Consider the following 57,671-nt stretch of genomic DNA (forward strand, 5'->3'; position numbering starts at 1 on the left):
ACCTGATGTACGACGCCGACGTGGGCAAAACCTTAAGCCTCGACCACCGCGGCAAAATCAAGGAAGGCAGCACGGTATTACTGACCCAAGACCAACTAAGGAAGGTCATCACCGACCGTCATTTGACTTTGCCAAGATTGGCGAACATGGAGGTGGGAGTCAGCGTCGTGGGCGGAATATTGGATGGATGGAACGGCTACATGGCGATGGAGTTGATGGAGAAAGAGGGCGTGACGGTTAAATCGGGCATCAACTTGACGGCGGCGGCCTTTAGTTTGACGGGGGCCGGGGTGGATATGGCGGACCGGGTGTTGAAGCGGTATCCGGAGGTGGGGAGCCGGTTGGCTAGGCCGTTGGGGGAAACACTTAACAAGTGGTTAATTCGCGTGGGCGGGTTGAGGGGGATTGCGAAGGGGTTGAGTGTGATTGGAGGTCTGCTCACGGCTGTGGTGGATGGGATAAGTGCTAAAGAAGCGCTGGATAAAAACGACTACCCGATTTTTATATTGCGTGCAACTACCGCTAGTTTAGGAGTGGCGGCTACAGCTGCATTGGCAATTACGACTATGACGGCCGGTGTAGGTATTGCCCTCTTTCTGACTATTGCAGCGCTGTCATTGCTGGGGGAATGGATTATCAATCTACTGCGTGAAAACAAAATAGAGCAGTGGTTAGATAAAACGCCATTTGGCAATAACGAATCTTCTCCCTTTGCATCTTGGGTTGAGCAAGATACCGCATGGAATGAACTGCTGGGGCTGAACGCGGGAGGTGCCCTGTGAGTAAAGATACGCGAGCATACGATGGTTGGTTGACCCGTTATAAAATCAATAGACCACTGAGTAAGAGTGAGCTTGAAGGCAGGCTTGATGTAAGAATGCCAATCCATCTACCGCCAATGGATAGCGGGCTGATTAAAATTAACAGTGTGTTTGTTGAATGTATTGAGCGCTGGTTTTTTCAGCGCGGATGGGGCGCGATGTGGGGACTAACTATAGGAGGTGTAGGCTTAAGCTTCACGCTGGTGTTTGGGTTGGACATATATAAGCCGTCACTCAATGGGGCTGTTTCATTTGAGCGAATTCTTGCGGGATGGTATGCAACCGTTATGTTTTTTTTGGCTACGGCTGTAGCATATGTACTCTTGGTGGCAAAAGACTTTTTCTGTTATACCCATTACCCCATTCGCTTCAACCGAATAAATCGCAAGGTCTACCTCTTTCGACACAATAAAAAGAACGGTGTCATGACCCTGGATTGGGATAAGGTCCATTGGTGTGTCGGTCGCGGTCGTGATGTGGGGCATTATATTTATGAGCTGCGCGGTCATGTGCTGGATGACGACGGTATCGTGCGTTACACCTTCGCCGTCGGCCAGTACCGTGAAACTCATGCGGAGATCTTAGAGCACTGGGAAGCGCTTCGCTTATATATGGAGGAGTCGCCGGCGGCCTTGCCTTATCCACCTTTGAGGCTATCACTTTCGACACGCCCAACTTTTAAAAATTGTATGTTAATCATGATGGGTTCGCTGGGCGCAAATCAGTCAGCAGCGGTTTTTATACTCAGCGTGTTGTGGGGTTTTTTCCGTTGGCTTGCATTAAACACCTGCCGCGAACCCCGCTGGCCGATTGAAGTTGAAGCCGAGTGCCAAATTCAGACCAATGACCCCTACCAACAAATAGAGCCTCTGACTGTAGGCGAGTACCCCGATTTCGATGAAGAGGATAAGCGTCAACAAGACGAATATGTAGCATTCGCCAGAGCTGCTGCCGCTGCCTATGAAGAAGCCCACTCAAAATCAAAAGCCCCTGAAGTCTGAATGACTCCCCTAACCCAATCCTAGAGTTCTCGACCTCGGCGTCCAACGAGCAAAAATTAAAGATGGAAGCACGGTATTACTTACTCAAGACCAACCAAGGAAGGTCATCACCGACCGTCATTTGACCTTGCCAAGATTGGCGAACATGGAGGTGGGAGTCAGCGTCGTGGGCGAAATATTGGATGGATGGAACGGCTACATGGCGATGGAGTTGATGGAGAAAGAGGGCGTGACGGTTAAATCGGGCGTCAACTTGGCGGCGGCGGCCTTTAGTTTGACGGGGGCCGGGGTGGATATGGCGGACCGGGTGTTGAAGCGGTATCCGGAGGTGGGGAGTCGGTTGGCTAGGCCGTTTGGATCGACGGTGGAGAAAACAGTTAGGTCTTGGGGTGGGCTGGGTGGTATTGCGAAAGGGCTGAGTGTGGTTGGAGGTATTCTCAAGGCGTTTGTTGATTTTATAAGTGCATGGGAGGCATCGAATAAAGGGGACTACCCAGTTGCCTTTTTACGGCTTGCTGTCGGAAGTTTAGGGCTGGCCACCACAGTTGCTTTGGTAGTTACAACTATGACTGCTGGCGTGGGTATTATCCTCTTCTTGACTATTGCTGCACTATCATTGTTGGGGGAGTGGATTATCGATCTGCTGCGCGAAAACAAAATAGAACAATGGTTGGATAAAACACCGTTTGGCAACAACAAATCTACTCCCTTTGTATCTTGGGCTGAACAAGATAATGCGTGGAATGAACTGCTGGGTCTTAACGTGGGAGGTGCCCAGTGAGTAAAGATACACGAGTGTTTGAAGGATGGTTAACGCGCTACAAAATAAATAGGCCGCTGAGTGAGCCTGAGCTTGAAGGCAGGCTTGATGTAAGAATGCCAATCCATCTACCGCCAATGGATAGCGGATTGATTAAAATTAACAGTGTGTTTGTTGAATGTATTGAACGCTGGTTTTTTCAGCGCGGATGGGGTGCTATGTGGGGGGCGCCTCTAATTATTATGTGCGTATGCTTTGCGCTTGTATTTGGGACTATCATATATAACCCGCCGCCTGGCATAGCGGTTGATTTTGCGCGAATTATGTTTGGATGGTTCGCGACGATAGTGCTCTCTTTGTTTGTGATTGCAATCTATGTGATTCTTCTGGGGAAGGACTTTTTCTGTTATACCCATTACCCTATTCGCTTCAACCGAGTAAATCGCAAGGTCTACCTCTTTCGTCACAATAAAAAGAACGGTGTCATGACCCTGGATTGGGATAAGGTCCATTGGTGTGTCGGGCGGGGTCGTGATGTGGGGAATTATATTTATGAGCTGCGCGGTCATGTGCTGGATGACGACGGCATCGTGCGTTATACCTTCGCCGTCGGCCAGTACCGTGAAAGTCATGTGGAAATTTTGCAGCACTGGGAAGCGCTTCGCTTATATATGGAGGAGTCGCCGGCGGCCTTGCCTTATCCACCTTTGAGGCTATCACTTTCGACACGGCCAACTTTTAAAAATTGTATGTTAATCATGATGGGTTCGCTGGGCGCAAATCAGTCAGCAGCAGTTTTTATACTCAGCGTGTTGTGGGGTTTTTTCCGTTGGCTTGCATTAAACACCTGCCGCGAACCCCGCTGGCCGATTGAAGTTGAAGCCGAGTGCCAAATTCAGACCAATGACCCCTACCAACAAATAGAGCCTCTGACTGTAGGCGAGTACCCCGATTTCGATGAAGAGGATAAGCGTCAACAAGACGAATATGTAGCATTCGCCAGAACTGCTGCCGCTGCCTATGAAGAAGCCCACTCAAAATCAAGAGCCCCCGAAGCCTGACGCGGCCTCGAAAGCGAATTCAGTATGGCTACACTGGGTTTCCTCGAACGTGCATGACTTGGCAAGTAGAGTTGAGCTGCTGACGGGAAGCGTGTGTTTATCCCCGGGCCATCAGGTTTACATCCCTGAAATATCCGATCAGAAATAAAAATGCCAGTCAGCTTAACTGACCGGCATTAGCTCAGGTGGCACTCCTGTTTTTTGCCTCAGCGATTACGCAAACCCTGCAGTAATTTCTGCGTCGGGTAGCCGTCCGCCGGCCAGCCGAACGACTGTTGAGCTGCGCGGATCGCCTTGCGTGTATTGGCGCCGATGATCCCGTCAGCGGTACCCGCGTCGTAGTGCTGGGCGCTGAGCAGGGTTTGCAGCTCGATGCGCTCGGAGCGGCTCAGGGGCAGGTCATCCTTGGGCCACTCACCATTGATCGTCCCACCACCGCCAAACCGCTCGGATAACAGCCCCACCGCCAATGCATAGGACGAGGAGTTGTTGTACTTGAGGATGGCGCGGAAGTTATCGAGGATCAGGAACGCCGGGCCGCGATAGCCGGCCGGCAGTAGCAGGGCGGCCGACAACTGCTCGGCCCCGGCAGGCACGCTGGCGCCATTGGGCAGGCTCACGCCCAGTTGCCGCCATTCCGCGACGGTCTTGCGGATTGCGCCATCGGCCAGCACGTAGTCGAAGCCATTGGCCAGTTGCACCTCAAAGCCCCAGGGCTGGCCTTTTTGCCAGCCGGAGCTTTGCAGGTAGTGGGCGGTGGACGCCAAAGCGTCGGTGGGGCTGCCCCAGATATCGCGGCGCCCGTCACCGTCAAAATCCACGGCGTGGGTGTTGTAGGTGGTGGGGATGAACTGGGTCTGGCCCATGGCGCCGGCCCAGGAACCGAGCATTTTTTCCGGCTCGATATCGCCCTGTTGAAGGATTTGCAGGGCAGCGATCAATTGCGCGTGAGCGAAGGCCGGGCGGCGGCCTTCGTAGGCCAGGGTCGCCAGGGAGCGGATCACTGATTGGCTGCCCTGGAAGCTGCCGAAGTTGCTTTCCATACCCCACACCGAAACCAGTGCCTGGCGATCCACGCCGTAACGCTGTTCGATGCTTTGCAGGATCGGCCCGTATTGCTCCAGCAGCAACTGACCCTTGCGCACGCGCACGGGGGAGAGCGCGCCGTTGAGGTATTCCCACACCGGGCGCGAGAACTCAGGCTGGCTGCGGTCGGCGCGGATAACGCTCATGTCGGGGGTTACGTTGGCGAAGGCGCGGTCGAACAGTTCGGCGCGGATGCCGGCGGCCAGGGCGTCCTTGCGGAAGGCTTCCTGCCACTGGGCGAAGGTCTGGGTCGGCTGGATATCGAGGTTTTCGCCGCTCGGCATCACCGGCGGAATGACGGCGGGCGCGGGCACGGCGGGAATGCTTTGCAGCGGTTGCGCGTCGGCGGCGGTCGGTTTTTCCGCACAGGCAACTAACAGAATGAGGCTGGAGGCAGCGATCAATTGGCGCAGGTGCCAACGACGGGAAATACAGAGGGGCATGCACAGGTCCAGAGAATACGAATCAGGTGCCGACCTTAACATGTTGAACGGGTGCTTGCCTTTAAGCGGCCAGAAAGTAAGAAGCCTCCCAGCTATTAGACTGGAAGGCTTCGCGGCGGTAGCTGCCTTTGCCCTTGGCCGGTTGTTCCTGACGGCTGCGGAACAGTGGCTGGGCGACGATGGATTTGGCTTTATTGGGCCGATGCCGTGAAGGCTTTTTGCTCATGATGGCTTCTCGCAGGTAGGTGGATGCAGCGCTGCGAATCATCGGCCCAAGTGGGGCAAGTGTCCAGCCCTGGTGATGGGCGGCGGCCTTAGGCACAACCCCTGTCAGAGTGCGCTCCCACAGAGAATTGCAGTAAGGCTTACTCCGCCGGCAAGGCCAGCCGTTGCCCGGCCATCAACAGTGACAGGCGGCTCAGGCTCATCCACGGCGAGCCGCTGGCCTGGCCCTTGATTTGCGCGTCAATGCGCTGGGCGTCCTGCAGCAGTTGCGCCCAGCGTTGCGCGCTGTGGCGTTGCAGGGCTTTGCTCATCAGCGGTTTACGCTTGTCCCAGATCGGCGGGCGGGCCTGGCTGAAGGCTTTGTCCAGCGGCGTGCCCTGGCTGTATTGCAGCGCCAGGTTAGCCAGCACCCGCAGTTCCCGGGCCAGGGCCCAGAGAATCACCGGCGGCTCTACGCCCTCGCCGCGCAGGCCTTCGAGCATGCGCAGGGCGTGGGCGGCTTCGCCGTTGAGAATGGCGTCCACCAGGCCAAAGACATCGAAGCGCGCACTGTCGGCCACGGCGGCCTGCACCGTTTCCAGGGTGATCTGCCCACTTTCGGCCATCAATTTGAGTTTTTCGATTTCCTGGGCGGCGGCCAAGAGGTTGCCTTCGACCCGGGCGGCGATCAGTTCCACCGCATCCTGGCTGGCGCTAAGCCCGGCCTGGGACAGGCGCTGGCGAATCCATTGCGGCAACTGGTTGGCGTCCACCGGCCAGATCTGCACAAACTGGGTGTGGGCGCCTTCGATCAGGGCCTTGCCCCACTTGGTCTTCTGCGCACTGCCATCGAGTTTTGGCAGGCTTATCAGCAGCAGGGTGTCTTCGGCCGGGCGGGCGCAGTATTCGATGAAGGCGGCGGCGCCTTTGTCCCCAGGCTTGCCCGAGGGCAAACGCAGTTCCAACACGCGTTTTTGCGCGAACAGCGACATGCTGGCGCCGGCCTGTAGCAGCGTGCCCCAGTCGAAACTGGCATCGGCGCTGAACACCTGGCGTTCATCGAAACCCTGCTGGCGGGCCGTGGCGCGGATGGCGTCGGCGGCTTCCTGGCACAACAGCGGGTCGTCGCCGCTGATGATATAGACGGGCGCGAGGGCGCCTTGCAGGTGCTTGGCGAGTTGGGCGGGGGCGAGTTTCATCGGCGAGGGCAAGCGGGGCACCGAGGCGCCCCGCAAGACTTATTGGTTCAGTTGCAGCGGCGACTGGCGCGGCGTTTCGGCTTCAGCCTTTTGCGCGGCTTCCAGTGCATCGGCTTCGGCCTTGGCGCGGGCCGTGGCGGTTTGCTGCAATTGGTCCAGTTGCGCCGGGCTCAACTGTTGCAGGCGCAGCACCATGCGCTGGACGAGGTCGCGGCGCATTTCCTTGCGGGTCTGGTCGGCTTCCTGGTCGGAACCCACCAGGTTGTTGCCGTCGTGCAGGAATACTTGCTGCACTTGCAGCTTGTCGCTGAGCAGCGACAGATTGCCCTGGCCGAGGATTTCGTAGTTGAGCACAGTCGTCAGCTCGTATTCACCCGAGCGGCCGGCACCGGCGTAGCTGAGGGTGCGCTGGGATTCCTGCTCGTTGGCCAGCACCAGTTTGTACGGCGCGCCGGCAAAGACCTTGACGCCGCTGCTTTGCAGAACCTGGCGCAATTGCACCACGGTGTCGCCATAGGCGTTGCGGGCCGTGACGTCCAGTTCCTTGATGGCCAGTTCGCTGGTGCCGGTGCCGCGCAACTGGAACCCGCAGGCGCTTAGCAACACGGCCAGGCCTATAACCAGCAAATTGCGTTTAATCATCTTGATGCTCCCCTTGAAACCAGGTGGGCCGCCGTGCGGCCCGTAAGGTTCTGTGCGGTGCCGGGCGTGTTGCCCGGCACCTGATCCAATTTAGCTAGCGACGATGTTGACCAGTTTGCCGGGCACGACGATCACTTTGCGGATCGTCAGGCCTTCGGTGAAGCGCAGCACGTTCTCGTTGGCACGGGCGGCGGCTTCCACTTCTTCGCGGCTGGCGCTGGCGGGCATGTCGATCTGGCCGCGCAGCTTGCCGTTGACCTGAATCACCAGTTGCAGCGTGTCCTGTACCAGGGCGCTGTCATCGGCCACCGGCCATGTGGCGTCGATTACTGCGCCGCTGTGGCCCAACTGGTTCCACAGTTCATGGCTGATGTGCGGGGTAATAGGCGCCAGCAGCAGGGTGACCGTTTCCAGGCCTTCCTGTACCAGCGCGCGGTCTTGTGCGGTGGTTTGCGGTGCTTTTTCCAGCACGTTCATCAGCGTCATCACCTGGGCGATAGCGGTGTTGAACTTGTGGTGCTGGCCCACGTCCTGGCTGGCTTGCTTGATGGCCAGGTGGGTGCTGCGGCGGATGGCTTTTTGCTCGTCGCTCAGGCTGGCCACGTCCAGTTTGCCGGGCAAGCCCTGGCTGATATGGGCGTGGGCCAGGCGCCAGACGCGCTTGAGGAAGCGGTGCGAGCCTTCGACGCCTGAGTCGGACCATTCGGCGCTCATGTCGGGCGGCGAGGCGAACATCATGAACAGGCGGCAGGTATCGGCCCCGAACTGGTCGATCATCGACTGTGGATCGACGCCGTTGTTCTTGGACTTGGCCATCTTCTCGGTGCCGCCGATTTCCACCGGCAGGCCATCGGCGATCAGCTTGGCGCTGATGACCTTGGCCTTACTGTCGCGCTCAAGCTCGACGTCTGCCGGGTTGAACCAGGTGTAGCTGCCGTTGGCCTCGCGGCGATAGTAGGTCTCGGCGACCACCATGCCCTGGGTCAGCAGGTTCTTGAACGGTTCGTTGGAACTGACCAGGCCTTCGTCGCGCATCAGTTTGTGGAAGAAGCGCGCGTAGAGCAGGTGCAGGATCGCGTGTTCGATGCCGCCGATGTACTGATCCACCGGCAACCAATGGTCGGCCGCGGATTTTTCCACCAGGCCGCCCTCGTAGTGAGGCGAGGCATAGCGGGCGTAGTACCACGAGGACTCGACGAAGGTGTCCATGGTGTCGGTTTCACGCTTGGCCGGCGCGCCGCATTTGGGGCAGGCGCACTCGTAGAACTCGGGCATGCGTGCCAGGGGCGAACCGGCGCCGTCGGGTACGACGTCTTCGGGCAGGACGACGGGCAGTTGGTCTTGCGGTACGGGCACGTCACCGCAGCTATCGCAGTGGATGATCGGGATCGGGCAGCCCCAGTAGCGCTGGCGGCTGATGCCCCAGTCGCGCAGGCGGAACTGAGTGCGCGAGGCGCCGAGGTTTTTCTTGATGAGCGCCACTTCGATGGCGTCGAAGGCGCCGGGGAAGTCCAAGCCATCGAATTCGCCGGAGTTAATCAGCGTGCCGTGTTCGCCGTAGGCGTCCTGCCACTGCGCCGGGCTCTCGTCGCCGGCGCTGGTGCGCACCACGGGCTTGATTGGCAAGGCGTATTTGGTGGCGAACTCGAAATCCCGCTCGTCATGGGCCGGCACAGCCATCACCGCGCCATCGCCGTAGTGCATCAGCACATAGTTGGCGACCCACACCGGCAGTTTTTCGCCGGTCAGTGGGTGTTCGACGAACAGGGCGGTGGGCAGGCCTTTCTTTTCCTGGGTGGCGACGTCGGCTTCGGCGACGCTGCCGCCTTTGCATTCGGCGATGAAGGCTTGCAGCTCAGGGTTGTTCTGCGCGGCGAGGGTGGCCAGCGGGTGCTCGGCGGCCACGGCGACGTAGGTCGCGCCCATCAAGGTGTCCGGACGGGTAGTGAAGACTTTCAGTACGCCCGCTTCGCCGATGGAGTCGACGTGGTAGGGGAACTGCACTTCCATGCCACGGGATTTGCCGATCCAGTTGCGTTGCATGGTCTTGACCTGTTCGGGCCAGCCCGGCAAGTCGTCGAGGCTCTCCAGCAGTTCATCCGCATAGGCGGTGATCTTGAAGTAGTACATCGGGATTTCGCGCTTTTCGATCAGTGCGCCGGAACGCCAGCCGCGGCCGTCGATCACCTGCTCGTTGGCCAGCACGGTCTGGTCGATCGGGTCCCAGTTCACGGTGCCGTTCTTGCGGTAGATCACACCCTTTTCGAACAGGCGAGTGAACAGCCATTGTTCCCAGCGGTAGTAATCAGGCTTGCAGGTGGTCACTTCGCGCGACCAATCCACCGCCAGGCCCAGGCTGCGCAGCTGGGATTTCATGTAGGCGATGTTTTCGTAGGTCCACTTGGCGGGCGCTACGTTGTTTTTCATCGCGGCGTTTTCCGCCGGCATGCCGAAGGCGTCCCAACCCATGGGTTGCAGGACGTTCTTGCCTTGCATGCGCTGGTAGCGGGAGATCACGTCGCCGATGGTGTAGTTACGCACATGCCCCATGTGTAGCTTGCCGCTGGGGTAAGGGAACATCGATAGGCAGTAGTAAGTCTCCTTGCCTGGCTGTTCACTGACCTCGAAGGACTTCTGTTCGTCCCAGAAGGATTGGGCGGCGTTTTCTATTTCACGGGGCTGATAGTGTTCGTGCATGGCTACTTTTGAACTGAATAGGGGTGGCCTAATCCTCTTCAATGCGACGCTGGGCGCAAATGCCGCCAGATTGTGGCGTTTTCGGTGCCCAGGCGAGCTGGAAGTGGAATTACAGGAAGCGCCGTAGCATACATGACCGTACTCCGCCGAGGGAAACCCTGATTGCACCCCGCGCGGCCCGGCGGGCCGTTGGTCGCGGGGACCGGCCCGTTTGCCGCGCGGGACTACGCTTCTAACTGGGGAGTGAGTCATATCCTTCTAGTGAGGTGAACGGATGGTTGAGTCGCAGCGAAAAGTCATTAAACCGGAGTTCTATGAGCGGCTGATTGACCGTTTGGGTCTGGCCCTGGATGCGGCAAAGACGGCGGGCCGGTTACGCGACGAGCGTCCCGCCGAATTGGAACTGCGTGGTTTGAGCGCTGCCGAGTTCGAGTTGATTCAGGCTTATCTGGACCGCAGCGGGCAGGAGGCGCCGCAGGGTGCGGGCAACAATCAGGTTACACCGCCACAGGCGCCGCATTCGGCCAAGATCATCTGGTTGAGAGACAAGGCGCCTAATAGCGGGGGCGCGGTAAAGGTCCGGTCCCTGCAATTCAAGTAAGTGTACGCAGCCCGCAAGGGCACTGGCATGACGTCACCGCCAAGGGCCTTTCCATAGAACGGCCGATATCCTCTGTTGTTGCTTTGCTTCAACCCCCTTAGGCTTCGGGCATTTTTTGGAGATGCCCGATGCCTTTTCGTTATTTCGTCAAACAGTTGCTGTTACCTCCCGGCATTCTTTTGTTGTTGCTGGCGCTGGCCTGGTGGTTGCGCCGCAGCCGCCCGCGCTTGGCGGGCCTGTGTTTTGCGCTGGGGCTTGGTGGTTTCGGGCTAATGAGCCTGCCGGTGGTGGTGGAGTGGAGCGCCCGCGCCCTGGAAACCGAGCCTGCGCTGGAGCGCAGCGAGTGGGCGACCCTGGCCGAGCGTGCCGATGCGATTGTGGTGTTGGGTTCAGGCCGGGAGCGCGGCGACCCGGCCTGGGGCGCGGACCAGCCCACCGGGGTGGGCCTGGAGCGTGAGCGGTACGCGGCGCGCCTGGCCAAGGCCTCGGGGTTGCCGGTCCTGACCAGTGGCGGCCTGCACTATGGCACGCCGCCCACTGAGGCGGCGTTGATGGCCGATTCCCTGCGCGATGACTTTGGCGTGGCGGTGCGCTGGCAGGAAGGGCGTAGCCGCACGACCTGGGAAAACGCCCAGTTCAGCGCCCAGGTATTGCTGCCCGAGGGCGTCACGCGGGTGGTGGTCGTGACCCAGGCCTGGCACATGCAGCGCAGCGTGTGGAGTTTCGAGCGCGCGGGGTTTGGCGTAGTACCGGCGCCGGTGGGGTTTCTCGGAGTGGACAACGCGCGGCCGCTGGGCGGTTGGATGCCGGAGTTCAAGTCGATCTGGCAGTCCGGGCAGTTGCTCAATGAGGCGGCGGGGCTGGTGGGTTATCGCCTGTTCTATCGTTAGGCCGCGTAGAGGCCTAGCTTGCCAGCGATGGCGCCATCAGGCGCGCGATCGCTGGCAAGGGGTCAAACGGTCTTGGCCATCCGGCTGGCCAGCAGCGCCCAGCCAAACAGCAGCAGGCACGCAATAATCAGCGGCCACGAGCGCCATTGCAGGTACGGCGTGAGGTTGTGCATCGGCACCACTTCGCCATACAGAATGCCGCGCTCGAATTGCGGGATCTGCGCGGTGATCTTGCCAAACGGGTCGATCAGGCCGGTCACGCCGTTGTTGGTGGCGCGGATCATCCAACGTCCCGCTTCCAGGGCGCGCATCTGCGCCATCTGCAAGTGCTGCAAGGGCCCGATGGAGGTGCCGAACCAGGTGTCGTTGCTGATGGTCAGCAGCAGGTCGCTGCGGGCCGAAAGGCCGGCGGCGAATTCCGGGTAGACCACTTCGTAGCAGATGAACGGCGCAATTTGATAGCCCTTGGCCTGCAACATTGACTGGTCGGCCGGGCCACGGGCGAAGTCGGACATTGGCAGGTCGAAGAAGGCGATCAGCCCGCGCAGCAGGTCTTGCAGCGGCACGTACTCGCCGAAAGGCACCAGTTTTTGCTTCAGATACGTGCCGTCGCCCTGGCCAACCACGGTGATACCGTTGAAGTAGCGTTTTTCATGGCGTACTTGCTGGCGGATCGGCACCCCGGTAATCAGCGCCGAGTTACGGTCGGCGGCGAAGGTGCCGAGCATGCTCAGGAAACCTTCGGCCGACTCCTTGAGCACCGGTATCGCGGTTTCCGGCCAGATCAGCAGGTCAACGCGTTTGGTGCTGAAGCTCATGTCTCGGTACAGCGCCAGTTGCGCGTTCAACTGCGCTGGGTCCCACTTCATGCTTTGTTCGATGTTGCCTTGGATCGCCGCCACGCTCAGCGGCTCGCCCGAAGGGCTGGTCCAGGCATGGCCCTTGAGCGCGATCCCGATCACCCAGGGCGCGGCCAACAGCAGCAGGCCGGCGGCGATGAAACCCGGGCGCCGGCCTTTTATCAGGCGCGGCAGGTTGTACAGCAGCGCGGCGGTCAGGGCCAGGCTGAAGGAAATCAACCAGATCCCCCCCAGCGGCGCGAGCCCGGCCAGCGGCGCATCGAGTTGGCTGTAGCCCGAATAGAGCCACGGGAAACCGGTCAGGAACCAGCCGCGAAAGGCTTCCTGGGCCACCCACAACGCGGCGAAGGCCAGGGCGTCGGCCAGCGGCGCTTCGTTGCGGCGCAACCAGCGTGCCCAGAGCCACGCGGGTAGGGCGAAGAACCAGGCAATCGCCGCAGTGAAGGCCAGCATCAGCAACCCGGCCAGCAGTACCGAAGCGCCACCGAAGTGGTGGATGCTGTAGTAGATCCAACTGGTGCCCGCGCCGAACAGGCCGAAACCGAAGCACCAGCCACGGCCCAAGGCCTGGCGCGGGTTCAGATGGCGCAGGCCAGCGTAGAAGAACCCGGCCGCCAGCAGTGCCAGCGGCCAGATATCGAAGGGAGCCAATGCCAGGGTGGTGAGTGCGCCGGCCGCCACGGCCAGCAGGTTACCGGGCCAGCCGGGGCGGGTCAGACGGCGCATATCAATCCTTAGCGAGCAATGGGAGTGAGGCGGATCAAGTGAATCCGGCGGCTGTCGGCATTGAGGATGCGGAAGCGGTAGGCGCCGATTTCGGTGATTTCATTGCGTTTTGGCAGGTGGCCGAAAGCGCTCATCACCAGGCCGCCGACGGTGTCGAACTCGTCGTCGGAGAACTCGCTGTCGAAAAACTCGTTGAAGTTCTCGATCGGCGTCAGGGCCTTTATCAGGAAATCGCCGCTGGGCAGCGGTTTGATATAGCTGTCTTCCTCGACGTCGTGCTCGTCTTCGATGTCGCCGACGATCTGTTCCAGCACGTCTTCGATGGTCACCAGGCCTGCCACGCCGCCGTATTCGTCGATGACGATGGCCATGTGGTTATGGTTGGCGCGGAACTCGCGCAGCAGCACATTCAGGCGCTTGGACTCGGGGACGAAGGTCGCCGGGCGCAGCAGGTCCTTGACGTTGCAGCTGTCGCCGTTCTCCTTGAGGATCAGCGGCAGCAGGTCTTTGGCCAGCAACACGCCCATGACGTCGTCGTGGCTTTCGCCGATGACCGGGTAGCGCGAATGCGCCGAGTCGATGACTGCCGGGAGGAACTCGCGGGGTGTCTGGGTCGCCTTGATGCTGACCATTTGCGAGCGCGGCACCATGATGTCGCGCACTTGCAGATCGGCTACCTGGATGGCGCCTTCGACGATGGCCAGCGCTTCGCTGTCCAACAGTTTGTTTTGGTGCGCTTCGCGCAGCAGCTCCAGCAGCTCCTGGCGGTTTTTCGGCTCATGGGCAAAAGCCTGGGTCAGTTTCCCCAGCCATGACTTTTGCCCGTTGCTCGATCGGTCTTCGCTCATAGCGATTACTCTAAGTCCTTTGTTGTTTCAGTTAAGAGGTTGTCAGGTTCGTCGTCTGCATAGGGGTCGGGATGACCCAGCTCGGCAAGCAACGTTCGTTCCAGCGCTTCCATTTCTTCGGCTTCGTCGTCATCTATATGGTCGTAACCCAGTAGATGCAAGCAGCCGTGAATCACCAGGTGCGCCCAATGGGCGTCCAGCGCCTTGCCTTGCTCGGCCGCTTCACGCTCGACCACGGGTACGCAGATCACCAGGTCGCCCAGCAGCGGGATATCCAGCAGTTCGTCCGGCACGTCAGCGGGAAAGGACAGCACGTTGGTGGCGTAGTCCTTATGCCGCCAGGTGTGGTTCAGCTCGCGGCCCTCAGGTTCGTCCACCAGGCGGATGGTCAGTTCCGAATCGGCGCTGCGCTGGCGTAAAGCCAGCTCACACCATTGGCGGAACTGGCTTTCGTCGGGCGCGGTGGCCTCGGTGGCCAATTGCAGATCGAGCTCAAGCATCGTGACGGCTGTCCTTGGCGGCGGGCATGTCGTCTTTATGCTCGAAGCGCTCGTAGGCTTCGACGATGCGTTGCACCAAGGGGTGGCGGACCACGTCCTTGGGCATGAAGTGGGTGAAGCTGATGCCTGGCACATCCTTGAGCACCTCGATCACCTGGCCCAGCCCGGACTTGGTACCCTTGGGCAGGTCGACCTGGGTGATGTCGCCGGTAATCACGGCGGTGGAGCCAAAGCCAATGCGGGTCAGGAACATCTTCATTTGCTCGACGGTGGTGTTCTGGCTTTCGTCGAGGATGATGAAACTGTTGTTCAGCGTGCGGCCGCGCATGTAGGCCAGCGGTGCGATCTCGATGACCTGGCGCTCGATCAGCTTGGCCACGTACTCGAAGCCGAGCATCTCGTACAGCGCGTCATACAGCGGGCGCAGGTACGGGTCGATCTTCTGGGCCAGGTCGCCGGGCAAAAAGCCCAGCTTCTCGCCGGCCTCGACCGCCGGGCGCACCAGCAGGATGCGGCGCACTTGTTCGCGCTCCAGGGCATCCACGGCGCAGGCGACCGCCAGGTAGGTTTTGCCAGTACCGGCCGGGCCGATGCCGAAGTTGATGTCGTTGCCCAGGATTTCCTTCACGTAGCGCTGCTGATTCAGGCCGCGAGGGCGAATCATGCCTTTTTTGGTGCGCAGGGCGATGGCGGCATCGGCAGGGGAGTGGTTGTCCATTTCCTCGACAGCCGACTCCTGCAGGAACAGGTGCACCATGTCTGGCGACAGCTCCGTACCCTGGGTTTCCCGGTACAGGCGGCGCAGCAGGGTTTCCGCGCAGGTGGTGTGCTTGAGTTCGCCAATGAGCTCGAATTGATTGCCGCGGTTGCGGATCTCAATCGCCAGGCGTTGTTCGATCAAGCGCAGATGCTCGTCGAATTGCCCGCACAGGTTGGCGAAGCGGCGAGCCTCGAAGGGCTCGAGAATGAAACGATGTGGTTCGATAGGTGCGTTCAAGGTCGTTTTTAGCCGCCCTGGGGCAATTAAGGTGAAATGAAGGATAACGCCAGCACGCCGGGTACGAAAGCACTTAAGCAGGCCCGTCTGGTTCTTGCCCCTGTGGGAGCGAGCCTGCTCGCGACGGCGCCGGGCCCGCCACGCTCATTGGCCCATAGATCGCTATCGCGGGCAGGCTCGTTCCCACAGCGGCCTCACACACGCTGAGCCCTCTCTCAGGGCAACAGCGAGCCGCGCAGCGAGTGCGGTTGGGCGGCGTCGATGTGCACATCGGCGAACTGCCCGATCAAAGTCGGATCATCGCAGCGGAAGTTGACGATACGGTTGTTCTCCGTGCGCCCCTGCAGCTCGCCCGGGTCCTTCTTCGAGTAATCGGTGACCAAGATGCGCTGGGTCGAGCCGACCATTTGTCGGCTGATCTCAAAACCCTGCTGGTTGAGGCGATGCTGCAAGGCGTTCAGGCGTTCCTTTTTCAGCTCCTCGGGGGTGTCGTCGGCCAGGTCGGCTGCTGGCGTGCCGGGGCGCTGGCTGTAGACGAACGAGTAGGAAAAGTCGAAACCCACGTCCTCGATCAGCTTCATGGTTTGCTGGAAGTCTTTTTCCGTCTCGCCGGGGAAGCCGACGATAAAGTCCGAGCTGATGCAAATCCCCGGCACCGCCGCCCGCAGCTTGCGCAACTTGGACTTGTACTCCAGCGCAGTGTGGTTGCGCTTCATGGCCGACAGGATGCGGTCCGAACCCGATTGCACCGGCAAGTGCAGGTGCTTAACCAGTTCTGGAACCTCGGCGTGGGCCTGGATCAAACTGTCGGAAAACTCCAGCGGATGGGACGTGGTGTAGCGGATGCGCTCGATGCCATCGACCGCGGCCACCACGCGGATCAATTCGGCCAAGTCGGCCACGCGGCCATCGTTGGTTTGGCCGCGATAACCGTTGACGTTTTGCCCCAGCAGGGTCACTTCGCGCACGCCGTTCTCGGCCAGGTGGATGATTTCGGCCAGCACATCGTCGAACGGCCGGCTCACTTCCTCGCCGCGGGTGTAGGGCACTACGCAGAACGTGCAGTACTTGCTGCAGCCTTCCATCACCGAAACGTACGCGCTGGGGCCGTCGATGCGGGGTTCGGGCAGGTGGTCGAACTTTTCGATTTCCGGGAACGAGACGTCCACTTGCGGCAGCTTGGTAACGCGCGCGGCATCGATCATTTCTGGCAGGCGATGCAGGGTCTGCGGGCCGAACACCACATCGACATAAGGAGCGCGGTCGCGGATCGCGGCACCTTCCTGGCTGGCCACGCAACCGCCGACGGCGATCACCATGTCCGGGTTGGCCAATTTCAGCTCACGCCAGCGGCCGAGTTGGGAATAAACCCGGTCCTGGGCGCGCTCGCGGATGGAGCAGGTGTTAAGCAGGATGACGTCCGCGTCTTCGGCGCGGGCGGTGACTTCCAGGGCCTGATGTTCGCCCAGCAGGTCCACCATGCGCGAGCTGTCGTACTCGTTCATCTGGCAACCGTGGGTTTCGATGTAAAGCTTCTTGGCCATGGACAGGGGTCATCACGTGATTCAAAGAACCGCGCATTATAGTGGTCATCGCGGTTGCTTCCTAGCGTTGCGCGCCCGATGGCTATGCTATAGTTCGCGCCCTCTTTTTATCCCCCGATGTGTTACCCGCCCACCATGACCAAACGCGAAGCTCCAATCTATAAGGTGATTTTCCTCAACCAGGGCCAGGTGTTCGAGATGTACGCCAAACAGATCTATCAAAGCGATCTGTGGGGTTTCCTGGAAGTGGAAGAATTCGTCTTCGGCGAGCGCACGCAATTGGTGGTCGACCCCGGCGAAGAGAAACTCAAGGCCCAATTTGAAGGCGTGGTGCGCAGCTTCGTGCCCATGCACTCGATCGTGCGCATCGATGAAGTCGAACGCCTGGGCACGCCGAAAATCAGCGAAGCACGGGGCATGGGCAATGTCATGCCGTTCCCGATGCCGATGCCGGAGAAGTAGGGCGTCACAGAGGGGCGGACGAACTTAGGGCAACGGCGAAAAAGGCGAACGCCCGTCGGCGCTTTGCAGTTCCATCAGGTACTTGCGGAAGATCTGGCCCAGCACTTGGGTGGCGACTTCCAGTTCATCGCGCTGCATGTGCTCGGCGACTTCGTCAGCGGTGTCCAGCGCGTCTTCGGCGCCGTTGACGGCGGCCATTTTCAGCACGATGTACGCCTGGACGTTGTTGGCCGGGACGCCTTCGCCGTGGAAGAACATGCTGCCTAGTTTGAATTGCGCCTGGGCGTGGCCTTGCAGGGAGGCCTTCTCGAAGTAGCTCAGGGCCAGGTTGAGGTCGCGCGGCGTGTTTTTGCCGTCGTAATAGAATTCGCCCAACTCGTATTGTGCCTGCGCATCCCCGGCGTCGGAGGCTTGCTGGCAGGCGGTGAGCGCCTCGGCAAGGTCCTGGGGCTGGGTATTGAGGGTGCAACGACCTATCGCCGGGATCAACAACGAGTTGCCGCCTGCTTGTGCGTGCGCGAGCAGGGGCTGAAGGAGCAACAGGCAGCCCAATGCAAGGGTGCGGCCGGTGCGGTTCATGGGAATCGACTTACCTCTGAAGGGCGCGCGGGCCTGAGTGGGGGCCCAATAAGCGCGCATTATGAAATAAGCAGGGCCAACCTTACAAAGTCTTTACTCGTTTTTCTGCTGCATGACCGGATATCCCTCTGTTTGTGGGATTTTTCGTGCAGAAGAGGGAATAAAAGAACCGTAAGAGTAGGCTCGCACCTGGCGCAATGCGCCAGGTGCGAGCGGTCACTTCAGTGCAGCGAAGGCGCGTTCGGCGGCATCGAGGGTCAGTTTCAGCTCGGTGTCGCCGTGGGCGATGGAGGTGAAACCTGCCTCGAAGGCGCTCGGCGCCAGGTAGACGCCGCCGTCGAGCATCAGGTGGAAGAAGCGCTTGAACAGGTCGGCGTCGCTGGCCATCACGTCATCGAAGGTCACGATGTCGTCCGCACCACTGAAGTACAAGCCGAACATGCCGCCGGCCTGGGTGGTGACGAACGGGATGCCCGCCGCGTCGGCGCGCTGTTGCAGGCCGTCGAGCAAGCGGGTGGTGTAGTCGGTCAGTTCGGCGTGGAAGCCCGGGCGGCTGATAAGGCCCAGGGTGGTCAGGCCGGCGGCCATGGCCAGCGGGTTGCCCGACAAAGTACCGGCCTGGTAGACCGGGCCCAGCGGTGCGATGTGCTGCATGATCGCGCGTTTGCCGCCGAAGCAGCCCACCGGCATGCCGCCGCCGATGATCTTGCCGAAGGTGCTCAGGTCCGGGGTGACGCCGTAGTGAGCCTGGGCGCCGCCCAGGGCCACGCGGAAACCGGTCATCACTTCATCGAAAATCAGCACCACGCCGTGCTGGTCGCACAGGCTGCGCAGGCCTTCGAGGAAACCCGGCGCCGGCGGTACGCAGTTCATGTTGCCGGCCACGGGCTCGACGATGATGCACGCAACTTCCTGGCCCACTTCGCTGAGCATCTGCGCCACCGCCGCGATGTCGTTGAACGGCAGGGTCAGGGTGTGTTTGGCGAACGCCGCCGGCACGCCTGCCGAGCTGGGCACGCCTTGGGTCAGCAGGCCGGAGCCGGCCTTGACCAGCAGGCTGTCGGAGTGGCCGTGGTAGCAGCCTTCAAACTTGATGATGCTGTCGCGGCCGGTGAAGCCGCGGGCCAGGCGGATCGCGCTCATGGTCGCTTCGGTGCCGGAGCTGACCATGCGCACCATTTCCATTGACGGCACGATGGAGCACACCAGGTCCGCCATGCGCGTTTCCATTTCTGTCGGCGCGCCGTACGACAAGCCGTGCTCAAGCTGCTTGCGCACCGCGTCCAGCACGTCGGGGTGGCTGTGGCCGAGGATCATCGGCCCCCAGGAGCCGACGTAGTCAACGTAGCGCTTGTCGTCCTCGTCGGTGACGTAGGCGCCTTCGGCGTGCTTGAAGAACAGCGGCGTGCCGCCCACGCTCTTGAACGCACGAACGGGCGAGTTCACGCCACCGGGGATGTGTTTCTGGGCATTGGCAAACAGGGTTTCGGAACGGGACATGAGCGGGGTCTCGGGATCAAGAGTTGAAGAGGTCGTTGAAGGCGCGGGCGCGACGCGTGACGTGCTGCGCGGTGTCGGCGCCAAACAGGCCATGCACCACCGCCAGCAGGTCGGCACCGTGGGCCACCAGGGGCGCGGCGTTGTCCAGGGTGATGCCGCCGATCACGCAGATCGGCAAGTGCAGCTTGGCGCGAGCCTGGTCGAGCACGTCGAGGGTCGCGGTGGGCGCGCCGGGTTTGGTGCTGGAATTGAAGAAGCGGCCAAAGGCGACATAGCTGGCGCCCTCGCTGGCGGCTTGTTCGGCCAACGCCAGTTGGGCATGGCAGGTGGAACCGATGATCGCCCCGCGCCCGAGCAGGGCCCGGGCCGGGGTCAGCGGGCCGTCGGTCTGGCCCAGGTGCACACCCACGCCCAGCCGTGCGGCCAGTTCGGCGTCGTCGTTGATTATCAGTTGGGTCTTGTAGCGTTCACACAAGCCACGCAAGGCTTCGGCTTCGCGCAGGCGACGGGCCTCGTCGCTGCTTTTATCGCGGTACTGCAGCAGCGTGACGCCACCTTCGAGCGCTGCCTCCACATAATTGAGGAACTTGCCGGCCAGCAGTTGGCTATCGGTGATGGCATACAGGCCACGTAGTTTCATCGGGCGAGCCTCATGGCGTTACGAACAAAAATCCAGGGGCAGGCGCCGCGGCACGAACTGGCCTTGGCCCAACTGTTCGGCATCGCGCAGGGTGCGCCAGGTGTAGTTGAGCGCCGACTGCACAGCGCTGACCAAGGCTTCGCCCTGGGCCAGGCGCCCGGCGAGGGCGCTGGCCAGGGTGCAACCGGAGCCGTGATAACTGCCCGGCAAGCGCTGGCAGGTAAAGGTGTGGCGCGTGCCGTCGCGGCTGTAGAGGCGGTTGTGGACTTGCTGCTCGTCGCCATGGCCGCCGGTAATCAGCAGGTGTTGGATGAACGGCAGGAGTTTTTCCGCGCATGCGTCGGCGCTGCCCTCGGGCAGTTCGGCGAGGATGCGTGCTTCGGGCAGGTTGGGCGTGGCGATTATGGCTAGCGGCAGCAGGCGTTCGCGCAGCGCATAGCCGACTTCATCCTTGCCCAGGCGCCCGCCGCCCCCGGCGCGCAGCACCGGGTCGCAGATCACCGGCAGGTGCGGGTGGGCCGTGAGCAACTCGACCACGGTATCGACCATCTCCAGGGAACCGAGCATTCCCAGTTTGACGGCGGCGACGGTGGAGTCGTTGAGCACGGCGTTGGCCTGGGCCAGCACCCACTCGCGGTCGAGCACGCGAAAGTCACTGACGTTGACGGTGTCTTGCACGGTCAGCGCGGTGATCGCGGTGGCGGCATGGCAACCCTGGGCGATGAGGGCTTCGATATCTGCCTGCAGGCCGGCGCCACCACTGGGGTCGTGGCCGGAGAGACAGAGGACAACGGGGCGAGAGCTGTAGATAGTCATGGTGCGCGAGCTTACCACCAAACGCTTTTTTCGAAAGCGCCGTAAGAATTGTCGTGTATGCCTGCATGCCATCATCCGGCGTCGAGGTAAATTAACCGGCGAAATCGCTGTAATGCCCGTCCTAGAGCCTTTAGCTTGAGCTATTAAATGGTGTTCAAAGGCCAGTAGTGGCTATGTTAGAGTGGATCCAAACCAACAACAGGCCATGCCGGTTTGCGTCTACTCAAAAGGAATGGGGGGCTTCCTGACACAATCGGACGAGCTATGCCGGGGCTTTAATGCGCTATTTGCTGATGCTGCTGTTGAGCTGGCCCCTGCTGGCCGACGCCATCGAATTCAACGAACTCACCCGCAGCCTTCCCCTGGGCCGGGCGATGCAAGTGTTCGAGGACGCCAGCGGCCAGGCCCGCATCGAAGACGTGAGTTCGCCAGCCCTGGCCGACCGATTCAAGCCCCACGACAGCGCCACACTCAATGCCGGTTATTCGCGCTCGGTGTTCTGGCTCAAGGTTGACCTGCTGTACCGCCCGACCCAGGCCAACGCTCCGCGTAATTGGCTGCTGGAACTGGCCTACCCGCCCCTCGACCACTTGGATTTGTACCTGGCCGACGCCATGGGCCGCTTGCAATTGGCCGGGCGCACCGGCGACGCCTTGCCCTTCGGCACACGGCAGATCCGCCAGAACAACTATCTTTTCGACCTGGACCTCGCCGCCGGCCAGCCCCGCACCCTGTATTTGCGCCTGCAAAGCGAAGGCTCGATCCAGGCGCCGCTGACCCTGTGGTCGAGCACCGCGTACCTGGAAGCGCAGCCCTTGCGCCTGTATGTGCTGGGGGTGATCTACGGCGTGCTGCTGGGCATGTTGGTCTACAACCTGTTCATTTACCTGGCGGTGCGCGACACCAGCTACCTGTATTACATCCTCTATATCGCCGCGTTCGGCCTCTACCAGCTCTCGGTCAACGGCGCGGCGGTGGAATATTTCTGGCCCGACAACCCTTGGTGGGCCAACGCCGCAACGCCGTTTTTCATCGGTTTGGCGGCGCTGTTTGGCAGCCAGTTCGCCCGCAGCTTCCTACAAACTGCTCGCCTCAGCCGCTGGCTTGATGGCGGATTAGTGGCGCTGATTGCCGGCAGCGCCGTGGTCGTTGGTTTGTCGCTGATGACCAGTTACGCCCTGGCCCTGCGCCTGGCGACTGCCCTGGCGCTGATCTTCACTGTGGCGATTTTCGCCGCCGGGGTGTTCGCCTGGTGGCGCGGCCTGCGGGTGGCGCGCTACTTCATCATTGCCTGGTCGGCGTTTTTGCTCGGCGGGGTGGTCAATACCCTGATGGTGCTGGGCTACCTGCCCAATGTGTTCCTGACCATGTACGCCAGCCAGATCGGCTCGGCGGTGGAGGTGGCGCTGCTGTCCCTGGCCCTGGCCGACCGCATCAACGGCATGCGCGAGCAGCAGGCGCGCACCTTGGCCGAGGCCAGCCACACGCTCGAAATGCTCAACCAGGAGCTGGCCCACAGCAACCGCCTCAAGGACGAATTTCTCGCCACGCTGACCCACGAACTGCGCACGCCGATGAATGGCGTGATCGGCTCGCTGGAACTGATGCAGACCCTGGAACTGGACCCCGAGCTGGCCCAATACCAGCAAACCGCCGCCACTTCGGCGCGGGACATGATGCGCCTGGTCAACGGCATCCTCACCCTGACCCAGTTGCAGGCTGGGCGGCTCACCGTGCAGCACGAGGATTTCAGCCTGCGCCGCATGCTCGATGGCTTGCAGGCGCAGTTCGCCGGAAATGCGGCGAGCAAGCCATTGGGCTTTCGCATTGAGGTGACCCCGGTGCTGGCCGATCGCCTGCGCGGTGATCGCGACAAGCTGGCGCAATGCCTGGAATGCCTGCTCGACAATGCCATCAAGTTCACCCACAGCGGCGGCGTGGAGTTGCGGGTCACTGGCCAGCGCGTTGGCGAGCAGCGCTTGCGCCTGTCGTGCACGGTGACCGACAGCGGCATCGGCTTCACCGAGCGGGACGAAGCGGTGCTGTACCAGCGTTTCTACCAACTCGACGGGTCGATGACCCGCGGCTACGGCGGCCTCGGCGTGGGCCTGGCGATTTGCCGCCAGTTGGTCGAACTCCTCGGCGGGCGCTTGCATCACCAGTCCACACCGGGGCGTGGCAGCCGCTTCGAGCTGGAACTGGAAGTCGAAGCCTTGCCTTGCGCCGCCACGCCGCCGGCCCGTGCGGCGGGGCCGTTGGCGCAGCGCATGCCCGAGGCGTGCACGGTGTTGCTGGTGGACGACAACAGCGGCAACCAACGGGTAATGCGCGGCATGTTGCTCAAGCTCGGCTACCGGGTACGCACCGCCGAGGGCTGTGAGGACGCACGGGCCGTGATGTTGCGCGAAAGGATCGATGCGGTGCTGCTCGATGGCCATCGCTTGCGCGCCGATGGCGTCTCGCTGTGCTGCCAGTTGCACGCCTTGGCGGGCTACGCCGACCTGCCGCTGCTGGTGGCGACCCAGGCGCCGGAGCGTGAGCGGTGTGACGGTGCGATCGAGTATGTGAGCAAACCGGTGAAATTCGAGGCGTTGCAGGCGATTCTGCTGCGCCGGGTGCTCTGTTGGGTAGAGGGCGAAAGCGCCGATATTTAGGCGCGTATGCCACTTTGTTCGGCCGCGGGGCGGTGCTTAACTGGCCCTTCGAGCCACCCAAGGAGCCCCGCCATGAACCTGCATCAGTTCGCCGAAACCCACGAGGTCACCAACCAGCCACCGTCCCTGGATGGCGCTAACCTCTACCGCATCGACCTGCCGTTACAGGAATGGGCCGCGCGGTTTGGCGCAGGTTGGGCGCAATCGCGCATCGACCACTACGGCGAACTGGCCGGTGGGCCACTGATGGCCGCCGGGTTCCTGGCCAACCAGAACAAACCGGTGTTCGCCAGCCATGACCGCTATGGCCATCGCGTTGACCTGGTGGAATTCCATCCCGCTTACCACGAACTGATGCGCACCGCGATCGAGCATGGCCTGACCTCCTTGCCCTGGGCCGCGCCGCAGCCCGGCGCCCATGTTGCCCGCGCCGCCATGACCTACTTGCACAGCCAGGCCGAGGCGGGCAGCGGTTGCCCGTTGACCATGACTTTCGCCTCCGTGCCCGCCCTGCGGCTGCAACCGGACATCGCCGAGCAATGGCTGCCCAAGGTTTTGGCCACCGAGTACGACCCGCGCAACATCGGCATGGCCCACAAGGCAGGCGTGACCATTGGCATGGCCATGACCGAGAAACAGGGCGGCACCGATGTGCGCGCCAACACCACCAAAGCCTACCCGGTGGGCGCGACGGGCCCGGGCCAGGCCTATGAACTGGTGGGCCACAAGTGGTTCTGTTCGGCGCCGATGTGCGACGCCTTCCTCACCCTGGCGCACACCGACAAGGGCCTGACCTGCTTTCTGCTGCCGCGCCACCGCCCGGACGACAGCCGCAACCAGTTCTACATCCAGCGCCTGAAAAACAAACTCGGCAACTGCTCCAACGCCTCCAGCGAAGTGGAGTTCCGCGGTGCCCTGGCCTGGATGGTGGGCGAGGAAGGGCGCGGCGTGCCGACCATCATCGAAATGGTCGCCATGACCCGCTTCGACTGCATGGTTGGCTCCAGCGCCCTGATGCGCCAGGCCCTGACCCAGGCGAGTTATCATTGTGCCCACCGGCAAGTGGGCGGGCGGCTGCTCGCCGAACAACCGTTGATGCAGAACGTGCTCGCCGACCTGGCCCTGGAAAGCGAAGCCGCCCTGGCCCTGAGCCTGCGCATGGGCCGCGCCCTGGACCACCTCGACGACAGCCAGGAAGCCAAGTTCGCCCGCTTGGTGACGGCGGTGGGCAAGTATTGGATCTGCAAGCGTGCCCCGGCCATGATTAACGAAGCGGCCGAATGCATGGGCGGTGCTGGCTATGTGGAGGACAGCATCCTGCCGCGCCTCTACCGCGAAGCGCCGGTGAATTCGACTTGGGAAGGCTCGGGCAACGTGCAATGCCTGGACGTGTTGCGTGCCCTGTCCAAAGAGCCGGGGGTGCTCGATGCGCTGTTCGTCGAACTGGGTGACGGCCACGGCGACAAACGCCTGGCCGCCCATATCGAGGCGCTGAAAAACGCCTTTCGCGACACCGACGACATCCAGTACCGCGCCCGCCAACTGACCGAAGACATCGCCCTGGGCCTGCAAGCCAAACTGCTGCTGGAGGCCGGCAATGCCAGCGTCAGCGACGGTTTCATCGCCAGCCGCTTAGCGGGTGGCGGGCGCGCCTACGGCACCTTGCCCCGGGGCGTGGATGTGGCAGCCATCGTCGCGCGCGCCACCCCGCCGTTGGCGTAGCCAGCAGGCTCGCCCGCGCTGGGGTGCGCAGCAGCCCTGGCGGTGGTGGGGCCTGACGATCTTTTGCGGCCGCTACGCCACCGCGCTCGCTTGCTGCGGTAGGTTCTGCAAATCCTGTGTTCCCGTGACACGACGATGCAGGCAAGATAACGGCCTGCACGTCAGAACACAGGATGCTTACCGTGACCGAAGCTTTTATTGTCGTTCAAACCGCCGAGCAAGCCGTGGACCGCCTCGCTGCTCTGCACGAGCGCGCCACCCGTGCATTGAATCAAGCCCTCAAGCAATACCTCAAAGACCGAATCGAACCCGACGCCGCGCAGCGTGCCTTGTTTCGCTACCCGGAACTGCGCCTGACCTACCTCTGCCAAGGCGAAGTCCCACAAACCACCCGCGCTTACGCCAAGGTGCAACTGCCGGGCACCTACAGCGTCACCGTGACCCACCCGGCGGCGTTCCGTAAGTACCTGCTGGAGCAACTCGAACCGCTGATGCACGACTTCACCGTGACCGTGGAAGTGGGTGTCAGCGCGCAGAACATTCCCTACCCCTACGTGGTCGAGCAGGGCGATGAACTGGCCGGCTCCGGGGTGACTGCCGCCGTGCTGGCGCGGGTGTTCCCCAGCACCGACCTGTCGGCCGCCACCGATGGCATCGCCGACGGCCTCTACGACTGGGAAAACACCGACCCCTTGCCCCTGGCCCTGTTCGACGCCGCGCGCGTGGACTTTTCCCTGCGGCGCCTGGTGCATTACACCGGTAGCGACTGGCGCCATGTACAACCGTGGATCCTGCTGACCAACTACCACCGCTATGTCGACCAATTCATCGTCCATGGCCTGGAACGGCTGCGCAACGACCCGCGTTTCGTGCGCATGGTGCTGCCGGGCAACGTGATTATCGAAAAAGCCATGGACCACGGCGAAGCCTCGGCCATCGCCGCGGGCGTGGTCTGGCACCGCTACCAGATGCCCGCCTATCACTTGCAGGCCAGCGACGGCCACGGCGTGACGCTGGTCAACATCGGCGTCGGCCCGTCCAACGCCAAGAACATCACCGACCACTTGGCCGTGTTGCGCCCGCACTGCTGGCTGATGATCGGCCACTGCGGCGGCCTGCGCCAATCCCAGACCATCGGCGACTACGTACTGGCCCACGCCTACATGCGCCGCGACGGCATCCTCGACCGCGTGGTGCCGCCGAACATCCCGATCCCGGCCCTGGCCGAAGTGCAGATGGCATTGCAGCAGGCAGCGGCGAATGTCACCGGGGAGAAGGGCGAGGCGCTGAAAAAACGCCTGCGCACCGGCACCGTGTTGACCTACGACGACCGCAACTGGGAACTGCGCTGGGCCCAGGAACGGCCACTGATTAACCTCTCCCGTGCCGTGGCGGTGGACATGGAAAGCGGCACCATCGCCGCCCAGGGTTATCGCCTGCGGGTGCCCTACGGCACGCTGCTGTGCGTCTCGGACAAACCTCTGCACAGCGAAATCAAGCTGCCCGGCTCGGCGAATGCGTTCTACGAGCGTGCGGTGAGCCAGCATTTGAAGATCGGCATCGAAGCGGTCGACCTGCTGCGCACCGAACTCAACTCCCTGCACTCGCGCAAACTGCGCAGCTTCGACGAGCCGCCGTTCCGCTGACAGGGCGGTGGTCATTTAACGGTGGGGCCACTAGCATGGTCGGCCCTGACCGTTAGATGTTGTCGTTGCCATGCCCCGTCCCCCCCGTCCCCCTGCGCGCCGCCCCGGCGCCAAGCCTGCGCCCGCCACCGCGCGCCGCGTGGCCAAGGCCCCGCCGGCCGAGCCGAAGCTGATCCTGTTCAACAAACCCTTCGATGTGCTGACCCAGTTCAGCGACGGGCAAGGGCGGGCGACGCTCAAGGACTTCATCCCCATCCCCGGTATTTACCCGGCCGGGCGCCTGGACCGCGACAGCGAAGGCTTGTTGCTGCTGACCAACGACGGCCAGCTCCAGGCGCGGATCGCCGACCCCAAGCACAAACTGGCGAAAACCTATTGGGTACAGGTGGAGGGCGAGCCCACGGACGAGCAATTGCGGCAGTTGTGCGAGGGTGTGGAGTTGAATGACGGCATGACCCTGCCGGCCCAGGCGCGGCGCCTGGACGCGCCGCAACTGTGGCCGCGCAACCCGCCGGTGCGGTTTCGCCTGAGCGTACCGACCGCGTGGCTGGAACTGGTGATTCGCGAGGGGCGCAACCGCCAGGTGCGGCGCATGACGGCGGCGGTCGGTTTGCCGACCTTGCGCCTGGTGCGGGTGCGGATCGGCGACTGGTCTATCGAGGGGCTCGATCAGGGCCAATACCGGGAAGTGCCGGCGCGCTTATAAGGCGCCGGATTCGATCAGGCCAATCACCACGCTTTTAATGATGAACGCGGCCACGCCCAGGCCCAGCACGAAAAACAGGATGAACGAACCGAAACGCCCGGCCTTGGACTTCTTCGCCAGGTCCCAGACGATGAAACCCATGAAAATAATCAGGACGCTGACCAGGCCGGTCATCATCCACTCTTCAAGTAATGCAGGATCCATCGGGGTACTCCAACGCAGGCACGGCAAAAAAGGCCGGGCGAGTATACGCCAAGGGCTGGGCGCGGCGCATTGACCTGCGGCGCTCTGCCACAGCGCAGGAGGCCACCCCCAACCCGAAGCGCGTTGGTCAGCTACGCAAATGGGTCAACGGCAGTTCGGTGCTGTTGAGTACCTGGTTGAGCACGAAGCTGGAGCGCACGCTGGTCACGCCATCGATGCGGGTCAGGTGGCCCAGCAGCAGTTTTTGATAGTGGTCCATGTCCGGCACCACCACTTTGAGCTGGTAATCGGCGTCCACGCCCGTTACCAGGCTGCATTCGAGCACTTGCGGCAGGCTGCGGATGGCGGCCTCGAAGTTCTCGAAACGCTCGGGGGTGTGGCGGTCCATGCCGATCAGCACGTAAGCGGTGAGGCTCAGGCCGAGCATCTTGCGGTCGAGCAAGGCGACCTGGCGGGCGATGTAACCGTCGTCTTCCAATTGCTTGACCCGACGCGAGCAGGGCGAGGGCGACAGGCCGATGCGTTCGGCCAATTCCTGGTTGGAGATACGGGCGTCACGCTGCAATTCCGCCAAAATGCTCAGGTCATACCGGTCAAGTTTGCTCATGGATTAGGCCTTTGTCATAACTATTGCGGCGAATTATCTGTCTGGAGTAAAAAATTGCGCAAGCTATGTTTATTTCCGCAATCTTCGCAATCCTCTGCTGGCGCGCCAAGCCTATGCTTTGCAACAGAATCACTGCCCGGACAAACAGTCCACAGCGGCCCGCCGAATCAGGCCAGCCGCGGCCACCACCCCCACAGGGGCTGAGTTGGCCCCCGGGCTACACACTGTCCAGAAGACGGCGTGAGGTGAGCCGGCGTCATAAGCGCCGAGCACGGACGAAGCATTCAGAGGGAGGCCGACGGGTCTCCCTTTTTCTTGTCTGCGAAATAACCCGCCGCGCTGCTAACCTGTCGCGGCAACAGTGGCAGGCTATGCCAGTCTGATGCAGCACATCCCCCCAATTGCAGTGAGGAAGAGCATGAAGTCGCGCATCTGGCGTCTGGCAGGTGTTGGTTTGCTGTGCATGGGCGTGGGCGCCCCAGCGCTGGCCGACGAGCGGGATAACGGCCGCGGGCCGCAGCAGGGCGGCCCGCGTGAGCAGGGGCAGAGCAACGAGATCATCCGTGGCGACAACAGCCGCCAATTCGAGCCAAATCGGCCATCGGGCGCTGGCCAGCAGCTCTATTCACCACCCCAGGACCCCAACGCCCAGGGCCGCCCTGCACCGCAAAACAACCTGCCGATCCAGAGCCGCCCCGACAGCGTGCGCCAAACCCAAGACCCTCAGCGCGGCTACTACCAGGACGTGCCGCGGCGCCCTGGCGATTCGTACTACGGCACTTCGCGCCCTGGCGACAACCGCTGGCCGGGGCGCCCGGGCGGCCATGGCAATGGCTGGGGCCCCGGCCCGCAATACCGCCCCGGCCATGAGACGGATCGCTTTCCCGAGCGCAACTACCGGGTGCCCTATCACGGCCAGGACTACTTCTACTCCGCTGGCTACTGGTATCGCCCGCAAGGCCCGCGCTACGTGGTGGTGCGCCCGCCCTACGGCATCCGTGTGAGCTACTTGCCCGACTATGCGCGGGAAATGTGGATCGGCGGCTCGCTGTTTTTCCTCGCCGCCGGCGCCTACTACCTCTACGAGCCGGACACCCGCCAGTACGTGGTGGTGCAGGAACCGGTGCAACCGCCGCCACCGGCCAGCAATGGCTATGACGTGCTCGCCTACCCGGCCAATGGCCAAAGCCCCGAGCAAGTCCAACAGGACGGTGACGACTGCTACCGCTGGGCGGTGCAGCAAAGCGGCTTCGACCCCGCTACCGTCACCTACGCCCCGGCGCCCGCGGTGGTGCAGGCCTACCGCCAGGCGCAGGGCGGTTGCCTTGCCTCACGGGGCTACCAGGTGACCTACTGACGCTGGACCACTTCCTGTGGGTCGGCGTGCACCAGCACTTCGGCCCGCGGGTAGGCGGCGTGGATCGCCTCAGCGGCGCGGTCGCTGATGCCATGGGCCACCGACAGGGTCAGCTCCCCCGGCAACTCCAGGTGCAACTGCACGAACCAGTGATTGCCCGAGATCCGCGTGCGCAGGTCATGGGCGCCGAGCACGCCGGGCACGCCACAGGCCAGCTCCAGCATGTGCTGGCTGACATCCGCCGGCAGCTCTTCGTCCATCAGCACCGCCAGGCTTTCCCGGGCGATCTGCACCGCACTCCAGAGGATGTACACAGCAATCGCCAGGCCGAACCAGGCGTCCAGTTGTTGCCAGCCAAAACTGGCCAGCACCAGCGCTACCAGGATGCTGCTGTTGAGCAGCAGGTCCGAGCGGTAGTGCAGCGAATCGGCGCGCACCGCCGTGGAGCCGGTTTCGCGGATCACCCGGTGTTGCACCATCAGCAGCGCCACGGTCAGCGCCAGGGACAGCAGCATCACGCCGATGCCAATCCACGGCGCACCCAACGGCTCAGGGTTTTTCAGGCGATCGATGGCTTGTACCGCGACCAGCACCGCACTCGCCGCGATAAACAGCGCCTGCGCCATACCCGCGAGGGATTCGGCCTTGCCGTGGCCGTAGCGGTGGCCGTCATCGGCCGGGCGCAAGGCGTAATGCACCGCCAGCAGGTTGAGAAAGGACGCCGCACCGTCGAGCATCGAGTCCGTCAGCCCCGCCAGCAGGCTGACGGAGCCGCTCAGCCACCAGGCGATGGCCTTACTGACAATCAGGATCGAGGCCACCGCCAGCGAAGCGCGGGTGGCCAGGCGCAACAAACGGGCGTGTTCGGGGCTACTGGTCATAAGCCATCAGGCTCCTTGGAAGGCGGTTCAGGCCGCTGGCGGTAGGGCGTACATCGCCAATTGCTGGGCGCTGCCCTTGTGCTGGATCAGGCGCGGGTCGTCCAACGGGAAGCTGCGGCCCAGTTCGGTTTCAAGAATGGCTTGCAGCTTTTGCCTGTCCACCTGGCCATCGGCGTTCACCGCGGGCTGGAGTTTTTGCGGGTCGATCTGCGCGGTCTTGCCCGGTTCCAGGTAAATGGCGCCGGTGGCGAAGTCGACGGCGAAGGCGATCAGCCCCGGGATCACGTAGAACAACAGGCCCACAGCGTTGAGCCCGGCCACCAGCGGGTCGATGCGGCCTTCGATCTGGCCGCGCCGGTCGGGGTAGAAAATCGAGCCGCACGCGGCCAGTTGGGTCACCAGAGTGGCGAGCAGAACGCCACCGACGAGGCGGGAAGGGATACGCATGACAATCTCCTGGGTAAAGATGCGGCCAACAGTAAAAGGGCAGGGCCTGAACCGTTCAGACCCTGATTAACGCCGCGCAGTTCGCCGTTATACTCGCCGCTCTGTTTTGGAGCCAGCATGATTTCCCTGCCTATTGATGACGTCATCCCCGCGCTGCGCGCCGCCCTGGCCGAACGCCACGAAGCGGTGCTCGAAGCGCCGCCCGGCGCCGGCAAGACCACCCGCGTGCCCCTGGCCCTGCTCAATGAGCCGTGGCTGGCCGGGCAAACCATCCTCATGCTCGAACCCCGGCGCCTGGCGGCGCGGGCGGCGGCCGAGCGGCTGGCCAGCGAACTGGGGGAAAAGGTCGGGCAAACCGTGGGCTACCGCATCCGCCTGGACAGCAAGGTCGGCCCTAACACGCGCATCGAAGTGGTCACCGAAGGCATCCTCACCCGGCGCCTGCAGGACGACCCGGCGCTCGAAGGCGTGGGCCTGCTGATCTTCGACGAATTCCACGAACGCAGCCTCGACGCCGACCTGGCGCTGGCCCTGAGCCTCAATGGCCGGGAGCTGTTTCGCGATGAGCAACCGCTGAAAATCCTGCTGATGTCCGCCACCCTGGAAGGCGAGCGCCTGGCCAGCCTGCTGGGCGACGCGCCGATTTTGCGCAGCCAGGGCCGCATGTACCCGGTGGCGATGCGCTGGGGGCGGCCGTTCCAGGCCGGGGAGTTCATTGAGCCACGCCTGGTGCAGACCATCCTTGAAGCGCTGCATGACGAGACCGGCAGCCTGCTGGTGTTCTTGCCCGGGCAAGCGGAAATCCGCCGCGTACACCAGCAACTGGCCGATGCTTTGGGCGAGCAAAACACCGTGTTGCTCTGCCCGCTGCATGGCGAGTTGGACCTGGCGGCGCAACGCGCAGCCATCGACCCGGCCCCCGCCGGCCAACGCAAAGTGGTGCTGGCCACCAACATCGCCGAAACCAGCCTGACCATCGACGGCGTGCGCGTGGTGATCGACGCTGGGCTGGCGCGGGTGCCGCGCTTCGACCCGGGCAGCGGCATGACGCGCCTGGACACCCAGCGCATCTCCCGTGCCAGCGCCACCCAGCGGGCCGGGCGTGCCGGGCGGCTGGAGCCGGGCGTGTGCTACCGCTTGTGGTCCGAAGACCAGCACGAACAACTGGCGGCTTATGGCAGTGCTGAGATTCTTTCGGCGGATTTAGCCGCCCTGGCCCTGCAACTGGGGCGCTGGGGTGTGACGCCGGGGCAATTGGTGTGGCTCGACCAACCGCCCGCCGCCGCGTATGCCCAGGCCCAGGACCTGCTCGAACGCCTCGGCGCCCTGCAGGGTGCGGGCAGCGGCGAATGCAAGCTCACCGCCCACGGCCAAACCATGGCTGAGCTGCCGGCCCACCCGCGCATCGCCCACTTACTGTTGCGCGGCCAGGCCCTGGGGTTGGCGGATATGGCCTGCGACGTCGCCGCGTTGCTGGGCGAGCGCGACATCCTGCGCGGCGCCGGGGCTGACCTGCATAGCCGTTTGGCGCTGCTGGGCGGCGAACAACGGGCCGCACGCGCTGCCCAGGGCGGGGTGCAGCGGGCGCGGCAACTGGCGCGCCAGTACCGCGGCTACCTGCGCACCCAGGCCCAGGCGCCGGTGGCCGACCCGGCCCACCCGCGCTGGCTCGGCGCCTTGTTGGCCCTGGCCTACCCCGACCGCGTCGCCCAGCAACGCCGCGCCGGCGGCGCCGAATATCGCCTGGCCAACGGCCGCGCCGCTCTGTTCGCCGAAGCCGATAGCTTGATGAAACAGCCCTGGCTGGTGATCGCCGACCTGGGCAGCCGCCAGGGCCAGCGCGAAGAGCGCATCTACCTGGCCGCCGATTTCGACCCAGCGCTGTTCGACTCGGTGCTCGCCGAGCAGGTGCGCACCGTGGATCAACTGGACTGGGACGAACGCGAAGGCGTGCTGCGCGCCGAACGCCAGCGCAAGGTCGGCGAACTGGTGCTCAGCCGCGAGCCGCTGACGGGCCTGGACGAAGCGGCGCGCAGCCTGGCGCTGGTGGGCCTGGTGCGGCGTAAAGGTCTGGAGCTGCTGCCCTGGACCCCCGAACTGCGCCAATGGCAGGCGCGCGTTGCCTTGCTGCGCCAACTCGACCTCGACGCCCAGGGCCAGAGCCCGTGGCCGGATGTGAGCGACGCCGCGTTACTGGCGGGCCTGGAGCAATGGCTGCTGCCGTACCTGGGCAAGGTTTCGCGCCTGAGCCACTTCGCCAACCTGCAACTGCCCAGCATCGTCCACAACCTGCTGCCCTGGCCGCTGCCGCAGCGCCTGGACGAATTGGCGCCCCATCACCTGAAAGTGCCCTCGGGCTCCTCGGTGCGTCTGGACTACAGCGAACACCCGCCCGTCCTCGCCGTACGCCTGCAAGAACTGTTCGGCCTGGCCGACACCCCGCGCATCGCCGGCGGGCGCCAAGTGGTCAAGCTGCACCTGCTGTCCCCGGCGCGCCGCCCGGTGCAAGTCACCCAGGACCTGGCCAACTTCTGGCGCAGCACCTACGCCGAAGTGAAAAAAGACCTCAAGGGCCGCTACCCCAAGCACTACTGGCCCGACGACCCGCTCGTGGCCGAAGCGACGGCGCGGATCAAACCGCGCAAGTGAAAGTGCGGGGTGTGCCTCTGTGGGAGCAACTGTCTTACCCCTACCACTCGTCACGGCCACTCAGTGCCGCCATCGCGAGCAGGCTCGCTCCCACAGAGGAGAAATGAAAATCCCACCCACACCACAGTTCAACTGTGGGGGCAGGCCTTGCCCGCGATGCGGCCGGCCCAGGCGCTGGACTTGTAGCGACTGGAATGCCGCCCGGCCCGCTCCCACAGGGTGGGAGCACAGTTTTTTTGACTAGAGCGCCGGCAACAAAAACCGCGCAATCACCGGCAGGTGATCGGAGATGCGCAAGGTATCGTCCTGCCGCACCCGGGCGGCGATGCGTTTGAGGCGGGGGCTGTGGAACAGGTAGTCCACCGTGCGGTCCGGGCCGTTGAGGCCGGGGTCGTTGGGGTAGTGGGTCAGCCAACGGGCGCGGTCGATGCCGCTGGCCTGGGCGTTGCCGGGGATCATCGGGTACTTGTCCCACAGCAGGTGCAGGGCGCTGTCGGCGGAGTAGGGCGTGCGCTGTTCGGCGCTCAGGCGCTGGTACTGGCCCAGTGGTAGCAGGTTGAAATCACCGCCCATCAGCCATGGCGTGCCGCGGCTCTCGAACTTATCCACCACTTTGCCGATGGCGCCGACCTGGGCCTGCAATGTCTGCTGCTCGCCAGTGGCGCGTTCCAGGTGGGTGTTGAGCACCGCCAGTTGGCCGCCGTCGCTCAGCGGCAGGTAACTGACCAACAAGGCATTTTTCGGCTGGAACTGACGGCTGATGAGATTGCCCGGCGCTTGCGGCAATTGCAGGCGCTCGGCGTGGGCGATGCGGTAGCGGCTCAGGGTGGCCAGTTGCCGGCCGACGCTGCCGAAAACCTGCGGCAAGGGGATGAACTCAGCCTTCCAGTCGAAGGCACTGGTGCTGCACGGGTAGAGGTCGGCGACCCGTTCTTGCAGCAACTTGAGTTGGCGCTGATAGCCGCTGGCTTTGGCGCCGTCGTCCAGCTCCTGAAGCAGCACTACGTCCGGTTGCTCGTCGCGGATCACCCGCGCCACTTCGTCAAGGCTGAAGGCCATGTCTTCGGCGGTGGGTTGCTCGTCGTCGCCCCGGGCCTGGTCGTTCCAGAACACATAGCGTTTGCCTGCCAGGTACTGCACGTTCCAGGTCATGACCTTGAGCGCCTGCCCCGAGGTGAGCACCGGCGCCTCGGCGCTGCACGCCACGGCCAGGGTTTCGCGGGGTTCGGGGCGCCAGGTCAGGCTGTAGACCATGAGCGAGAACAGGCCGGCAATCAGCAGCAGGCCCAACACGGCGTAACGCAGTAGACGGATCATCGGCTCGGCTTATGGCGTGGCGGGACGGAGCCCGAGCATACCCGAGAGCGGCGCCCGCGCCCAAGGCCGGCGCTCAGGCGCCGGGGCTGGTTTTTTCCGGCGATTGGCTGATAAGCATGAACAGGCGGAACAGCACCACGCTGGTGAACAACTGCAAGAAGCTGTGCACGCTGTCGATCAACAACGCCAACGCCGGGTTCTGCGGCTCGGGGTACACCGACACGCTGGCGCCCTTGAGCAACCACAACGGCCCCATCACACACAGAATGCACAGCAGGATGCGCAGGAAATTGCCACGGCTTAAACGGAAACTTTCCTTGATTGCCGCCAGCGGTTGCATACCGCGCAGCACCAGCAGGTACTCGGCGAAAGCCAGGGTCACCATCAGCCACAGGCCCGGCAGGAAATACAGCGACAGGCCAATCAGGATCAGCAGGGTATTGAGCGCCGTCAGCAGGGCGAAGCGCGGCCACAGGGTCACCGACATCGCCAGCAAATCGCGGGTGCGGGGCGATTCGCCACGGCTGCGGGCGTCGAGAAACAGAATCAGCGCGCCGGTGTACAGCGGGTACACCAGCAACCCGACGATCACGCTGTAGCCGGGAAAGCTGCCGGGCCCTTGGGCGCGGTCCACCAGTTGCTGCAACAAGGCTTCGAACACCACCAGTGGCAGGCACAGCAGGGCGATCTGGGCCAGGTTGCCCTTGAAGAAGTACAAAGAGTCGCGGAGCACGTTCAACGGATTCATAGGGGGCGGTATCGCTGGTCAGAACAAGGCGCCACTTTAACCGAAGGGAGCCTGCCCTGAGCAAACCGAACGTTCAGGGTGTGGTGGTGGTGATTATTCCTACGTGTGGTTCGCCATTCGTCCGAGGTTCCGCGGCACCGGCGGCTGATTATTCGCGGAAATTTCCTTCTGGCTGGCATACTGGGCGACTTTTCGGGCCGCGTGCCCAGCCCTGCTTGCGCCATGAGGATCCACGGTGAAGAAAATCGCAGTGTTCGCCGATGTGCAAAACCTCTACTACACCGTGCGCCAGGCCTATGGCTGCCACTTCAACTACGCGGCGCTATGGGCCGACATCAGCCAGCGCGGGCAGATTGTCGAGGCCTACGCCTATGCCATCGACCGGGGCGACAGCAAACAGCAGCAGTTCCAGCAGATCCTGCGCAACTTGGGCTTTACCGTGAAGCTCAAGCCCTACATCCAGCGCGCCGACGGCTCGGCCAAGGGCGATTGGGACGTGGGCATCACCATCGACATCATGGACGCGGCGGATCATGTCGATGAAGTGGTGCTGGCCTCCGGCGACGGTGATTTCGACATGCTGCTCGAACGCATCATCAGTAAGCACCAGGTCGAGGCCGTGGCCTACGGCGTGCCGGGCCTGACCGCTAACTCCCTGATCCGCGCCGCCAGCCGTTATGTGCCGATCGAGGGCGGGTTGTTGCTGAAAAACTGAAGTGGGCGAAACCTGTGTGCGAGCCTGCTCGCGATGGCGGTGCATCTGGAGTATCGCCATCGCGAGCAGGCTCATACCCACAAGGGCATCCGCCATTGTTTGAACATTTATTCAGAGAGTGAACACAGGTTTGGAACGCATCGCAGTCATCGACTTTGAAACCACTGGCATCAGCCCCGGCGCCGGTTGCCGGGCCACGGAAATCGCCGTGGTCATGCTTGAGCAGGGGCGCATCGTCGACCGTTACCAGAGCCTGATGAATGCCGGTGTGCGCGTGCCCGGGTTTATCGAGCAACTGACCGGCATCAGCAACGCCATGCTGCGCACCGCGCCGTCGGCCGAGCAGGTGATGAACGAGGTCAACGAATTCGTCGGCACCACGCCGCTGCTAGCCCACAACGCGGCGTTCGACCAGAAGTTCTGGGACTACGAACTGGGCCGCATCAAGCGCACCCGCTTGCAGAACTTCGCCTGTTCCCTGTTGCTGGCCCGGCGCCTGATGCCCGCGGCGCCCAACCACAAGCTCGGCACCCTCACCACCTTCGCCCAACTGCCCCACACCGGCCAGGCTCACCGGGCCATGGCCGACGCCGAAATGGCCGCCAACCTCACCGCCCACCTGGCCGAAGAACTGCGGCGCAAGCATGGTTTGCGCGAGCTGTCCCACGACTTGCTCTGCGGCTTGCAGAAAGTGCCGGCGGCGAAAATCAACGAGCACCTCAAGCGTTATCGCGGGTTTTGACGGCCTCGAACCCAGCCTGTTGTTTTCTGTAGGCGTGGGAGCAACGGCCTTACCGCTACCCTTCGTCACCGCCACTCAGTACCGCCATTGCGAGCAGGCTCGCTCCCACAGAGGCACACCACAGTTCAACTGTGGGAGCGGGCCTTGCCCGCGATGGCGGTGGGCCAGGCAGTAGCGATGTGGGTGTACCGGCCCCATCGCGGGCAGGCCCGCTCCCACACAGGGGCGCGGCTTTAAATGCAGGTCCAGTTAAACCTTGCGGGCCGTTTGCCAGTCGTAGTTTTTATCCCCGGGTGATTCTTCGCCTACTGTTCCTCATGGGCGCCAGCTTCCGGGCGTTCCGTTGTCATCAGGAGAAGTGTGCAATGACGCGCCCCCGCAAGTTTGTCCTCTGGAGCCTTTCCACCCTGCTACTGCTGCTGGCGGTGCTGGTGCTGGTTATCGCGTTTTTTGACTGGAACCGCATCAAGCCGTCCCTCAACGCCAAGGTGTCCGAAGAGTTGCACCGGGCGTTCGCCATCAACGGCAACCTGGCGGTGGTGTGGCAGCGCGAGCCCGACGAAGGCGGCTGGCGCGCCTGGGTGCCGTGGCCCCACGTGATCGCCGAAGACCTGACCCTGGGCAACCCGGATTGGTCAAAAAACGCACAGATGGTCAGCCTCAAACGGGTGGAGTTGCGTCTCTCACCCCTGGCATTGCTGGCGCAACGGGTGAGCATCCCGCGTATCGACCTCACCGAGCCCAACGCCGCCCTCGAACGCCTGGCCGATGGCCGCGCCAACTGGACCTTCACCTTCGACCCGAAAACCCCCGACGCCGAACCCTCCAACTGGGTGGTGGACATCGGCGCCATCGGGTTCGACAAAGGCCACGTCACCCTCAACGACCAGAGCTTGAACACCCGCCTCGACCTGCTGATCGACCCATTGGGCAAGCCCATCGCCTTCAGCGAGATCGTCGGCGACAAAACCGCGAAGAAGGCCAGCGCCCAGGGCGCCACACCCCAGGACTACGCCTTCGCCTTGAAGGTCAAGGGCACCTACCGCAACCAGCCCTTGAGCGGTGCGGGCAAGGTCGGCGGCCTGCTGGCGCTGCAAGACGCGGCGCGCCCGTTCCCCTTGCAGGCCCAGGTCAAGGTGGCTGACACCCGCATCGAGCTGGCCGGCACCCTGACCGACCCGCTAAACCTGGGGGCGCTGGATTTGCGCCTGAAACTGGCCGGCAACAGCCTGGCCACCCTCTACCCGTTGACCGGCGTGACCCTGCCGGATTCGCCGCCCTACGCCACCGACGGCCACCTCAGCGCCAAGCTGCGCGAGCCGGGCGGTGCGGTGTTCCGCTACCAGGGCTTCAACGGCAAGATCGGCAACAGCGATATCCATGGCGACCTGGCCTACGTCGCCAGCACGCCACGGCCCAAGCTCAGCGGCGCGCTGGTGTCCAACCAGCTGTTGATGGACGACCTCGCGCCGCTGATCGGCGCCGACTCCAACGCCGAACAAAAGGCCCGCGGGGCGGCGAGCAAGCCACCGCCGACCAAGGTGCTGCCGGTGGAAGAATTTCGCACCGAGCGCTGGGCGGTGATGGACGCCGATGTGGAGTTCACCGGCAAACGCATCGTCCACAGCGCCGAGTTGCCCTTTACCGACCTCTATACCCACCTGATCCTCGACGCCGGGCAACTGCGCCTCGAACCCCTGCGCTTTGGCGTGGCGGGCGGCAAGCTCGACGCGCAGATCCGCCTCGACGGCCGCGCCACGCCGCTGCAAGGGCGGGCCAGGCTGACGGCGCGCAATTTCAAACTCAAACAGTTGTTCCCCACCTTCGAGCCGATGAAAACCAGCTTCGGCGAACTCAACGGCGACGCCGATATCGCCGGCACCGGCAACTCGGTAGCGGCCCTGCTGGGCAGCGCCAACGGCGACCTGAAAATGCTTATCAACGATGGCGCCATCAGCCGCGAACTGATGGAACTGGCCGGGCTTAACGTGGGCAACTACGTGGTGGGGAAAATCTTTGGCGACAAGGAGGTGAAGATCAATTGCGCGGCGGCGGATGTCGGCATCAAGACGGGCCTGGCGACCACGCGCCTGTTCGTCTTCGACACCGAGAACGCGATTATCTACATCGACGGCACGGCGAACATGGCCAGCGAGCAACTGGACCTGACCATCAGCCCGGAGTCCAAGGGCCTGCGCCTGTTTTCCCTGCGCTCGCCGCTGTACGTGCGTGGCCCGTTCATCAAGCCTGCGGCGGGGGTCAAGGCTGTGCCGTTGATGCTGCGTGGCGCGGGGATGGTGGCGTTGGGCGTGATCGCCGGCCCGGCCGCGGGCCTGCTGGCCCTGGTCGCCCCCAGCGGCGGCGAACCCAACCAATGCGCGCCGTTGCTGGAACAGATGAAAGCGGGCAAGGCGCCGAAGACGGTGAAAGGCTAATCAAGCCAAGGGGAGCTGGCGCCAAATGTGGGAGCTACTGTCTTACGGTTACCCTTCGTCACCGCCACTCAGTGCTGTCATCGCGAGCAGCCTGCTCGCGATGACAGCACTCCAAGTGCCAGAAGTGCGTCGCCTGTCCCGGCCTCATCGCGGGCAAGGCCCGCTCCCACAGGGGAACTGCGCCCAATTGAGGGTTGAGGGTTTGCCCTCAACGCTCAGGATCTCTCGCGGGGAGAGGGGCATCAGAGGTCTTTGAGGATGTCCGCCATGTCGTCGGCGTGTTCTTCTTCCTGGGCGAGGATGTCTTCCAGGATGCGGCGGGTGGTGGAGTCTTGGTCGCCGATGAACTGGATCATTTCCCGGTAGCTGTCGATGGCGATGCGTTCGGCCACCAGGTCTTCGTAGACCATTTCCTTGAGGGTGTTGCCGGCCACGTACTGGGCGTGGGAGTGCTTGGACAGCAGGTCCGGGTTGAACTCCGGCTCGCCCCCCAGTTGCACGATGCGTTCGGCCAGTGTGTCGGCGTGTTGGGCTTCCTGGGTCGCGTGTTCGAGGAACTCGTCGGCGGCGACGCTGGCCTTCAGGCCGCTGGCCATGAAGTAGTGGCGCTTGTAGCGCAGTACACACACCAGCTCTGTGGCCAGGGCCTCGTTGAGCAGGCGCAGCACTTCTTCGCGGTCGGCGGTGTAGCTGTGCGTCACCGCACCCTCTTCGACATGCTGGCGCGCACGCTGGCGCAGGGTGGCGACGTCGGTTAACTGATGCACATTGCTCATCTCAATCTCCTGGAGGCTAATCCGTGCGCCACGTTCTAGGGCCGTGATCGCAAAAGGGGTTACCTAGGTTGTGAGTCATGGGCGGGGCGAAAAGTTTTATCGGATATGGGCCAAGATCCTGAGCCTGCGTGGGATTTGTCATATACAAACGTGATCCTTGCCCTTGGCCCGGCCCTTGCGTCTAGGATGGGCACTTTGCGTGAACCCAAGGAGGCCGCCCATGCCCAGCCCACTCGCTCCCCGTTATCCGCTGGTCCTGGTCCCCGGGATGCTCGGGTTTGTCCGCTTGCTGCTGTACCCCTACTGGTACGGCATCCTCGGCGCGCTGCGCCGGGGCGGGGCGACGGTGTTTGCGGTGCAGGTGTCGCCGCTCAACAGCAGCGAGGTGCGCGGCGAGCAATTGCTGGCGCAGGTCGAGCGGATCTTGCAGCAAACCGGCGCCGCCAAGGTCAACCTCATCGGCCACAGCCAAGGCGCGCTCACAGCCCGCTATGCGGCGGCCAAGCGCCCGGATTGGGTGGCCTCGGTGACCTCGGTGGCCGGCCCCAACCACGGCTCGGAGCTGGCCGACTACCTGCAACGCCACTACCCGGCCGACAGCGTCAAGGGGCGCTTGCTCAGTGCGCTGCTGCGCGGCATTGGTGCGTTGATGAGCCTGCTGGAAACCGGCTACCGCGGGCCGAAACTGCCGGTGGACGTCCACGCCTCGCACCAATCCTTGACCTGCGAAGGGGTGGCGCTGTTCAACCGCCAGTACCCCCAAGGCCTGCCCGACACCTGGGGCGGGCAGGGCGCCGAGGAGGTCAACGGCGTGCGCTATTACTCCTGGTCCGGCACTCTGCAACCGGGCAAAACCGACCGCGGGCGCAACCTGTTCGACGGCACCAACCGCTCCTGCCGGCTATTTGCCAAGACCTTCGTGCGCGAGGCCGGGCATTGCGACGGCATGGTCGGGCGCTACAGCTCCCACCTGGGCACGGTGATTGGCGACGACTACCCGTTGGATCACTTCGACATCGTCAACCAATCCCTGGGCCTGGTGGGCAAGGGCGCCGAGCCGATCCGCCTGTTCGTCGAGCATGCCCAACGCCTGCACCTGGCCGGCCTTTAGGCCAGGGCGCGGCGCACCCGCAGCTCGGTGGTCCAGCGCTCGGAGACGATCACCCCGCCCAGGGTCAGCAAACCGCCCACCAGGTGGAACAGCGCCAATTGCTCATGCAGCACCACGGCGGCAATCAGCGCGGTAATCAGCGGCAGCAGGTTGAAAAACAGCGTGGTGCGGCTCGGGCCCAGGCGGATCACCGCTTGCATCCAGGCCAGCGGCGCCAGCATCGAGGCCAGCAGGCAGGCGTACAGCACCAGGGGGATATTGCCGGCGTTGAGCCCGGTTTTGTCCCCGGCCCAATACAGTGGGAACAGCACCACCACCGCCACCAGAACCTGCAAATACAGCAGCACCAGCGGCGGCAGGCGCAATTGCCATTTTTTCAGCAGGGTGCTGTAGACCGCGTAGGCCAGGGTGGCCACCAGCATCATCGCGTCGCCCAGGTTGATGCCCTGTTGCAGCAGCACATCGAGGCTGCCGGACGACACCACCACCAACACCCCGGCGAACGACAACAGCGCCCCCGCCAGGGCACCGGCCGTGAGGCGCTGGCCAAGGCTGGCAATGGCCATCGCCAGGGACATCAGCGGCATCAGCGACAAAATGATGCCCATGTTGGTGGCCGTGGTCAGGGCCGCGGCGAAGTACGCCAGGCTCTGGTACACCGCCATGCCCAGCACGCCCAGTACGGCGATTTTGGCCAAGTTGGGGCGGATCGTCGGCCAATGGGCGAAAACCTGCTTGAGCATGAACGGCGTGAACAGCAGGGCGGCGAGCAACCAGCGGTAGAAACCGATCTCGGCGGGAAAAATCGCCCCCACGGCGAGTTTGTTGATGACCGTGTTCCCGGCCCAGATAAAAATTGCCAATAACGGAAAAGCGTATTGCATCGGGTCAACCATAAGCGTGATGAGGGGCGATTATCCGCCTGTCCGGTTGCGCGCCTATACTCGCAACCGGACAACCCGCCCCTGGAACCGGACAGCATGCGTAAAAAGCCCATTGATGTACTCCACCTGCGTGGCCTGCCGTCGCCGGTGTACTTTCGCTACGCCGACTTCGCTGCCCACAGCCATGCCCTGGCGCACCGCCACCCCTGGGGCACCCTGGAATATTCGGCCCACGGCGTGATGCACATGCAGATCGGCGGCCAGCGCTTCATGTCGCCGCCGCACTACGCCTTGTGGGTGCCGCCGCACACCGAACACAGCTTCCACAGCAGCCAGCCCATTGCCTACCGCGCCGTATGCCTGGCCCCGGCGCTGTGCCAGGACCTGCCGGCGCAGGCCTGCACCCTGGCCATCAGCGACATCCTCAAGGCGATCCTCAAAGACTTCGCCGCCCGCGACGTGCAAATCCCCGAACGCCCCGCCGACGTGCGTTTGGCCCAGGTGCTGGTGGACCAATTGCAGCAAGCCCCGGTGCACACCGCTTACCTGCCCTACGCCAGCGGCCCGCTGCTAAGCCAGGTGCTGCGCGCCTTGCTCGCGGACCCGGCGGACAACCGGCCGCTGGCCGAGTGGGCCGCCGGGGTGCACGTCAGCGAACGCACCCTGGCGCGCCAGTGCGTGCGCGAGTTGGGCATGAGCTTTGGCGAGTGGCGCTTGCGGGCACGGTTTCTGGCGGCCCTGGAGGCGCTGGACAGTGCCCGCAGCATCCAGGAAGTGGCGTTCGACATGGGCTACAGCAGCGCTTCGGCGTTTATCGCGATGTTCCAGCGCCAGGCCGGGTGCACGCCCCAGCAGTACCGGTTGCAGAGCCGGTGAAGGTGTAACGGCGTTTGTCTACACTGCCAGGGAGGCCGCGCTCCTTGCTGCGGCGACCAGGAGAAAACGCCATGAAGATGCTGCATGTCCCTTTGTTGATGATGGGTTTGCTGCTGTGCTCCCAGGGGTTTGCCGCCACCGCGCAGCAAAACAAAATGACCACGTGCAACGCCGAGGCCAGCGCCAAGACCCTCAAGGGCGACGAGCGCAAAGCCTTCATGAGCACCTGCCTCAAAGCCGCCCCCGCCGCGGCCGCCACACCTCAGGAACGGATGAAAACCTGCAATGCCACCGCCACCACCCAGGCCCTCAAGGGCGATGCGCGCAAAGCCTTCATGAGCGAGTGCCTGAAGAAAAAATAACCCTAAGGGCAGCCTTGCCCCGGCCTGCATGAACCCTGTGTTTTCTGTGGGAGTGGGCCGGGCAAGCCCACTCCCACAGGGGCGCTGTTTTCCCTCCGTATGGCCACTTCCTCCTCCCTCTCTGGCGCTCAGTAATGGCACGCCATGATGGCACTCGTATTGGCAACTGCCGTTCGTCACCTTTTTGCAACCATTTGTAAATGTAGGAATCTTTACCACTTAAGATGCCCGCCGATTCAGTCGGGCGATTTGCATTTGCATTGCCCCGATACTCACGCCGGCATTCGCCGCAGTTAGCCATTCAAGGGAATGAAGGCATGTCACGTTTTGGCATTACGCACGTATTGGCTTGTTGTGCGGTGTTTACCTCCCTGGCCCAGGCCGCTCCGTTCCAGACGCCCGGTGACCGCGACCTGATTCGCGACCGCCAGCAGCAATTGCTGCAAGAGCAACAAAAGCGCCTCGACGAGCTCCAGCAGTTGCCCGGCAAGACTTTGCCCACCCCCGTGCCGGAAAAAACCGACGACGAGCGCTGCTTCCAGATCAATGCCATCGAGCTCGACGGTGCCCAGCACCTCGACGCCAACGCCCGTGCGCAACTGCTCAAGCCCTACCAGGACCAATGCCTGTCGGTGGGGCAGATCAACGCCTTGCTCAAAGCCGTGACCCACCACTACCTGGAACGGGGTTTTGTCACCACCCGCGCCTACCTGCCGCAGCAAGACCTGGCCGGTGGTGTGCTGAAAATAGTGGTAGTCGAAGGGCGCCTCGAAGGCCTCGACAGTTCCGCCCTGGCCAGCCCCCGCGAGTTGGCCATGACCTTCCCCGGCAAGACCGGCGAATTGCTCAACCTGCGTGAACTGGAACAACTGGTGGACCAGCTCAGCCGCTTGCCCTCGCGCCAGGCGCAGCTGGAGCTGGCCCCGGGCGAGCAGGTCGGGGGCAGCCGCATTGGCCTCAAGGGTGAGCGCAGCAAGCCCTGGCACGCCTCGGCCACGCGCCACAACGACGGCGACCGCAGCACCGGCCAGCAGCAGATGGGCGTGGGCCTGGACTGGGACAGCCCCCTGGGCCTGGCCGACCAATTGAGCCTGCGCGCCGGCCAGGACGCGGTCAGCGACCACTGGCGCCATTCCGATAACCAGAGCCTCTACTACAGCGTTCCCTACGGCTGGTGGACCTTCAATTACGCCTACAGCCAGAGCTACTACCGCACCCGCAGCGAACTGCAGGGCATGGATTTCGGCTTCGACGGCACCAGCAAGAACCACGCCCTGCGCGCCGAACGGGTGCTGCACCGCGATGACGTCAGCAAAACCGCCATGACCTTGGGCCTGAGCAACCTGCGCACGCGCAATTATTTTGAAGATGACTTGATCGGCATCTCCAGCACGCGCATCACCGAAACCCAGCTCAGCTTCAACCACGGCCGGCGTATCGGTACCGCGTTCGTCAACCTCGATGCCGGTTGGCAGCAGGGCATCGGTGCGCTGGACGCCCAGCGCGACAGCAGCCACCACGAACCACAGTCGCGCTACAACAAATACAGCCTGACCCTGAGCTACTTGCAGCCCTTCCAGCTATGGGGCGAGAACTTCAGCTTCGACAGCCTGGCCACCGGCCAGCGCAGTGAAGATGAACTGTTCAGTGCCCAGCGCATCAGCCTGGGCGGGGTCAGCTCGGTGCGCGGCTTCCAGGATCAGACCCTCTCGGGCGACAGCGGCGGCTACTGGCGCAACCAGTTGCGCTGGCGCCGGGCCGTGACCTGGCAGCCGCTGCTGCCGCTGGTCAACGAATACGGCGTGGCGTTTGCCTACGACGTTGGTGTGATCGAGGGGCGCAACCTGTCCCCCGAGGCGCGCGAAGTACATGGCCGCATGAGCGGCAACGCCCTGGAGTTCAACGCCCGGGGCAAGTACCTGGCCACTTCCGTGAGCTTCGCCCGCTCGCTGGAACGGCCCGGCATTATCGAAAAACGTGAGCGTCCGGTGTATTTCCGGGTCGACCTGTTTTTCTGACACCTGAAAGGAAGACCCGCACATGGAAGTCCGCAACCCGCTGTCTCAATGCATTGCCCTGACCCTGGCCTCGGTTGTGTTCCTCAACCCGTTAGTGGTCGTGGCCGCCGGCCTCACCGTGGACGCGGCAGCGGGCGGCAATACCAGCATTGGCCAGGCGGGCAACGGCGTGCCGGTCATCAACATCAACGGCGCCAACGGCAGCGGCTTGTCCCACAACAAGTTCACCGACTACAACGTCGGCGCCAACGGCGTGATCCTCAACAACGCCACCGGCAAGTTGCAGAACACCCAACTGGGCGGAATCATCCTGGGCAACGGCAACCTCAAGGGCCAGGCCGCCAAAGTCATCCTCAACGAAGTCACCGGCGGCGGGCGCAGCCAATTGGGCGGCTACACCGAAGTGGCCGGGCAGGCGGCCCGCGTCATTGTCGCCAACCCCCACGGCATCACGTGCAGCGGTTGCGGCTTTATCAACACCCCGCGCGCCACCCTGACCACCGGTAAACCGGTGATCGAAGGCCAACGCCTGGACCGCTTTGAAGTGGACGGCGGCGACATCAGCATCGAAGGCGCCGGCCTGGACGCCAGCGACCTCGACCAGTTCGACCTGATTACCCGCAGCGCCAAGCTCAACGCCAATATCTACGCCAAAAACCTCAACGTGGTCACCGGGCGCAACGACGTCAAGGCCGACGACCTGAGCACCAGCGCCCGCGCCGACGACGCCAGCGCCAAGCCGGAACTGGCCATCGACAGCTCCGCCCTGGGTGGCATGTACGCCGGGGCGATTCGCCTGGTGGGCACGGAAAAAGGCGTGGGCGTGCGCCTGGCCGGGGACATGGCCGCCAGCACCGGCGACATCCAGATCGACGCCAGCGGCAAGGTCAGCATGGCCGGCGCCAGCGCCAACCAGGCCATTGCCGTCAACGCCCAAGGGCTGGACATGCAGGGCAAGGTCTACGCCGGCAGCGAAGTGCGCATCACCAGCCGCGGTGATGTGACGGTGAACAAAAGCCTCGCCGCCCGCGACAAGATCAGCGTGGCCAGCACCGGCCAAGTCACCAACAAAGGCATCGTCGAAGCCGGCGTGAATGCGGACAACAGCCGCAACCTGCTGGGCGACGTCACCCTCGACGCCAAGCAGGTGGCCAACAGCGGCCAACTGATCGCCAACCGCACCCTGCAAGTGCAGGCCAGCGAGCTGCTGGACAACCAGAACGGCATCGTCCAGGGCGTCAACGTGGGCCTGACCACGGCACGCCTGGTCAACCAGGGCGCGGACGCCCGGGTGCTCGGCACCTCGACCCTGCTCCTGCTGACCCCGGCCATCGTCAACCTGGGCGGCTTGATCCGCTTCGCCGACGGCCAGGCCACCACCCTCAACCTCGACAGCCTGGACAACAGCGGCGGGCGCCTGGAACTGGCCGGGGCGGACCTGGAGCTCAACGCCAAGCAACTGAACAACCAACGCGGCTCGGTGATTGCCGACCAACTGCACATCACCGCCCAGCGCCTCGACAACCAGGGCGGTTTGATCGCCTCCAGCGTCGGCCAGAACAGCCTCAAGGTCAGCGGCCAACTCAACAACAATGGCGGCGTGCTGCAAGCCCAGAGCCTGGTGGACGCCAACACCGGGGAGCTGCTTAACGTCGGCGGCAAAGTGGTGGCCGACCAGTTGAAACTCACCGCGCAACGCCTGGACAACCGCCAGAACGGCCTGCTCAGCGCGGAGAAAGGCAGCCTGACGCTGACCCTCGCCCACGACCTGAACAACCAGGCCGGGCGCATCCAGGCCAGTGAAAACCTGACCCTGGACGCGGCCAGCATCGCCAACAATGGCGGCACCCTGGTTGGCCGACAACTGACCGTCACCAGCCAAGGCGCGCTGAACAACCAGGGCGGCAAGATCGGCGCCGAGCAATTGGTGCTCAAGGCCCAAGACCTGGACAACCGCCAAGGCGTGCTGCAAGGCACCACCAGCGCCAGCCTCACCGCGCGCGACCTGAACAACCTGCAAGGCAACATCAACGCCGGCACCCTCACCGCCCACCTCGACAGCCTCAGCCAGAACGCCGAGGGTGTGCTCAGTGCCGAAACCGGCACCCTGACGCTGGTGGTGCAAAACGACCTGAACAACGCCAGCGGCCACCTGCAAGCCAAGGCCGGCGACGTGGACCTGCGCAGCGCCGGCCTGAACAACCAGCAAGGCGTGGTGGTGGGCAAGCAACTGCTGCTGACCCACGGCGGCCTGCTGGATAACCGCGGCGGGCGCGTGGTGGGCGATCAACTGAGCCTCGGCGCCGGGCGCATCGACAACAGCGCCAACGGCCAACTGCTGGCCGGCGCGGGCGGTGCCCTGGTCAACACCGGGCAGTTACTCAACAACCTGGGCCGGGTGCAAAGCGACGGCCATTTGCAAGTCAACAACGGCGCCATCGACAACCATGGCGGCGTGCTGCTGGGCAACAGCCTGGGCCTGAACGTCGCCAGCCTGGACAACAGCGCCCAAGGCTCGCTGATCGCCACGGGCGGCGCGATTGAACTGGCGGTGGCCGGCGTGCTCAACAACGCCCTGGGCCTGATCGACGCCGGCGACCACGCCTTGCGCGTCAGCCAAGTCACCTCGCTGGACAACCAGGGCGGCACCCTCGCCGGCAAACGCCTGCAAGTGCAGGGCACGGTTGTGGATAACCGCAAAGGCCAACTGCTCTCGGGCATCGATGGCTTGAACCTCACCGCCAGCGCTGTGGATAACCGCGAAGGCCTGGTGCTGGCGCAGGGCAGTGCGGCCGCGTTGGTGCTCAGCCAGGGCAGCCTCGACAACCGGGGCGGCGCGGTGCAGGGCGACAGCGTCGAGGTGCTCGCCGCCTCGCTGGACAACAGCGCCCTCGCGGGCAAGGCCGGGTTGCTCAACGCCCAGGCCGGGGCCTTGAAACTGGTGGTCGATACGCTCACCAACCAGGCCGGGCGCCTTTACGCCAAAGGCCTGCTCAGCGTCAGCGGGCAACTGCTGGACAACCGCGCCGGCGGCGAAGTCAGCGCCAACAGCCTGAACCTCAACGCCCTCACCACCTACAACCAGAACGGCTTGATCGAATCGGCCGGCAACCTGCTGCTCACCGGCACCCGCCTGGACAACAGCGGCGGGCGCATGCGCGCTTTGGGCGGCGACCTGAGCCAGATCCTGCTCACCGATACCCTGAACAACCAGGGCGGCTCCATCGGCGTTATCAGCCAGGGCCTGACCCTCAAGGCCGGGGCCATGAACAACGTCGCCGGCAGTGTCGAGCACGCCGGCAGCGGCCTGCTCAAGGCCGAACTGGCCAGCCTCGCCGGCACCGGGGGCCGCCTCACGGGCCTGGGCAGCGGTGATTTCGACATCGGCGCCATCGACGGCGCCGGGCAACTGCAAGTCAACGGCGCGCTGGACGTGGCCGTGGGCGGCAACCTCAACCTGCTGGCCGGCGATCGCATCGCCAGCGCCAGCAACCTGACCCTGGGCGCCACCACCCTGAACAACGGCGGCGAAGTGCTCAGCGACGGCGACCTGAACCTGGCCCTGGGCGGCGACCTGAACAACAGCGGCCTGATTTCGGCGGCCAAAGCCGTGAGCATCACGGCGGGCAACCTGGTGCAGAACGGCGGGCGCATCGCCAGCACCGGCGCCACCACCCTCAACCTGCGCGGCAGCCTGGACAACCTCGGGCGTCTGGTCGCCGGGCAGAACCTGCTGGTGCACGCCACCCAGGTCAACAACCGCGGCACCCTCGGCGCCATGGGCCAACTGGACATCTTCGCCGGCAACGGCATCAGCACCGGCGCCGACACCCTGATCTACAGCGGCGCCGACATGAACCTGCGCGGCGCCAGCCTGAGCAACTTCTACGGCGACATCTACAGCAAGGGCAACCTGAGCTTCGCCGGCCTCGACGGCGGCCAGGCGCAAAGCCTGAGCAACCGTTCGGCGAACATCGAAAGCGAAGGCGACATGACCCTCAACGTCGCCAGCCTGGAAAACCGCAAAGACGTGTTCGAGATGGGCGAATCCCTGGTCAGCCGGCGCATCGACATCAACTGCACCGACTGCTCCGGCAAGCACCACACCGCGACGTTCATCGTCAACAGCACCTACCAGGGCAAAGTCATCAAGGACTCGGCGGGCGCGCGCCTGATCGCCGGGCGTGACCTGTTCATCACCGCCGGTACCGTGGAAAACAAACAAAGCCTGCTGGCCGCCAACCGCGATGCCTTCGTCAAAGCGGCGAATTTCTACAACCGTGGCGCCACCCTCGACCAGCGTGTGGAAAGCACCACCTACTTCCTTCATGGCGTGAAACAGGGCGACTTCCGCTGGGCCGAATCCCAGACCCACCTGTGGAACAGCCGCAACGCCGCCAGCGCCCCCGACCAGCAGGAAGCGCTGCCGGTTGCCGTAACCCAGTACCCGCAGATCGGCCAGAGCAGCGTGGTGCACCCGGGTACGCAAACCGCCTACACCTCCACCCTGCAATCGGGCCGCGTGCTTAACCTGGATGTGAGCGGCAACCTGGAAAACGGCACCCTCAGCACCCAGGCCTTCGCCCAACTCACCGGCCAGGCCCTGACCGACACCGTCGGCCTGGTAGGCGGCCAGACCCTCACCGTCAATGCCCTGGGCAGCGGCGGCGCCAACCAAGTGGCGGCGGATGTACGCCGCGTCGAGCGGGTCAATGCCGACGGCAGCACCGTGGTCAGCTTCGTGCCCGTGGACTTTGCCGGCGTACCCTTTGTCGCTGTAGACCCCACCGCCCTGGCCAACTATCGCCTGCCCCAAGGCGAATACGGCCTGTTCGTGCGCAACCAGGACCCGGCCAGCCGCTACCTGATCGAAACCAACCCGAGCCTGACCAACCTGTCCAAGTTCATCAGCTCCGACTACCTGTTCGGCTTGATGGGCTACAACGACGACCGCGCCTGGCGCCGCCTCGGCGATGGCCTCTACGAAACCCGCCTGATCCGCGAAGCGGTGCTGGCACAGACCGGGCAACGCTTCCTCGCGGCCGGCCTGACCAGCGATTTGGAGCAGTACCAATACCTGATGGACAACGCCATCGCCTCCAAGGACCCACTGCAACTGAGCCTGGGCGTGGCCCTGAGTGCCCAGCAGGTCGCGGCGCTGACCCACGACATCGTGTGGATGGAAAACCGCCAGGTGCAGGGCCAGAACGTGTTGGTGCCGGTGCTCTACCTGGCCCAGGCCGAATCGCGCAACCTGCGCGGTGGCAGCCTGATCCAGGCCCGCGACATCAACCTGATGGCCGGCAACGACCTGACCAACGTCGGCACCCTGCGCGCCAGCAACGACCTCAGCGCGCAAGCGGGGCGCAACCTCTACCAGGGCGGTTTGGCCCAGGCCGGCGAGCGCGTCAGCCTGTTGGCCCAGGACAGCATCCGCAACGCCTTGGGCGGTGAAGTGCGCGGCAACCGCGTTGACGTCGCCACGGTCAAGGGCGATGTGGTCAACGAACGTGCGGCCATGCAAGTGCTGTACGGTTCCGGCTCGCGCACTAACTTGGACCAGGGCGGCCTTATCAGCGCCCGCGAGCAACTCAACGTCAGCGCCGGGCGCGACCTGAGCAATAGCGCCCAACTGCACAGCGACGGCAACGCCAGCCTCAATGCCGGGCGCGACGTGGAGCTGTTGGCGGTGCAAGACCACACCTTCACCCAGAGCGCCATCCGCCGTGGCCTGATTACCAACGACACGGTGAAAACCCTCGGTTCCAGCGTCACCACCGGGGGCGACCTAGCGGTCAACGCCGGGCGCGACATGGCCATCGTCGCCAGCCAGGTGAAGGCGGGCCACGACATGGCTCTCAACGCCGGCAACGACATCGCCATCGTCTCGGGCCAGGACGAACAAAGCTCGACCTTCTACCAGAAGAAAAAAGGCTCCTGGGGCAAGAGCAAAACCACCCAGAGCGCCGACTCGTCCACCACCAACGTCGCTTCGCAGATCGAGGCCGGGCATGACCTGACGGTCAACGTCACGCAAGACAAGGAAGGGCGCATCAGCCTCAACGGCGGGCGCGATGTCACCGTCGCCGGCAGCCAGCTCAAGGCTGGCAATGACTTGCTGGTGGGCGGCGTGCGCGACGTCAGCCTGGTGTCGGCGCAAGAACAGGCCGACAGCAGCTACAGCATGAAGAAAAAGGGCAGTTTCGGCCTGAGCAAAAGCGGCAACAGCTCAAGCGCCAGCAGCGTTACCCAGGTGGGTAGCGAGCTGAGCGCTGGCAACGATGCGGTGCTGGTGGCCGGCGGTAACGTCAACCTGTCTGCCAGCCGTGTGAGCGCCAAGCGTGACGCCGAACTGCGCGCCGGGATGATCGACAAGAACGGCGACATCAACCTGATGGACGCGGCCAACGAGTCCACTAGCCACAGCGAAAAATACAAAAGCAAAGTGGGTTTCAGCACCTCCGGCAACTTCATCTCCATCGCCTCGGCGAAGAAATCCGGCCAGGAAAACCTGCAAAGCCAAAGCGTTGGCAGCCAGGTCAGCGGGGGGCGCGACACCACCCTGCAAAGTGCCCGCGATGTGAACATGATCGGCAGCACGGCCCAGGCCGGGCGCGACTTGCAGGTCAATGGCGGGCGCGACGTCAACGTGCTGGCCGGCAGCAACAGCCAGGACCAGAGCCACTGGAGTTCCAAGAAACAGACCGGGCTGTCCCTGGAAAGCGACCGCAACGGCTTCACCGCGTTTGCCGGGCGTGAAGCGCTCAAAGAGAAATCCCGCGACGCCCAACAAACGGTCGCGCCGAGCCAACTGCTGGCCGGCCAGGACGTCAATGTGCGCGGCGGCCGCGACGTCACCCTGGAAGGTGCCAACGTGGATGCCGGGCGCGATATCAACCTGCACGCCGCCCGCGATATCCATGTGGATTCGGCCGACGAAACCTTCATCCAGGAACGCAGCAAAACCCGCGACCGCAATGGCCTGACCGTCAACGTCAGCCACAACTACGGCAACACCATGGACGCCATCAAAGGCACCGGCAAAGGCGAGGACAACGTCAGCAAGGCCTCCAGCGTGCTGAGCACCGTGGACGCCATCAACCAGTTCACCTCCGGCCCCACCAGCGCCACGCACTTTGGCTCGGCCAGCCAGGGCACCCGCTCGCGCCAGGAAATCCGCGACAACGTGCCGTCGACATTGGGCGCCGGGCGTGACATCAACGCCGTCGCCGGCAACGACCTGAGCGTGCGCGGCAGCCAGTTCGAGGCCGGGCGCGACATCACCCTGGTGGGCAAGAACGTCACCCTCGACGTGGCCCGTGGCACCGTCAACGAAGAAAGCCAGACCACCCGCAGCCAGGGCGGCATCAACGGCCAGAGCGGCGGCGGCAGTGCCCGCGCGGGTATCGGCGGCAGCAACGGCGTGGCCAGCGAAGAAAGCAGCCAAGGCACCTCCAACCCCACCGTGCTGCTCTCGGGGCGCGACACCAACCTTGAAGCGCTGGACGACCTGACCCTGGTCGGCACCCAAGTCATCGCCGGGCGCGACATCGACCTGCGCGCCGGCAAAGACCTGACCATCCGCGCCGCGCAGAACGATTCGAGCAGCGAGTCGACCCGCCGCAGCGGCGGTGGTGAAGTGGGCCTGGCCCTGGGCGGCAAGGACTTCATCGCCGTCTACGCCAGCGTCGACATGGGCAAGGGCAAACTGGAACGCGAAACCGAGAAACAGCAGACCGCCTACCTCTACGCCGGTGACCAGTTGCGTTTTACCAGCGGCAAGGACACCACCATCGCTGGCGCTAACCTGCGCGGCAACGAAGTGCTCGGTCGGGTCGGCGGCGACCTGCTGGTATCGTCGGTGCCCGACACCGGCAAAGTCAGCGGCAAGCAACTGGACGTCAGCGTCACCGTCAGCATCGGCCTGGCCGGTGGCGGCGGGGTCAGCGGTTCGGTGGGCGCGGGCAAGACCACCGGCAAGACCAACTGGGTCGAGCAGCAAACCAGCATCACCGGCAAGAACGGCGTGGACATCCGCACCGAAAACCACACCCAACTCGACGGCGCGCTGATCGCGGCCGACAACGGCAAGCTCAAGCTCGACACCAACACCCTGGGCGTGCGCGACATCAACGGCAGCGACAAAGAGCACAGCTACTACGTCAATGTCGGCGGCGCCTTTGGCTGGGGCGCGGGCGGCGGCGAGGGTGGCGCCCAGGCGACCACCGGCAAGCAAGTGGCCTTCACCAACGACAAGACCCTCAGCGGTGCGCCGAAGGAAGGCTTCAACGGCTGGAGCGTCAGCGGCTACAACTACCGCAAAGACCGCGAGCAAGATGTGCGCGCCACCGTCGGCGCCGGCAACCTCATCGTGCGCAACGACGCCAAGACCGGCCAGGACTCCACCGTGGGCCTGAACCGCGACGTGACCAAGGCCTACGAAATCACCCGCGACAAGGAAAAACGCACCGAACTGTACGTCAGCGAATCGTCCCTGCAGGCCGTGGCCAACCCCAAGGCCACCCTGGGCAAGTGGAAGCAGGGCCTGCAGGACTACGGCAAGAACAGCTCGGACCTGTTCAAACACTACGGCGACCTGACCAAGGCTGCCGAGCAAGCCCTGGAAGAAAACCCGGCTATCGCACCCTTGGCGTGGATCCCCGGCGTGATGCAAGGGGCCATGGACAAAACCTCCTACGCCACCCTCGGGCTGATGCCCGGTGTGGTCAGCCATGGCGGCGTGGTGACCCAGTTGCCGGTGTTGCTCAGCGGCGACATGAGCTTCTACCGCACCCAGTTGTTCTACCAAATGGACGACAAGGGCCAGGTCAAGGTCGACGCCGACGGCAAGCCGATGCTGGACATGAACAAGACCACCTACGACATGATCCTGCGCCCCGAAGGCTCCGGGCCTATCGCCACCAACGGCATCCAGAACGCCTTTGAGGCGGCGCTGGTCAACGGCGGCATGCAGACCGGCCACGACCAGTTCACCCAGGCCTACAACCCGGAACACGGCATGCTCGGCGACCTGCTGGAGTCGGCATGGGACGTGACCCTGGGCGGCGTCAAGCGCTCGGGCAACGCCCAGCAATTGCACGAGTTCTACCAGGCCGGTATCGACCAGGGCTTCAAGCTCGACCTGGTGGGCCACAGCCAGGGAGCGCTGCTGACCTACCGTGGCATCGGTGGCCTGGACTTCGGCAACAGCGCCGGGGCCATCCAGCTCTCCGGCGCGCCGGTGTACGCCAACAGCTTCTACGACGCGGCCGAGCAAGCGGGTTTCAACATCAACGACAACAACGCGGTGTTCCAGGTCAACCGGCCGGATTCCAAGGTGTTCTTCGGCATGCTGCCGATGACCGACACCGTGTCCGACCTGCTGGGCGGCAACGCCCTCAACTCCAACGACCCGATCAGCCGCTTCCTCGGCGCATTGGTCACCACCTCCAGCCTGCTGGGCAAGGACAGCCCGCACTCCAACTACCTGTGCCAGGTGCGCTCGATGTGCCAGAACGGCGCCAGCCAGTTGCAGCAGGACTTCAAGAACAGCACCACCACCAACAAGGACGGCACCACCAAGAAAACCTACATCGTGCCGACCTTTATCGACCGCAACGGCAACTCCGGCGCCGCCCTTTGAGGCAACGCCTTTGGGCGCTGACGTTGCTGCCCGTGGCCCTGTGGGGCTGCGGGCAACCGCCGCTGGTGCGCGAGAACGACCGCCACCTGAGCCGCATGCTCTGTGAGGTGGGCGAGCAACGGGTGACCCTCAGCCCGCGCCTGGCCTACGACTTGCCCGGGCCCTTGCGCCACACGGCCTGCGGCACGCTCAAAAGCGGCTTCAACTACGACAAGCGCCGGGATGTGCTGTCGGTGAGCACGGCGGCCAGTTTTTCCGAGGGCAGCGCGGACGTGCTCGCGGCCTCGCTGTTTTTGGTGGTGGAAAGCCTGATGGACGGCCAGGAACCGGCGGCGCTGTACCCGCCCGAGGCGTTCTTGCAGGCCAAGTTGGCGGCCATGGACCTGACCCCCAGCAAGGCCCGGCCCGAGGCCATCGAGTGGCGCACGGTAGAAGGGCTGCACTGCCTGCGGTTCTTCGACCAGTGGCACAGCCCCGGCGGCGTTCGCGAGGAAGAACTGCGCTACTGGTGCTGGGAAAACCAAAGCGGCCTCAAACAACCCTTCCTCGTGCGCGCCGGCCAGCGCGTGGCCGAAGGTAAACCGGGGTTGAACCTGGACCGGGACATGCTCCAACCCTGGTTCCACAGCCTCACCCTCAACCGCCTCGCACCCCCGGCCCTGGCCCAGGCCAACGCCAAACTGCGCGTGGCTTGCGCCCAAGCCAAAAGCCGCTACGACCAAGGCCTGCCCTGGGGCGACGACTTTCCCGACAAACGCCTGGCCCGCATGCGTTTGCAGTACTGCGGGTATTGAGTGGGGCGCCTCACTCCAGCGCCGGCCCGGCACTGAGACAACCTGTCACGCGACAAAAGACCACGCCAGTGGCGGGCGCAAATGGGACTACTCTTTCCACGTTAATTGATCCAGATCAATTTCATTGCGAAATGGGTCTGGCGGCCCGCGAGCCGGAATCCCTGCGTTGCGATGCTTTTAATAGAACGAATCCGAATTCGCCGCACTCCATAACCGTGGGGGCAGTGGTTGCAGGCCCCTGGCCAGCAGCCGGTATTACCTGACAGAGGAAAGCTTATGTTCGGTTTGGAGGCGCTTGATCTCGCCCGAATCCAATTCGCGTTCACCATCTCGTTCCACATCCTGTTCCCGGCCATCACCATTGGCCTGGCGAGTTACCTGGCGGTGCTCGAAGGGTTGTGGCTCAAGACCGGCAACAACACCTACCGCGACCTCTACCATTTCTGGTCGAAGATCTTTGCCGTCAACTTCGGCATGGGTGTGGTGTCCGGGTTGGTCATGGCCTACCAGTTCGGCACCAACTGGAGCCGTTTCTCGGATTTTGCCGGCTCCATCACCGGGCCGCTGTTGACCTATGAAGTGCTCACGGCGTTCTTCCTGGAGGCGGGTTTCCTGGGGGTGATGCTGTTTGGCTGGAACAAGGTGGGGCGCAAGCTGCACTTTTTCGCCACAGTCATGGTTGCCATCGGCACGCTGATTTCCACCTTCTGGATTCTGGCCTCCAACAGTTGGATGCAGACGCCCCAGGGCTACGAAATCGTCAACGGCCAGGTGATCCCGGTGGATTGGCTGGCGGTGATTTTCAACCCGTCCTTCCCCTATCGCCTGATGCACATGGCCACAGCAGCGTTCGTCGCCACCGCGTTCTTCGTCGGCTCCTCGGCGGCCTGGCATTTGCTGCGCGGGCGCGACACCCCGGCGATCCGCACCATGCTGTCGATGGCCATGTGGATGGCCCTGCTGGTGGCGCCCATCCAAGCGGTGATCGGCGACTTTCACGGCCTCAACACCCTCAAGCACCAACCGGCGAAAATCGCCGCCATCGAGGGCCACTGGGAAAACCACGGCGACGAGCCGACGCCGCTGATCCTGTTCGGCTGGCCCGACATGAAGGCCGAAGAAACCAAGTACGCGGTGAAAATCCCCTACCTGGGCAGCCTGATCCTGACCCACTCGCTGGACAAACAGGTGCCGGCGCTCAAGGACTTCCCGCCCGAGGACCGGGCGAACTCGACCATTGTGTTCTGGTCGTTTCGCATCATGGTCGGCCTGGGCATGCTGATGATTTTCACCGGGTTGTGGAGCCTGTGGCTGCGCAAGCGTGACCGCCTCTATTCTTCGCGGCCGTTCTTGTACCTGACGTTGTGGATGGGCCCGTCCGGGTTGATCGCGATTCTGGCCGGGTGGTTCACCACCGAAATCGGCCGCCAGCCGTGGGTCATTTACGGGGTGATGCGCACCGCTGATGCGTCGTCCGGCCATAGCGTGATGCAGATGAGC

45 protein-coding genes (1 of these 45 running past the window's edge) are annotated in these 57,671 nt (G+C 63.6%); 23 read left to right on the top strand and 22 right to left on the bottom strand.

Features of this window, described 5'->3' with window-relative positions; translation table 11 throughout:
* The 4 genes from AC19YT_RS07750 to AC19YT_RS07765 form a co-directional block, all read left to right on the top strand.
* The coding region (locus AC19YT_RS07750; protein ID WP_500610044.1) for a hypothetical protein at positions 1-782 on the top strand (782 nt) is incomplete at its 5' end.
* Positions 779-1,822 (top strand): DUF6708 domain-containing protein, encoded by a 1,044-nt coding sequence (locus AC19YT_RS07755; protein WP_500610045.1) that lies wholly within the window; start codon positions 779-781, stop codon positions 1,820-1,822. The genes AC19YT_RS07750 and AC19YT_RS07755, both read left to right, overlap by 4 nt.
* A gap of 166 nt (positions 1,823-1,988) precedes the next feature.
* A complete protein-coding gene (locus AC19YT_RS07760; RefSeq protein WP_500610046.1) occupies positions 1,989-2,603 on the top strand; it encodes a hypothetical protein in 615 nt (204 codons plus the stop codon).
* Positions 2,600-3,643 (top strand): DUF6708 domain-containing protein, encoded by a 1,044-nt coding sequence (locus AC19YT_RS07765; protein ID WP_500610047.1) that lies wholly within the window; start codon positions 2,600-2,602, stop codon positions 3,641-3,643. Before AC19YT_RS07760 ends, AC19YT_RS07765 begins: the two co-directional genes overlap by 4 nt.
* A gap of 206 nt (positions 3,644-3,849) precedes the next feature.
* Here the strand turns inward: AC19YT_RS07765 and AC19YT_RS07770 are convergent, their stop codons facing one another.
* The 5 genes from AC19YT_RS07770 to leuS form a co-directional block, all read right to left on the bottom strand.
* Entirely contained in the window at positions 3,850-5,172 is a 1,323-nt protein-coding gene (locus AC19YT_RS07770; RefSeq protein ID WP_095109603.1) for a lytic murein transglycosylase, read from the bottom strand.
* 61 nt (positions 5,173-5,233) lie between these two features.
* A complete protein-coding gene (arfA, locus tag AC19YT_RS07775) occupies positions 5,234-5,398 on the bottom strand; it encodes an alternative ribosome rescue factor ArfA (RefSeq protein WP_095109701.1) in 165 nt (54 codons plus the stop codon).
* 139 nt (positions 5,399-5,537) lie between these two features.
* A complete protein-coding gene (gene holA / locus AC19YT_RS07780) occupies positions 5,538-6,575 on the bottom strand; it encodes a DNA polymerase III subunit delta (RefSeq protein WP_500610083.1) in 1,038 nt (345 codons plus the stop codon).
* 39 nt (positions 6,576-6,614) lie between these two features.
* Positions 6,615-7,217 (bottom strand): LPS-assembly lipoprotein LptE, encoded by a 603-nt coding sequence (locus tag AC19YT_RS07785; RefSeq protein WP_095109601.1) that lies wholly within the window; start codon positions 7,215-7,217, stop codon positions 6,615-6,617.
* 90 nt (positions 7,218-7,307) lie between these two features.
* Positions 7,308-9,914, bottom strand: a complete 2,607-nt coding sequence (gene leuS, locus AC19YT_RS07790) for a leucine--tRNA ligase (protein ID WP_500610048.1) — start codon at positions 9,912-9,914, stop codon at positions 7,308-7,310.
* Between the two features lie 274 nt (positions 9,915-10,188).
* On the opposite strand from leuS, the gene AC19YT_RS07795 reads away from it, so the two are divergent.
* Both AC19YT_RS07795 and AC19YT_RS07800 read left to right on the top strand, forming a co-directional pair.
* Positions 10,189-10,515, top strand: coding sequence for a hypothetical protein (locus tag AC19YT_RS07795; protein ID WP_095109599.1), 327 nt, complete (start codon positions 10,189-10,191; stop codon positions 10,513-10,515).
* A 128-nt stretch (positions 10,516-10,643) separates the two neighbouring features.
* A complete protein-coding gene (locus AC19YT_RS07800) occupies positions 10,644-11,405 on the top strand; it encodes a YdcF family protein (RefSeq protein WP_095109598.1) in 762 nt (253 codons plus the stop codon).
* A gap of 62 nt (positions 11,406-11,467) precedes the next feature.
* Here AC19YT_RS07800 and lnt read toward each other — a convergent pair whose 3' ends face one another.
* The 5 genes from lnt to miaB all read right to left on the bottom strand — a co-directional run bounded on the left by lnt (position 11,468) and on the right by miaB (position 16,880).
* On the bottom strand, positions 11,468-12,991 hold the full coding sequence (gene lnt / locus AC19YT_RS07805) for an apolipoprotein N-acyltransferase (RefSeq protein ID WP_095109597.1): 1,524 nt from the start codon (positions 12,989-12,991) through the stop codon (positions 11,468-11,470).
* 8 nt (positions 12,992-12,999) lie between these two features.
* Positions 13,000-13,839: a CorC family transporter gene (locus AC19YT_RS07810; protein ID WP_095109596.1), complete on the bottom strand. Its 840-nt coding sequence runs from the start codon at positions 13,837-13,839 to the stop codon at positions 13,000-13,002.
* A gap of 5 nt (positions 13,840-13,844) precedes the next feature.
* On the bottom strand, positions 13,845-14,339 hold the full coding sequence (gene ybeY / locus AC19YT_RS07815; RefSeq protein WP_095109595.1) for an rRNA maturation RNase YbeY: 495 nt from the start codon (positions 14,337-14,339) through the stop codon (positions 13,845-13,847).
* Positions 14,332-15,336, bottom strand: coding sequence for a PhoH family protein (locus AC19YT_RS07820; protein WP_095109594.1), 1,005 nt, complete (start codon positions 15,334-15,336; stop codon positions 14,332-14,334). Before AC19YT_RS07820 ends, ybeY begins: the two co-directional genes overlap by 8 nt.
* A 215-nt stretch (positions 15,337-15,551) precedes the next feature.
* Positions 15,552-16,880, bottom strand: coding sequence for a tRNA (N6-isopentenyl adenosine(37)-C2)-methylthiotransferase MiaB (miaB, locus tag AC19YT_RS07825; protein WP_095109593.1), 1,329 nt, complete (start codon positions 16,878-16,880; stop codon positions 15,552-15,554).
* A 135-nt stretch (positions 16,881-17,015) separates the two neighbouring features.
* Between miaB and AC19YT_RS07830 the strand changes: the two genes are divergently transcribed.
* Positions 17,016-17,342, top strand: a complete 327-nt coding sequence (locus AC19YT_RS07830) for a DUF1820 family protein (RefSeq protein ID WP_017735645.1) — start codon at positions 17,016-17,018, stop codon at positions 17,340-17,342.
* 24 nt (positions 17,343-17,366) lie between these two features.
* On the opposite strand, the gene AC19YT_RS07835 is transcribed toward AC19YT_RS07830, so the two are convergent.
* The 4 genes from AC19YT_RS07835 to AC19YT_RS07850 form a co-directional block, all read right to left on the bottom strand.
* A complete protein-coding gene (locus AC19YT_RS07835; protein ID WP_095109592.1) occupies positions 17,367-17,921 on the bottom strand; it encodes a tetratricopeptide repeat protein in 555 nt (184 codons plus the stop codon).
* 216 nt (positions 17,922-18,137) lie between these two features.
* Positions 18,138-19,421 carry a glutamate-1-semialdehyde 2,1-aminomutase gene (gene hemL / locus AC19YT_RS07840; RefSeq protein WP_095109591.1) on the bottom strand — a complete coding sequence of 428 codons (1,284 nt, stop codon included), beginning with the start codon at positions 19,419-19,421 and terminating at the stop codon, positions 18,138-18,140.
* A 16-nt stretch (positions 19,422-19,437) separates the two neighbouring features.
* Entirely contained in the window at positions 19,438-20,061 is a 624-nt protein-coding gene (thiE, locus tag AC19YT_RS07845; RefSeq protein ID WP_095109590.1) for a thiamine phosphate synthase, read from the bottom strand.
* Between the two features lie 18 nt (positions 20,062-20,079).
* The gene (locus AC19YT_RS07850) at positions 20,080-20,877 is read right to left on the bottom strand and encodes a hydroxymethylpyrimidine/phosphomethylpyrimidine kinase (RefSeq protein WP_500610049.1); all 798 of its coding nucleotides are present in this window, start codon (positions 20,875-20,877) and stop codon (positions 20,080-20,082) included.
* Between the two features lie 278 nt (positions 20,878-21,155).
* Between AC19YT_RS07850 and AC19YT_RS07855 the strand changes: the two genes are divergently transcribed.
* The 4 genes from AC19YT_RS07855 to AC19YT_RS07870 all read left to right on the top strand — a co-directional run bounded on the left by AC19YT_RS07855 (position 21,156) and on the right by AC19YT_RS07870 (position 27,605).
* Complete coding sequence (locus AC19YT_RS07855) at positions 21,156-23,531, top strand: hybrid sensor histidine kinase/response regulator (protein ID WP_500610050.1); 2,376 nt, start codon at positions 21,156-21,158, stop codon at positions 23,529-23,531.
* A gap of 72 nt (positions 23,532-23,603) precedes the next feature.
* Complete coding sequence (locus tag AC19YT_RS07860; protein WP_500610051.1) at positions 23,604-25,253, top strand: acyl-CoA dehydrogenase family protein; 1,650 nt, start codon at positions 23,604-23,606, stop codon at positions 25,251-25,253.
* A gap of 173 nt (positions 25,254-25,426) precedes the next feature.
* Positions 25,427-26,899 carry an AMP nucleosidase gene (amn, locus tag AC19YT_RS07865; RefSeq protein ID WP_176465118.1) on the top strand — a complete coding sequence of 491 codons (1,473 nt, stop codon included), beginning with the start codon at positions 25,427-25,429 and terminating at the stop codon, positions 26,897-26,899.
* A gap of 139 nt (positions 26,900-27,038) precedes the next feature.
* On the top strand, positions 27,039-27,605 hold the full coding sequence (locus tag AC19YT_RS07870; RefSeq protein ID WP_176465122.1) for a pseudouridine synthase: 567 nt from the start codon (positions 27,039-27,041) through the stop codon (positions 27,603-27,605).
* On the opposite strand, the gene AC19YT_RS07875 is transcribed toward AC19YT_RS07870, so the two are convergent.
* Positions 27,600-27,809: a DUF2788 domain-containing protein gene (locus tag AC19YT_RS07875; RefSeq protein WP_095109584.1), complete on the bottom strand. Its 210-nt coding sequence runs from the start codon at positions 27,807-27,809 to the stop codon at positions 27,600-27,602. The two genes, AC19YT_RS07870 and AC19YT_RS07875, sit on opposite strands and share 6 nt — an antisense overlap.
* A 127-nt stretch (positions 27,810-27,936) precedes the next feature.
* Positions 27,937-28,416: an Lrp/AsnC family transcriptional regulator gene (locus tag AC19YT_RS07880; RefSeq protein WP_095109583.1), complete on the bottom strand. Its 480-nt coding sequence runs from the start codon at positions 28,414-28,416 to the stop codon at positions 27,937-27,939.
* A gap of 418 nt (positions 28,417-28,834) precedes the next feature.
* Here AC19YT_RS07880 and AC19YT_RS07885 point away from each other — a divergent pair, with 418 nt between their 5' ends.
* Positions 28,835-29,773 (top strand): DUF6515 family protein, encoded by a 939-nt coding sequence (locus tag AC19YT_RS07885; RefSeq protein ID WP_500599510.1) that lies wholly within the window; start codon positions 28,835-28,837, stop codon positions 29,771-29,773.
* Here AC19YT_RS07885 and AC19YT_RS07890 read toward each other — a convergent pair.
* Positions 29,767-30,654 (bottom strand): cation diffusion facilitator family transporter, encoded by an 888-nt coding sequence (locus tag AC19YT_RS07890; RefSeq protein WP_095109581.1) that lies wholly within the window; start codon positions 30,652-30,654, stop codon positions 29,767-29,769. The two genes, AC19YT_RS07885 and AC19YT_RS07890, sit on opposite strands and share 7 nt — an antisense overlap.
* Positions 30,655-30,681: 27 nt before the next feature.
* On the bottom strand, positions 30,682-31,101 hold the full coding sequence (gene pmcY, locus AC19YT_RS07895; protein ID WP_095109580.1) for a periplasmic Zn2+ metallochaperone PmcY: 420 nt from the start codon (positions 31,099-31,101) through the stop codon (positions 30,682-30,684).
* 117 nt (positions 31,102-31,218) lie between these two features.
* Here pmcY and hrpB point away from each other — a divergent pair, with 117 nt between their 5' ends.
* Positions 31,219-33,750 (top strand): ATP-dependent helicase HrpB, encoded by a 2,532-nt coding sequence (hrpB, locus tag AC19YT_RS07900; protein WP_500610052.1) that lies wholly within the window; start codon positions 31,219-31,221, stop codon positions 33,748-33,750.
* 240 nt (positions 33,751-33,990) lie between these two features.
* On the opposite strand, the gene AC19YT_RS07905 is transcribed toward hrpB, so the two are convergent.
* Both AC19YT_RS07905 and AC19YT_RS07910 read right to left on the bottom strand, forming a co-directional pair.
* The gene (locus AC19YT_RS07905; RefSeq protein WP_500610053.1) at positions 33,991-35,067 is read right to left on the bottom strand and encodes an endonuclease/exonuclease/phosphatase family protein; all 1,077 of its coding nucleotides are present in this window, start codon (positions 35,065-35,067) and stop codon (positions 33,991-33,993) included.
* 73 nt (positions 35,068-35,140) lie between these two features.
* Positions 35,141-35,815 carry a YciC family protein gene (locus tag AC19YT_RS07910; RefSeq protein WP_095109577.1) on the bottom strand — a complete coding sequence of 225 codons (675 nt, stop codon included), beginning with the start codon at positions 35,813-35,815 and terminating at the stop codon, positions 35,141-35,143.
* Positions 35,816-36,050: 235 nt separating this feature from the next.
* Here AC19YT_RS07910 and AC19YT_RS07915 point away from each other — a divergent pair, with 235 nt between their 5' ends.
* The 3 genes from AC19YT_RS07915 to AC19YT_RS07925 all read left to right on the top strand — a co-directional run bounded on the left by AC19YT_RS07915 (position 36,051) and on the right by AC19YT_RS07925 (position 39,707).
* Entirely contained in the window at positions 36,051-36,530 is a 480-nt protein-coding gene (locus AC19YT_RS07915) for a LabA-like NYN domain-containing protein (RefSeq protein ID WP_095109576.1), read from the top strand.
* A gap of 130 nt (positions 36,531-36,660) precedes the next feature.
* Entirely contained in the window at positions 36,661-37,272 is a 612-nt protein-coding gene (locus tag AC19YT_RS07920; RefSeq protein WP_095109575.1) for a 3'-5' exonuclease, read from the top strand.
* Positions 37,273-37,637: 365 nt separating this feature from the next.
* Positions 37,638-39,707 carry an AsmA family protein gene (locus AC19YT_RS07925; RefSeq protein WP_500610054.1) on the top strand — a complete coding sequence of 690 codons (2,070 nt, stop codon included), beginning with the start codon at positions 37,638-37,640 and terminating at the stop codon, positions 39,705-39,707.
* A 242-nt stretch (positions 39,708-39,949) separates the two neighbouring features.
* On the opposite strand, the gene AC19YT_RS07930 is transcribed toward AC19YT_RS07925, so the two are convergent.
* Positions 39,950-40,483 carry a ferritin-like domain-containing protein gene (locus AC19YT_RS07930; protein WP_095109573.1) on the bottom strand — a complete coding sequence of 178 codons (534 nt, stop codon included), beginning with the start codon at positions 40,481-40,483 and terminating at the stop codon, positions 39,950-39,952.
* A 220-nt stretch (positions 40,484-40,703) separates the two neighbouring features.
* On the opposite strand from AC19YT_RS07930, the gene AC19YT_RS07935 reads away from it, so the two are divergent.
* Positions 40,704-41,594, top strand: coding sequence for an esterase/lipase family protein (locus AC19YT_RS07935; RefSeq protein ID WP_095109572.1), 891 nt, complete (start codon positions 40,704-40,706; stop codon positions 41,592-41,594).
* Here the strand turns inward: AC19YT_RS07935 and AC19YT_RS07940 are convergent.
* Entirely contained in the window at positions 41,591-42,478 is an 888-nt protein-coding gene (locus AC19YT_RS07940) for a DMT family transporter (RefSeq protein WP_500610055.1), read from the bottom strand. The two genes, AC19YT_RS07935 and AC19YT_RS07940, sit on opposite strands and share 4 nt — an antisense overlap.
* A gap of 96 nt (positions 42,479-42,574) precedes the next feature.
* On the opposite strand from AC19YT_RS07940, the gene AC19YT_RS07945 reads away from it, so the two are divergent.
* The 6 genes from AC19YT_RS07945 to AC19YT_RS07970 form a co-directional block, all read left to right on the top strand.
* The gene (locus AC19YT_RS07945; protein ID WP_095109571.1) at positions 42,575-43,354 is read left to right on the top strand and encodes an AraC family transcriptional regulator; all 780 of its coding nucleotides are present in this window, start codon (positions 42,575-42,577) and stop codon (positions 43,352-43,354) included.
* Positions 43,355-43,425: 71 nt separating this feature from the next.
* The gene (locus AC19YT_RS07950) at positions 43,426-43,716 is read left to right on the top strand and encodes a PsiF family protein (RefSeq protein ID WP_095109570.1); all 291 of its coding nucleotides are present in this window, start codon (positions 43,426-43,428) and stop codon (positions 43,714-43,716) included.
* 317 nt (positions 43,717-44,033) lie between these two features.
* Entirely contained in the window at positions 44,034-45,734 is a 1,701-nt protein-coding gene (locus AC19YT_RS07955; protein ID WP_095109569.1) for a ShlB/FhaC/HecB family hemolysin secretion/activation protein, read from the top strand.
* Between the two features lie 22 nt (positions 45,735-45,756).
* Positions 45,757-55,377: a hemagglutinin repeat-containing protein gene (locus AC19YT_RS07960; RefSeq protein WP_500610056.1), complete on the top strand. Its 9,621-nt coding sequence runs from the start codon at positions 45,757-45,759 to the stop codon at positions 55,375-55,377.
* Positions 55,374-56,171 (top strand): hypothetical protein, encoded by a 798-nt coding sequence (locus tag AC19YT_RS07965; RefSeq protein WP_500610057.1) that lies wholly within the window; start codon positions 55,374-55,376, stop codon positions 56,169-56,171. The genes AC19YT_RS07960 and AC19YT_RS07965 overlap by 4 nt, the downstream gene beginning before the upstream one ends.
* Before the next feature lie 276 nt (positions 56,172-56,447).
* Positions 56,448-57,671, top strand: the 5' portion of a protein-coding gene (locus AC19YT_RS07970) for a cytochrome ubiquinol oxidase subunit I (RefSeq protein ID WP_095109566.1). 207 nt of this gene lie beyond the right edge of the window; the window shows 1,224 of its 1,431 coding nt (coding positions 1-1,224); it begins with the start codon at positions 56,448-56,450; its stop codon lies beyond the right edge, outside the window.

The organism is Pseudomonas sp. MF08875, assembly GCF_059862525.1.

What these genes read in the sequence shown, in the direction of transcription:
- AC19YT_RS07955 (WP_095109569.1), top strand. Translation starts at nt 44,034, where the DNA reads ATGTCACGTTTTGGCATTACGCACGTATTGGCTTGTTGTGCGGTGTTT.
- AC19YT_RS07770 (WP_095109603.1), bottom strand. Translation starts at nt 5,172, where the DNA reads ATGCCCCTCTGTATTTCCCGTCGTTGGCACCTGCGCCAATTGATCGCT.
- AC19YT_RS07830 (WP_017735645.1), top strand. Translation starts at nt 17,016, where the DNA reads ATGACCAAACGCGAAGCTCCAATCTATAAGGTGATTTTCCTCAACCAG.
- leuS (WP_500610048.1), bottom strand. Translation starts at nt 9,914, where the DNA reads ATGCACGAACACTATCAGCCCCGTGAAATAGAAAACGCCGCCCAATCC.
- AC19YT_RS07860 (WP_500610051.1), top strand. Translation starts at nt 23,604, where the DNA reads ATGAACCTGCATCAGTTCGCCGAAACCCACGAGGTCACCAACCAGCCA.
- AC19YT_RS07940 (WP_500610055.1), bottom strand. Translation starts at nt 42,478, where the DNA reads ATGCAATACGCTTTTCCGTTATTGGCAATTTTTATCTGGGCCGGGAAC.
- AC19YT_RS07935 (WP_095109572.1), top strand. Translation starts at nt 40,704, where the DNA reads ATGCCCAGCCCACTCGCTCCCCGTTATCCGCTGGTCCTGGTCCCCGGG.
- AC19YT_RS07875 (WP_095109584.1), bottom strand. Translation starts at nt 27,809, where the DNA reads ATGGATCCTGCATTACTTGAAGAGTGGATGATGACCGGCCTGGTCAGC.
- AC19YT_RS07880 (WP_095109583.1), bottom strand. Translation starts at nt 28,416, where the DNA reads ATGAGCAAACTTGACCGGTATGACCTGAGCATTTTGGCGGAATTGCAG.
- ybeY (WP_095109595.1), bottom strand. Translation starts at nt 14,339, where the DNA reads ATGCTTGAGCTCGATCTGCAATTGGCCACCGAGGCCACCGCGCCCGAC.
- AC19YT_RS07855 (WP_500610050.1), top strand. Translation starts at nt 21,156, where the DNA reads ATGCGCTATTTGCTGATGCTGCTGTTGAGCTGGCCCCTGCTGGCCGAC.
- AC19YT_RS07910 (WP_095109577.1), bottom strand. Translation starts at nt 35,815, where the DNA reads ATGAATCCGTTGAACGTGCTCCGCGACTCTTTGTACTTCTTCAAGGGC.
- miaB (WP_095109593.1), bottom strand. Translation starts at nt 16,880, where the DNA reads ATGGCCAAGAAGCTTTACATCGAAACCCACGGTTGCCAGATGAACGAG.
- AC19YT_RS07785 (WP_095109601.1), bottom strand. Translation starts at nt 7,217, where the DNA reads ATGATTAAACGCAATTTGCTGGTTATAGGCCTGGCCGTGTTGCTAAGC.
- AC19YT_RS07950 (WP_095109570.1), top strand. Translation starts at nt 43,426, where the DNA reads ATGAAGATGCTGCATGTCCCTTTGTTGATGATGGGTTTGCTGCTGTGC.
- thiE (WP_095109590.1), bottom strand. Translation starts at nt 20,061, where the DNA reads ATGAAACTACGTGGCCTGTATGCCATCACCGATAGCCAACTGCTGGCC.
- hrpB (WP_500610052.1), top strand. Translation starts at nt 31,219, where the DNA reads ATGATTTCCCTGCCTATTGATGACGTCATCCCCGCGCTGCGCGCCGCC.
- lnt (WP_095109597.1), bottom strand. Translation starts at nt 12,991, where the DNA reads ATGCGCCGTCTGACCCGCCCCGGCTGGCCCGGTAACCTGCTGGCCGTG.
- hemL (WP_095109591.1), bottom strand. Translation starts at nt 19,421, where the DNA reads ATGTCCCGTTCCGAAACCCTGTTTGCCAATGCCCAGAAACACATCCCC.
- amn (WP_176465118.1), top strand. Translation starts at nt 25,427, where the DNA reads ATGCTTACCGTGACCGAAGCTTTTATTGTCGTTCAAACCGCCGAGCAA.
- holA (WP_500610083.1), bottom strand. Translation starts at nt 6,575, where the DNA reads ATGAAACTCGCCCCCGCCCAACTCGCCAAGCACCTGCAAGGCGCCCTC.
- pmcY (WP_095109580.1), bottom strand. Translation starts at nt 31,101, where the DNA reads ATGCGTATCCCTTCCCGCCTCGTCGGTGGCGTTCTGCTCGCCACTCTG.
- AC19YT_RS07835 (WP_095109592.1), bottom strand. Translation starts at nt 17,921, where the DNA reads ATGAACCGCACCGGCCGCACCCTTGCATTGGGCTGCCTGTTGCTCCTT.
- AC19YT_RS07960 (WP_500610056.1), top strand. Translation starts at nt 45,757, where the DNA reads ATGGAAGTCCGCAACCCGCTGTCTCAATGCATTGCCCTGACCCTGGCC.
- AC19YT_RS07930 (WP_095109573.1), bottom strand. Translation starts at nt 40,483, where the DNA reads ATGAGCAATGTGCATCAGTTAACCGACGTCGCCACCCTGCGCCAGCGT.
- AC19YT_RS07885 (WP_500599510.1), top strand. Translation starts at nt 28,835, where the DNA reads ATGAAGTCGCGCATCTGGCGTCTGGCAGGTGTTGGTTTGCTGTGCATG.
- AC19YT_RS07850 (WP_500610049.1), bottom strand. Translation starts at nt 20,877, where the DNA reads ATGACTATCTACAGCTCTCGCCCCGTTGTCCTCTGTCTCTCCGGCCAC.
- AC19YT_RS07905 (WP_500610053.1), bottom strand. Translation starts at nt 35,067, where the DNA reads ATGATCCGTCTACTGCGTTACGCCGTGTTGGGCCTGCTGCTGATTGCC.
- AC19YT_RS07890 (WP_095109581.1), bottom strand. Translation starts at nt 30,654, where the DNA reads ATGACCAGTAGCCCCGAACACGCCCGTTTGTTGCGCCTGGCCACCCGC.
- AC19YT_RS07800 (WP_095109598.1), top strand. Translation starts at nt 10,644, where the DNA reads ATGCCTTTTCGTTATTTCGTCAAACAGTTGCTGTTACCTCCCGGCATT.
- AC19YT_RS07925 (WP_500610054.1), top strand. Translation starts at nt 37,638, where the DNA reads ATGACGCGCCCCCGCAAGTTTGTCCTCTGGAGCCTTTCCACCCTGCTA.
- AC19YT_RS07810 (WP_095109596.1), bottom strand. Translation starts at nt 13,839, where the DNA reads ATGAGCGAAGACCGATCGAGCAACGGGCAAAAGTCATGGCTGGGGAAA.
- AC19YT_RS07795 (WP_095109599.1), top strand. Translation starts at nt 10,189, where the DNA reads ATGGTTGAGTCGCAGCGAAAAGTCATTAAACCGGAGTTCTATGAGCGG.
- arfA (WP_095109701.1), bottom strand. Translation starts at nt 5,398, where the DNA reads ATGAGCAAAAAGCCTTCACGGCATCGGCCCAATAAAGCCAAATCCATC.
- AC19YT_RS07945 (WP_095109571.1), top strand. Translation starts at nt 42,575, where the DNA reads ATGCGTAAAAAGCCCATTGATGTACTCCACCTGCGTGGCCTGCCGTCG.